General features: G+C 69.5%; 49 protein-coding genes and 1 pseudogene (1 of these 50 running past the window's edge). 18 read left to right on the plus strand and 32 right to left on the minus strand.

The window, feature by feature from the left end:
• A partial coding sequence (locus tag LX16_RS28350) for a hypothetical protein (protein WP_211354793.1) occupies window positions 1-95 on the plus strand: 95 nt, incomplete at its 5' end.
• Window positions 96-98: 3 nt separating this feature from the next.
• On the opposite strand, the pseudogene LX16_RS25925 reads toward LX16_RS28350, so the two are convergent.
• Window positions 99-218, minus strand: a pseudogene (locus LX16_RS25925) (GNAT family N-acetyltransferase); the annotation flags it as partial.
• A 100-nt stretch (window positions 219-318) separates the two neighbouring features.
• The gene (locus tag LX16_RS26820) at window positions 319-474 is read right to left on the minus strand and encodes a hypothetical protein (protein ID WP_158645748.1); all 156 of its coding nucleotides are present in this window, start codon (window positions 472-474) and stop codon (window positions 319-321) included.
• A 260-nt stretch (window positions 475-734) separates the two neighbouring features.
• Between LX16_RS26820 and LX16_RS25930 the strand changes: the two genes are divergently transcribed.
• Window positions 735-1,601 carry an alpha/beta fold hydrolase gene (locus LX16_RS25930; protein WP_158645749.1) on the plus strand — a complete coding sequence of 289 codons (867 nt, stop codon included), beginning with the start codon at window positions 735-737 and terminating at the stop codon, window positions 1,599-1,601.
• An 11-nt stretch (window positions 1,602-1,612) separates the two neighbouring features.
• Here LX16_RS25930 and LX16_RS25935 read toward each other — a convergent pair whose 3' ends face one another.
• From LX16_RS25935 to LX16_RS25950, 4 genes are all read right to left on the minus strand, one after another.
• Complete coding sequence (locus LX16_RS25935; RefSeq protein WP_158645750.1) at window positions 1,613-2,221, minus strand: hypothetical protein; 609 nt, start codon at window positions 2,219-2,221, stop codon at window positions 1,613-1,615.
• Between the two features lie 88 nt (window positions 2,222-2,309).
• Window positions 2,310-2,879, minus strand: coding sequence for a DUF7144 family membrane protein (locus tag LX16_RS27330; RefSeq protein ID WP_211354785.1), 570 nt, complete (start codon window positions 2,877-2,879; stop codon window positions 2,310-2,312).
• 95 nt (window positions 2,880-2,974) lie between these two features.
• Window positions 2,975-3,814, minus strand: coding sequence for an aldo/keto reductase (locus tag LX16_RS25945; protein ID WP_147144614.1), 840 nt, complete (start codon window positions 3,812-3,814; stop codon window positions 2,975-2,977).
• A gap of 58 nt (window positions 3,815-3,872) precedes the next feature.
• Window positions 3,873-4,100 (minus strand): hypothetical protein, encoded by a 228-nt coding sequence (locus LX16_RS25950; RefSeq protein WP_147144615.1) that lies wholly within the window; start codon window positions 4,098-4,100, stop codon window positions 3,873-3,875.
• A gap of 366 nt (window positions 4,101-4,466) precedes the next feature.
• On the opposite strand from LX16_RS25950, the gene hrpA reads away from it, so the two are divergent.
• Complete coding sequence (hrpA, locus tag LX16_RS25955) at window positions 4,467-8,354, plus strand: ATP-dependent RNA helicase HrpA (protein WP_147144616.1); 3,888 nt, start codon at window positions 4,467-4,469, stop codon at window positions 8,352-8,354.
• A 40-nt stretch (window positions 8,355-8,394) separates the two neighbouring features.
• Here hrpA and LX16_RS25960 read toward each other — a convergent pair whose 3' ends face one another.
• A complete protein-coding gene (locus LX16_RS25960) occupies window positions 8,395-9,897 on the minus strand; it encodes a serine/threonine-protein kinase (protein WP_147144617.1) in 1,503 nt (500 codons plus the stop codon).
• A 195-nt stretch (window positions 9,898-10,092) separates the two neighbouring features.
• On the opposite strand from LX16_RS25960, the gene LX16_RS25965 reads away from it, so the two are divergent.
• The gene (locus LX16_RS25965) at window positions 10,093-10,803 is read left to right on the plus strand and encodes a hypothetical protein (RefSeq protein WP_147144618.1); all 711 of its coding nucleotides are present in this window, start codon (window positions 10,093-10,095) and stop codon (window positions 10,801-10,803) included.
• Window positions 10,804-10,858: 55 nt separating this feature from the next.
• Here the strand turns inward: LX16_RS25965 and LX16_RS25970 are convergent, their stop codons facing one another.
• The 4 genes from LX16_RS25970 to LX16_RS25985 form a co-directional block, all read right to left on the minus strand.
• On the minus strand, window positions 10,859-12,598 hold the full coding sequence (locus tag LX16_RS25970) for an ABC transporter ATP-binding protein (protein ID WP_147144619.1): 1,740 nt from the start codon (window positions 12,596-12,598) through the stop codon (window positions 10,859-10,861).
• Window positions 12,595-14,316, minus strand: a complete 1,722-nt coding sequence (locus tag LX16_RS25975) for an ABC transporter ATP-binding protein (protein WP_147144620.1) — start codon at window positions 14,314-14,316, stop codon at window positions 12,595-12,597. Before LX16_RS25975 ends, LX16_RS25970 begins: the two co-directional genes overlap by 4 nt.
• A gap of 206 nt (window positions 14,317-14,522) precedes the next feature.
• On the minus strand, window positions 14,523-15,386 hold the full coding sequence (locus LX16_RS25980; protein WP_147144621.1) for an SGNH/GDSL hydrolase family protein: 864 nt from the start codon (window positions 15,384-15,386) through the stop codon (window positions 14,523-14,525).
• A 163-nt stretch (window positions 15,387-15,549) separates the two neighbouring features.
• On the minus strand, window positions 15,550-16,524 hold the full coding sequence (locus LX16_RS25985) for an aldo/keto reductase (protein WP_147144622.1): 975 nt from the start codon (window positions 16,522-16,524) through the stop codon (window positions 15,550-15,552).
• Between the two features lie 204 nt (window positions 16,525-16,728).
• On the opposite strand from LX16_RS25985, the gene LX16_RS25990 reads away from it, so the two are divergent.
• From LX16_RS25990 to LX16_RS26005, 4 genes are all read left to right on the plus strand, one after another.
• Window positions 16,729-17,784, plus strand: coding sequence for an LLM class F420-dependent oxidoreductase (locus LX16_RS25990; RefSeq protein WP_147144623.1), 1,056 nt, complete (start codon window positions 16,729-16,731; stop codon window positions 17,782-17,784).
• Window positions 17,784-18,608, plus strand: coding sequence for an undecaprenyl-diphosphate phosphatase (locus LX16_RS25995; protein ID WP_147144624.1), 825 nt, complete (start codon window positions 17,784-17,786; stop codon window positions 18,606-18,608). The genes LX16_RS25990 and LX16_RS25995 overlap by 1 nt, the downstream gene beginning before the upstream one ends.
• Window positions 18,609-18,707: 99 nt before the next feature.
• Window positions 18,708-19,946, plus strand: coding sequence for a cysteine--1-D-myo-inosityl 2-amino-2-deoxy-alpha-D-glucopyranoside ligase (mshC, locus tag LX16_RS26000; protein ID WP_147144625.1), 1,239 nt, complete (start codon window positions 18,708-18,710; stop codon window positions 19,944-19,946).
• A 134-nt stretch (window positions 19,947-20,080) separates the two neighbouring features.
• Complete coding sequence (locus LX16_RS26005; RefSeq protein ID WP_147144626.1) at window positions 20,081-21,778, plus strand: hydrogenase maturation protein; 1,698 nt, start codon at window positions 20,081-20,083, stop codon at window positions 21,776-21,778.
• A gap of 4 nt (window positions 21,779-21,782) precedes the next feature.
• Here LX16_RS26005 and LX16_RS26010 read toward each other — a convergent pair whose 3' ends face one another.
• Complete coding sequence (locus LX16_RS26010; RefSeq protein WP_147144627.1) at window positions 21,783-22,646, minus strand: PAC2 family protein; 864 nt, start codon at window positions 22,644-22,646, stop codon at window positions 21,783-21,785.
• Window positions 22,647-22,836: 190 nt separating this feature from the next.
• Here LX16_RS26010 and metH point away from each other — a divergent pair, with 190 nt between their 5' ends.
• A complete protein-coding gene (gene metH, locus LX16_RS26015; protein WP_147144628.1) occupies window positions 22,837-26,373 on the plus strand; it encodes a methionine synthase in 3,537 nt (1,178 codons plus the stop codon).
• Between the two features lie 388 nt (window positions 26,374-26,761).
• Window positions 26,762-27,451, plus strand: a complete 690-nt coding sequence (locus LX16_RS26020) for an HAD family hydrolase (protein WP_147144629.1) — start codon at window positions 26,762-26,764, stop codon at window positions 27,449-27,451.
• A 48-nt stretch (window positions 27,452-27,499) separates the two neighbouring features.
• Here the strand turns inward: LX16_RS26020 and LX16_RS26025 are convergent, their stop codons facing one another.
• The 7 genes from LX16_RS26025 to LX16_RS26055 form a co-directional block, all read right to left on the minus strand.
• Window positions 27,500-28,792, minus strand: a complete 1,293-nt coding sequence (locus LX16_RS26025; protein WP_147144630.1) for a KamA family radical SAM protein — start codon at window positions 28,790-28,792, stop codon at window positions 27,500-27,502.
• 334 nt (window positions 28,793-29,126) lie between these two features.
• Window positions 29,127-30,068: a DUF6528 family protein gene (locus LX16_RS26030; RefSeq protein WP_147144631.1), complete on the minus strand. Its 942-nt coding sequence runs from the start codon at window positions 30,066-30,068 to the stop codon at window positions 29,127-29,129.
• Window positions 30,069-30,188: 120 nt separating this feature from the next.
• Window positions 30,189-30,617: an OsmC family protein gene (locus LX16_RS26035; RefSeq protein ID WP_147144632.1), complete on the minus strand. Its 429-nt coding sequence runs from the start codon at window positions 30,615-30,617 to the stop codon at window positions 30,189-30,191.
• Window positions 30,618-30,733: 116 nt separating this feature from the next.
• A complete protein-coding gene (locus tag LX16_RS26040) occupies window positions 30,734-31,255 on the minus strand; it encodes an isochorismatase family protein (protein WP_147144633.1) in 522 nt (173 codons plus the stop codon).
• A 57-nt stretch (window positions 31,256-31,312) separates the two neighbouring features.
• The gene (locus tag LX16_RS26045) at window positions 31,313-32,932 is read right to left on the minus strand and encodes a TROVE domain-containing protein (protein ID WP_147144634.1); all 1,620 of its coding nucleotides are present in this window, start codon (window positions 32,930-32,932) and stop codon (window positions 31,313-31,315) included.
• 792 nt (window positions 32,933-33,724) lie between these two features.
• Window positions 33,725-35,008, minus strand: a complete 1,284-nt coding sequence (locus tag LX16_RS26050) for an ATP-binding protein (RefSeq protein ID WP_211354787.1) — start codon at window positions 35,006-35,008, stop codon at window positions 33,725-33,727.
• 560 nt (window positions 35,009-35,568) lie between these two features.
• Complete coding sequence (locus tag LX16_RS26055; RefSeq protein ID WP_147144635.1) at window positions 35,569-35,775, minus strand: hypothetical protein; 207 nt, start codon at window positions 35,773-35,775, stop codon at window positions 35,569-35,571.
• Between the two features lie 286 nt (window positions 35,776-36,061).
• Between LX16_RS26055 and LX16_RS26060 the strand changes: the two genes are divergently transcribed.
• Together LX16_RS26060 and LX16_RS26065 are read left to right on the plus strand one after the other, a co-directional pair.
• The gene (locus tag LX16_RS26060; protein ID WP_147144636.1) at window positions 36,062-37,156 is read left to right on the plus strand and encodes a family 43 glycosylhydrolase; all 1,095 of its coding nucleotides are present in this window, start codon (window positions 36,062-36,064) and stop codon (window positions 37,154-37,156) included.
• A 233-nt stretch (window positions 37,157-37,389) separates the two neighbouring features.
• Window positions 37,390-38,205, plus strand: a complete 816-nt coding sequence (locus tag LX16_RS26065; RefSeq protein ID WP_147144637.1) for a hypothetical protein — start codon at window positions 37,390-37,392, stop codon at window positions 38,203-38,205.
• 142 nt (window positions 38,206-38,347) lie between these two features.
• Here the strand turns inward: LX16_RS26065 and LX16_RS26070 are convergent, their stop codons facing one another.
• From LX16_RS26070 to LX16_RS26085, 4 genes are all read right to left on the minus strand, one after another.
• The gene (locus tag LX16_RS26070) at window positions 38,348-38,632 is read right to left on the minus strand and encodes a Smr/MutS family protein (RefSeq protein ID WP_147144638.1); all 285 of its coding nucleotides are present in this window, start codon (window positions 38,630-38,632) and stop codon (window positions 38,348-38,350) included.
• 93 nt (window positions 38,633-38,725) lie between these two features.
• Window positions 38,726-40,225, minus strand: a complete 1,500-nt coding sequence (locus LX16_RS26075) for a hypothetical protein (RefSeq protein WP_147144639.1) — start codon at window positions 40,223-40,225, stop codon at window positions 38,726-38,728.
• The gene (locus LX16_RS26080; RefSeq protein ID WP_147144640.1) at window positions 40,222-40,830 is read right to left on the minus strand and encodes a YbaB/EbfC family nucleoid-associated protein; all 609 of its coding nucleotides are present in this window, start codon (window positions 40,828-40,830) and stop codon (window positions 40,222-40,224) included. The genes LX16_RS26075 and LX16_RS26080 overlap by 4 nt, the downstream gene beginning before the upstream one ends.
• A gap of 151 nt (window positions 40,831-40,981) precedes the next feature.
• Window positions 40,982-41,545: a GlcG/HbpS family heme-binding protein gene (locus LX16_RS26085; RefSeq protein WP_147144641.1), complete on the minus strand. Its 564-nt coding sequence runs from the start codon at window positions 41,543-41,545 to the stop codon at window positions 40,982-40,984.
• A gap of 197 nt (window positions 41,546-41,742) precedes the next feature.
• Here LX16_RS26085 and LX16_RS26090 point away from each other — a divergent pair, with 197 nt between their 5' ends.
• Together LX16_RS26090 and LX16_RS26095 are read left to right on the plus strand one after the other, a co-directional pair.
• Window positions 41,743-42,888, plus strand: coding sequence for a sensor histidine kinase (locus LX16_RS26090; RefSeq protein ID WP_147144642.1), 1,146 nt, complete (start codon window positions 41,743-41,745; stop codon window positions 42,886-42,888).
• Window positions 42,885-43,505 (plus strand): response regulator, encoded by a 621-nt coding sequence (locus LX16_RS26095; protein WP_147144643.1) that lies wholly within the window; start codon window positions 42,885-42,887, stop codon window positions 43,503-43,505. The genes LX16_RS26090 and LX16_RS26095 overlap by 4 nt, the downstream gene beginning before the upstream one ends.
• Before the next feature lie 78 nt (window positions 43,506-43,583).
• Here the strand turns inward: LX16_RS26095 and LX16_RS26100 are convergent, their stop codons facing one another.
• Entirely contained in the window at window positions 43,584-44,444 is an 861-nt protein-coding gene (locus LX16_RS26100) for an Fpg/Nei family DNA glycosylase (protein ID WP_147144644.1), read from the minus strand.
• Between the two features lie 55 nt (window positions 44,445-44,499).
• Window positions 44,500-44,760, minus strand: coding sequence for a helix-turn-helix domain-containing protein (locus LX16_RS26105; protein WP_147144645.1), 261 nt, complete (start codon window positions 44,758-44,760; stop codon window positions 44,500-44,502).
• A gap of 58 nt (window positions 44,761-44,818) precedes the next feature.
• Between LX16_RS26105 and map the strand changes: the two genes are divergently transcribed.
• From map to LX16_RS26120, 3 genes are all read left to right on the plus strand, one after another.
• Window positions 44,819-45,610 (plus strand): type I methionyl aminopeptidase, encoded by a 792-nt coding sequence (map, locus tag LX16_RS26110; RefSeq protein ID WP_147144646.1) that lies wholly within the window; start codon window positions 44,819-44,821, stop codon window positions 45,608-45,610.
• Window positions 45,607-46,437 carry an alpha/beta fold hydrolase gene (locus tag LX16_RS26115; RefSeq protein WP_147144647.1) on the plus strand — a complete coding sequence of 277 codons (831 nt, stop codon included), beginning with the start codon at window positions 45,607-45,609 and terminating at the stop codon, window positions 46,435-46,437. The genes map and LX16_RS26115 overlap by 4 nt, the downstream gene beginning before the upstream one ends.
• An 82-nt stretch (window positions 46,438-46,519) precedes the next feature.
• Entirely contained in the window at window positions 46,520-47,956 is a 1,437-nt protein-coding gene (locus LX16_RS26120) for a sugar porter family MFS transporter (RefSeq protein ID WP_147144648.1), read from the plus strand.
• Between the two features lie 59 nt (window positions 47,957-48,015).
• Here LX16_RS26120 and LX16_RS26125 read toward each other — a convergent pair whose 3' ends face one another.
• From LX16_RS26125 to LX16_RS26145, 5 genes are all read right to left on the minus strand, one after another.
• Window positions 48,016-50,577: an ABC transporter permease gene (locus LX16_RS26125; protein ID WP_147144649.1), complete on the minus strand. Its 2,562-nt coding sequence runs from the start codon at window positions 50,575-50,577 to the stop codon at window positions 48,016-48,018.
• A gap of 2 nt (window positions 50,578-50,579) precedes the next feature.
• On the minus strand, window positions 50,580-51,365 hold the full coding sequence (locus LX16_RS26130) for an ABC transporter ATP-binding protein (RefSeq protein ID WP_147144650.1): 786 nt from the start codon (window positions 51,363-51,365) through the stop codon (window positions 50,580-50,582).
• A 204-nt stretch (window positions 51,366-51,569) separates the two neighbouring features.
• Window positions 51,570-52,253: a response regulator gene (locus LX16_RS26135; RefSeq protein WP_147144651.1), complete on the minus strand. Its 684-nt coding sequence runs from the start codon at window positions 52,251-52,253 to the stop codon at window positions 51,570-51,572.
• On the minus strand, window positions 52,250-53,512 hold the full coding sequence (locus tag LX16_RS26140) for a sensor histidine kinase (protein ID WP_211354788.1): 1,263 nt from the start codon (window positions 53,510-53,512) through the stop codon (window positions 52,250-52,252). Before LX16_RS26140 ends, LX16_RS26135 begins: the two co-directional genes overlap by 4 nt.
• A 106-nt stretch (window positions 53,513-53,618) precedes the next feature.
• Window positions 53,619-54,833, minus strand: coding sequence for a GTPase family protein (locus LX16_RS26145; RefSeq protein WP_147144652.1), 1,215 nt, complete (start codon window positions 54,831-54,833; stop codon window positions 53,619-53,621).
• 73 nt (window positions 54,834-54,906) lie between these two features.
• Here LX16_RS26145 and LX16_RS26150 point away from each other — a divergent pair, with 73 nt between their 5' ends.
• Window positions 54,907-55,599, plus strand: a complete 693-nt coding sequence (locus LX16_RS26150; protein WP_147144653.1) for a hypothetical protein — start codon at window positions 54,907-54,909, stop codon at window positions 55,597-55,599.
• A 9-nt stretch (window positions 55,600-55,608) separates the two neighbouring features.
• Here LX16_RS26150 and LX16_RS26155 read toward each other — a convergent pair whose 3' ends face one another.
• Complete coding sequence (locus LX16_RS26155) at window positions 55,609-56,814, minus strand: cation:proton antiporter (RefSeq protein ID WP_147144654.1); 1,206 nt, start codon at window positions 56,812-56,814, stop codon at window positions 55,609-55,611.
• Window positions 56,815-56,944: 130 nt separating this feature from the next.
• Window positions 56,945-57,671 carry the 3' portion of a RecB family exonuclease gene (locus LX16_RS26160; protein WP_147144655.1) on the minus strand. The gene runs 134 nt beyond the window's last position, so 727 of the gene's 861 nt are visible here — the last part of the coding sequence; the start codon falls outside the window, past its right edge — the gene reads right to left on this strand; it ends in the stop codon at window positions 56,945-56,947.

Below are 57,671 nucleotides of genomic sequence, written 5' to 3' on the forward strand. Positions count from 1 at the left end.
ACCGCACCACCAACGGCACCCTCGCCCACCACTGGATCGACGACGGCCACCACACCCCACACCACGACAACTGGGGCGGAAACATCACACCCTGACCGTCAAACGAGACGGACCGTCATCCGGGGAAGGACCCGTCCGGGAACGGAACCGCTCGGCGCCTCACCGATGCGGACCGCGCCCATGCGCCGGTAGAACGGTTCCGCGCCCGGGTCGGCGTCCCAGTTCTCGGCGTTCACGGTTCCGCCACGTCGGCGGGGCGGCATCGAGTCCCGCACCGTGGGCCGCTCCGGCCGAGCCGGTGGCGGGGTTCGCCGGGAGTCAGCGGCAGTCTCGCCGCGCCTGTTCCCGGGCGGTGAACAGCCCGAGCCTGCGCAGCAGTTCTCGGCTCTCACGGTCCGCCGACACGTCACGCCGCGGCCGGATGATCTGTGGCGTTCCCTCACCGTTGACCGTCGTCAGGCACCTGTAGCACATGCGGTCAGGCTACCGCCCTGAATCGACCCTCATGCCGCCGACCTCGGGAACCCAAGGCCGGCAACCGGATCGGGCGACGCCGCGTCGCCGTCGCGGCCCGGGCGGGTAACGGCATGGCGGTCCCGGCGCGGTCCCGGGTATGCTCACCGTCGGTGTGCCGGGAAGCCTGGTCGGCGTCGTCATAGTCGCCGTACCAGTGAGGTCGTACCCGTGTCACCGACATCCCCTTCACGTGCCCGCGTCCGTTCCGGGGCGCTCCGGTGAACCCGACCGACCGGCGCTCCGTCTATCGAGGCGGCGACGCCGGAGACACCATTCGCCGTTGGTGCGACACCCGGCTGCGTGAGTGGCGTACCGACCACGGCACGCGCAGGGTGAGCTGCGAGGACGCGACGGTCCACCTCACCTGCGTCGGCAGCGGTCCCACGAGGGTGGTCCTGGTGCCGGGCACCAACTTCAACGCCGCCACCAGCCGCACGATCGCCGCCGCGCTGGGCGCCCACTGGAGGACCGTGGTCGTCGACCTGCCGGGCCAACCGGGCTTGTCGGACCCGCATCGCCCCCGGACGCCGCACGACGGCTGGTACGGCCGGATCCTTACCGCCGCGCTGGAGGCGATCGACGCCCGTGACGTCGTCGTGGTCGGCCACTCCCTCGGAGCGGCGGTGGCGGCGTCCGCCCGGTCCGACCGCATCGCCGCCCGACTGCTGTGCTCACCCGCCGGGATCACGCGACTGCGCATGGACCCGGTGATGCTGCGCCGTTCCACGGCCTGGCTGCTCGCGCCCACGTGGGAGCGCAGTCGCCGCCTGCTCGAACTGTTCACGGCACCGGGCACGGCACCGGAGACCGACACCGTCGAATGGCTCGGCCTGGTGGCGAAACTGTGCCGGTCGAGCCTGGCTCCGCCACCACAACCGGCCGCCGTCCTACGGGCCTGCGGTGCGGCCCCGTTGATCGTGGCGACCGGTGAACACGACCGGTTCCTGCCGCCCCGGGTCCTGGAGCCGGCGGTGCGGCGGCGCCTGGACACGTCGCTGCGGGTGATACCGGAGGCCGGTCACCTGCTGGTGGAGGAACGTCCCGAGGAGGTCGTCGCGATGGTGGCCGAACTCGCCGAGCGCTGAGGTACCGGGGTTCAGCGGGGCGGCTGCTGCCACGGCGGATGGGCCGGAGCCGACGGAACGGAACGGCGCCGCATGCCGCGTCCGGTGGCGGGGAGGAACGCCATGACGGCGGCGACCAGCCAGAGCAGGAACGCGACACCACTCATCAGGACAGGGCCCGCGAAGAACCCGAACGACATGATGTACACCAGCGCGTAGCCGTAGTAGAGCGCGACGAGCAGGCCGACGACGCCCAGCACGAAACGGGCGAAGTTCAGCCTGAACAGCATGACGAAGGCGAAGGCGAGCACGGTGGTGGCGACCGTCAGGGTCGCGCTGATCGCGAAGTCGATGTTTCCGGTGAACTGGAACGTGAACACCATCCCGATGACGGCGGCCAGTGACAACGGGTCACCGCCGGTGCCGTCCCAGTTGGCGAAGGCCACCACGTACGACAGGACCGCCGCGACGATGAACAGACCGGCCGACAGGTACACCGGTACGGGACTGTGCGAGACGGGGGACGGTGCGACGCCCGGCGGGGGCGGGTACACGGGAGCGGGAACGCCCGACAGGAAACCCTCGGCCTGCGGCGGAGGGAACCCGCCGGGCGGCGGCGTCCCGTAGTGCTGCGGTGGCACCGGTGGCGGTCCGTGGTGGCGCGATGGTGGATGACCGCCCGTCGGTGGTGGATATGCCATGGGTGACAACATAGCGTCACCCGGTGGGTCAGCGTTCGGTGCGGCCGCGGACCTCGGAACGCGTGTCCGAGACCGTGTCCTCGCGGACATCCGACGCCCGGCCGCGCCCGGTCGGGTTCACCTGTGGGAACTCTCCCGCCGAACGGTCGCCCGGTTCGGAACCCTCGGTGCGCGCCTCGCCGTACCGTACCGCCGGACCCGGGTCGTCACTCGGAGACGGGACGTTGACGAGTGCCCAGATCACGAACACGTCCAGCGCGACGATCACTATCGACCAGAGTGGATAGTACGGGATGAACAGGAAGTTCCCCACCGCCGAGACCACGGCCAACGCGATACCGATGGCCCTCGCGACCATGGAACGGCTGTACAGGTAGAGGCCGGTCAACAGGATCAGCACGCCGAGCACCGTGTGGATCCAGCCCCACCAGGTGGTGTCGAGCCCGAAGGTGTACTCCGGCGTGGTGACGAACACCGTGTCCTCCGCGATCGCCGCGATGCCCATGGTGATCTGGAACAGTCCGATCACCAGCAGCGCGGTGGCGGCGAACATGGTGCCGCCGATCGCCCAGGCGTCCCGGGCGGCGTTTCGAGCCATGATGCTCTCCCCTCGTGGCCGACCAGGGGGGTAACGCCAGGATAGTGGGCTCGGCGGTGGGCGGGAGCCGATTCGGGCAGCCGCCCATCGGACGGTCAGACCGTGGGACGGCCGAGCCGGTCGAGCCGATCGAACTGCGCGGTGGTGAGACCGAACCGTGCCGCGGCCACGTTCTCCTCCAGATGCGCACGGCGCGCGGTTCCCGGGATCGGCAGGACCACCGGTGACCTCGCCAGGAGCCACGCCAGGCACACCTGTGTCGGGGTGGCACCGAGCTCGGCGGCGACGGCGGTCACGTCGGGATCGGCACCGGCCTTGCCGTGGGCTATCGGCCGCCACGGCAGGAAGGCGATGTCCGCGGCCTCGCACGCCGCCAGCACCGGTTCGTGCTCGCGGTCGAAGAGGTGGTACCGGTTCTGCACGGACGCTATCGGGGTGATCGCCCGTGCCCGCGAGAGCTCCGACACGCTCACCTCGGACAACCCGATGTGGCCGATCTTGCCGTCCTCGCGCAGCAGTGCCAGCGCGCCGACCTGGTCGTCGAGCGGCACCTCGGGGTCGACCCGGTGCAACTGCAGCAGCTCCAGCCGCTCGACCCGCAGCCGCCGCAACGCGTTGTCGACCTGGGCGCGGAGGACGTGCGGTCGGCCGTCGAGGCGCCAGTCCGCCGGTGGTCCGGAGCCCTCCACGCCGACCTTCGTCGTGACGAGCAGGTTCGCGGGGTAGGGGTGAAGCGCCTCGGCGAGCAGTTCCTCGTTCGCGCCGCCGCCGTACATGTACGCGGTGTCGATCAGTTCGACGCCGAGTTCCACGGCACGTCGGGCCACCGCCCTGGACTCGTCGCGGTCGGCGGGACCCGTGGGGAGGTGCATCGCTCCGAAGCCCAGTCGGCGGACCTCGTGTTCTCCGCCGACGCGGAACGTGGGTGTGGGCATGCGTATCGGACTCCTCGGGCAGGGGAGCGACACGTCACCAACGGGACGGGAGTGACGTTCACCGCACCGAGGTGACGACCCCGGGCAGCTCGACCGGCTCGGGCATACCGGCGGTCGCGCGCCACAGGCCGAACACCGCGGCGGCCGCCACGGCCGCCAGCGCGCCGACGGCCGCGGCCCGTTTGAGCCACCGGAACCGCGCACCGGTGGACGGTGTGACGCCTCGCGTCGCGAACCTGCTCTGATACACCGCCATGTCCCACGCCCCCTCTGCTCGGCTCGACATCCGTGACGACGTCACCGCCGGTCACGGTCCTGTATGAAAGACGTATGAACCAGCCTGCCGGTGTCGGCCGGAACGGACAAGTCGCAGTGACCTTTGCGACAGCGATATCCGTCGTTCGGCCGAGGCCGGTGGGTCGGTCGAGTGGCCGATGCGCCCGCAGTCAGACCTCCTGAAACATCGGCGTCTGATCGGGGAGGGACGCATCAGGTGGATGAATTGCGAGGTGGAGGGTCTTCCGCGTACCGGTGTCGTACGCGGGGGCCCGATGACGCCGCCCTTGCCGTTCCGAGCCGGACAGTTCGATGATTCAGGAGCCCTAAACGCGGATGCGAGGCTCGGCGGCGCTGCGTATCCTTCTCTGTTGGCATGAGCGCTGATCTGGTAACCCCGTCCCGCCTGCGCACCCGGGTGCGCGGGTTGCTGCTGCGTGAACAGGGCCGCCTGCTGCGGCGGATCGACCAGGCCCGCGGCGACGCCGGCCGGCTCGACAGGCTGGCGGAGGAGATCTCCGCCGCCGAGGAGCGGGTGGCCGCCAGGCGGGCCGCCGTTCCCGCGATCGACTACCCGGCGGACCTCCCGGTCAGCCGCCGCAAGGACGAGATAGCCGAGGCGATTCGAGACCACCAGGTGGTCATCGTCGCGGGGGAGACGGGATCGGGGAAGACCACCCAGCTTCCGAAGATCTGTCTCGAACTGGGCCGCGGCGTCCAGGGGATGATCGGGCACACCCAGCCCCGGCGGATCGCCGCGCGCACGGTGGCACAGCGCATCGCCGACGAGCTGCGGACCCCGCTGGGCGAGGCGGTCGGCTGGAAGGTCCGGTTCACCGATCACGTCGGAGAACGGACCTTCTGCAAGGTCATGACCGACGGCGTCCTGCTCGCCGAGATCCACCACGACCGGATGCTGCGCCGCTACGACACGATCATCATCGACGAGGCGCACGAGCGCAGCCTCAACATCGACTTCCTGCTCGGGTACCTGAAGCAGTTGCTGCCCCGGCGGCCGGACCTGAAGGTGGTCATCACCTCGGCCACCATCGACCCCGAGAGGTTCTCGCGGCACTTCGGTGACGCGCCGATCGTGGAGGTCAGTGGCCGGACCTATCCCGTCGAGGTGCGGTACCGGCCCCTGGTCGACGACTCCGACGACGAGACCGACGAGGTGCGTGACCAGATCACCGCCATCACCGAGGCCGCCAGGGAGTTGATGGCCGAGGGCCCGGGGGACATCCTGGTGTTCCTGTCCGGGGAGCGGGAGATCCGCGACACCGCCGAGGCGCTGCAGAAGGAACGGTTCCGGCACACCGAGGTGCTGCCGCTGTACGCCCGACTGTCCACCGCGGACCAACAGAGGGTGTTCGCGCCGCACACCGGCCGCCGGATCGTGTTGGCGACCAACGTCGCGGAGACCTCGCTGACGGTGCCCGGAATCAAGTACGTGATCGATCCCGGGACCGCCCGCATCTCCCGGTACAGCAACCGGACCAAGGTGCAACGTCTGCCGATCGAGCCGGTGTCCCAGGCGTCGGCCAACCAGCGCAAGGGTCGATGTGGACGGACCAGCGACGGGATCTGCATCCGGCTGTACTCCGAGGAGGACTTCGCCGCCCGGCCCGAGTTCACCGACGCGGAGATCCTCCGCACCAACCTGGCGTCCGTCATCCTGCAGATGGTCGCCGCCGGCCTCGGCCGTATCGAACAGTTCCCGTTCATCGATCCGCCGGACCGCCGCAACATCAAGGACGGCACCGCGCTGCTGACCGAGCTGGGCGCGATCGACGACCACGCCGACGGCGAACGCCGGCTCACACCCATCGGGCGCAAGCTCGCCCAGCTGCCCGTCGATCCGCGGCTCGGCCGCATGGTGCTGCAGGCCCACGAGGACGGCTGCCTCCACGAGGTGATGGTGATCGCCTCCGCACTGTCGATTCAGGACCCACGTGAGCGGCCCGTCGACAACCAGCAGGCCGCCGACGCCCGGCACGCCCGGTTCAACGACCCCGCGTCGGACTTCCTCGCCTACCTCAACCTGTGGAACCACCTCCGCGAGGAACAGGCGCAACGGTCCTCCAGCGCGTTCCGCCGCATGTGCAAGGCCGAGTTCCTGCACTTCATGCGGATCCGCGAGTGGCAGGACATCTACGGCCAACTCAAGAGTGTCCTCAAGGGTCTCGACATCGTGCCGCCGGCCGCCACCACCGGCGAACCCGACCTGCAACGGATCCACACCGCGCTGCTGGCGGGCCTGTTGTCACACATCGGCATGAAGGACCCCGAGGCCAACGAGTACCTGGGTGCCCGCAACGCCCGGTTCGCCATCTTCCCGGGCTCCAGCCTGCGTCGCAAGCAGCCCAGGTGGGTGATGTCCGCCGAGCTGGTCGAGACGTCCCGGCTGTGGGCGCGCGTGAACGGCAGGATCGAACCCGAATGGATCGAACCGTTGGCCGGGCACCTCGTCAAACGCAACTACTCCGAACCCCACTGGGAGAAGAAGCGCGCCGCGGTGATGGCCGTGGAGAAGGTCAGCCTCTACGGCCTGCCCATCGTGACCGCGCGGAAGGTCAACTTCGGCCGCATCGACCCGGCGACCAGCCGCGACCTCTTCATACGCAGCGCCCTCGTGGAAGGCGACTGGGACACCCACCACGACTTCTTCGCCCAGAACCGGCGGCTCCTCGAAGAGGTCGAGGACCTCGAGCACCGGGCACGCCGCCGCGACATCCTCGTGGACGAGCAGACCCTCTACGACTTCTACGACGAACGGCTCCCCGCCGACGTCGTCTCCGGCCGCCACTTCGACAGTTGGTGGAAGAAGGCCCGCAAGGCCGACCCGGAACTGTTGAACCTCGAGAAGTCCATGTTGATCAACGAGGCCGCCGACACCGTCGACGCGGCCGACTACCCGGACTTCTTCGAGGCGGGCGGCGTCCGGCTCCCACTGTCCTACCAGTTCGAACCGGGAACCGCCGCCGACGGCGTGACCGTGGACATCCCGCTTCCCGTCCTCGGGCGGCTCGACGCCGACGCCTTCGGCTGGCAGGTCCCCGGACTACGGGAGGAACTGGCGACCGCCTGGATCAAGTCGCTGCCCAAGGCGTTGCGGCGGCCGTTCGCCCCCGCTCCCGACCACGCCAAGGCGGCCCTGCACGGCGTGACACCCGGCGACGGCTCACTGCTGGACACCCTCTCGGTGCGGCTGCGTGACATGCGGGGCGTCACGATCCCCCGCGACGCGTGGGACGAGTCGAAGATCCCCGGCCATCTGCTCATGACGTTCCGCGTCCACGACACCGACGGTGCCGTCCTGGCCGAGGGCAAGGACCTGATCTCGCTGCAACGGCAGCTCAGGCCGCAGGCCCGGGAGGTGCTGGCCGAGACGGTGCCTGGCATCGAGCGGTCCGGGCTCACCGACTGGACCTTCGGCGACCTGCCCAGGTTGCAGGAGCAGCAACGCGCCGGATACAGCCTCAAGGCGTACCCGGCGCTGGTGGACGAGGGCGACAGTGTCGCGATCCGGCTGCACGACACCGAGACCTCCGCCCAGCTCGCCATGTGGCACGGCGTGCGCCGGCTGCTCCGGTTGACCCTGCCGTCACCGGTCAAGCCGATGCTCGCCGGACTGTCCAGCGCGACCAAACTCGCATTGGGCGCGAACCCGTACGACGGAGTCCCGGCCCTGCTCGACGACTGCGTGCGCACCGCGCTCGACAAGCTCATGATCGACCACGGGGGCGCGTCCTGGGAGGAGGCGGGATTCCAGCGGCTCCGCCAGGCGGTACGCCCCGAGTTGACTCCCACGACGATGGGCGTCGCCGAGAAGGTCGCCGAGATCCTCACCGCCGAGCGCAGGGTGTCCGGTGCCCTGTCCGGTCGTTTCGCCTTCGCGCACCTGGCCGCGTTGCAGGACATGAAGCGGCAGGCGGCGGCACTGGTGTTCAACGGTTTCGTGAGCGCGTCGGGATGGTGGCGGCTCCCGGACCTGGTCCGGTATCTGACCGCGATCGAGCGGCGCGCCGAGAAGCTGCCCAAGGCCGGCGACGCCGACGCGGTGCGGATGGCCAGGGTCCACGAGGTGGAGGCCGCCTACCACGAGTTCGCGCGGGCGATGCCCGCCGCGGCGGCCTCACCGCAGGGGCAGGAGGTGCGCTGGATGTGCGAGGAACTGCGCGTGAGCCTCTTCGCTCAGGAGTTGGGCACCCGTTATCCGGTGAGCGACAAGCGGATCCACGCGGCGATCAAGGCGCTGCGCTGACCGTTCCGTGCCGACCCGGTGGGTGCGGGGACCCGGAACGTCAGGGCACCTCGCTGCAGCTCTCCTCGTCGGCGGCCATCTCCACCACGATGACGATCTCGGAGTCGGCCGGCACCTCGGTGTCGGGCGCGGGCCGCTGTTCCACGACGCCGCACTCGAACTGGCCGGTTCCCCGCGGCTCCGGACGGATGTTGGTGAACCCCTCTTCCCGCAACTCGGCCTCGGCGTCGGCGGCGGACTCCTCCAGGACGTCCGGGACCCGGATCGGGGTCGGATCCGGTGACGGACTCGGGTCCTGATCGTTCCCGCTCTGGTCACCACCGGAACCGGAGTCCTGGGTGTCGTCCTCGGCCCCGTCCGGCGAGGACTCCGGGGACGACTCGGACGAGGACGTACTCGTCCCACTACCCGGGTCGGCGTCGGCCTCCTCCGGCGTGTCGGGGTTCCACGGCTGGAGGATCAGCAACGCCACCATGACCGCGACCACGCCGACCGCGACGGCGGCCACCGCACCCAGTTTCCCGCCCCGGCGGCCCTCCTCCGTGTCGGCCGGGCGGGCCGCGTGGACGCCGGTGTCGTGTCGGGGAGGCGGTGGTGGTGCCATCGGCCGCGCCACCCCACGCGGTGAGGTGTGCTGCGGCGGCGACTGCGGCATCATGCGCGTCGCGGACGCCGGTGCGATCGGTGCGACCATCGTCCGGGTGTGGGACGGGCCGCGGCCCTGCGCCGCGTCCCGGCACGCCTGGGCGAACGCCTCGGCGGACGGGAACCGGTCGGCGGGGTTCTTCGCCAGTGCCCGCATGACGAGATCGGCGACGGGTGGTGGGACGTCGTTCGGCAACGGCGGCGGCTGGTGGCCGATGTGACCGGCGATGATGGCGGCGGGCGTGTCACCGGTGAACGGTTTGCGGCCCGACAGGCATTCGTAGGCGACGATCCCCAGCGAGTACACGTCCGAGGCGCCGGTCAACGGCTGACCGTGCAGCTGCTCGGGTGACACGTAGGCGGTGGTGCCCATGATCATGCCGGTGCTGGTCAGTCCGGCCTCGCCGTTGGCGCGTGCGATCCCGAAGTCGACGATCTTGGGCTTGCCGCCCCGTCGTGTGATGAGGATGTTGGCGGGCTTGACGTCCCGGTGGATGATCCCGGCCTGGTGTGCCGAGTGCAGCGCCTCGGCGGCCTCGGCCAGGATGCGCAGCAGCTCGGTCTGGTCGATCCGGCCGAGCTCCGACAACAGCGACGACAGCGAGCGGCCCTCGACGAACTCCATGATCAGGTAACACAGCGAGCCCTCGGGCGTGGAGTCCTCGCCGTAGTCGTAGATGTTGACGATGCCCGGGGCGGCGAGCGCCGCCACCGCACGCGCCTCCACCTCGAAACGCCGCCGGAACATCTCGTCGTTCGACAGGCCGGCGTGGAGGACCTTGACGGCGACCGTCCGGTTGAGGCGCGTGTCGGTGCCCCGCCAGACGGTGCCCATGCCACCGGAGTCCACCCGGTCGTCCAGTCGGTAGCGACCGCCGAGCAGCTGTCCGACGCGCATCGTGCTCCTCCCCCGGAAGTAGATCGACGTCCGATTATGTCATGTCCGTCGAGGCCGACCCGCGTTCCGGTGCCCGCGTGGACGACGTCGGAGTCGGCGATGCGGTGGCGCACACGGGACCGGGACGTGTTCCCGCCGGTCGGGTGGGACACCGGGTGAGCGAGCTCTCGTTGCGCCCGCGACTATTGTTGCCGCGTGACAGAAGACGTCTACGACGTGCATGGGCCGGCGACGCATCGGGCGCTCCGAGACGCGTGGGAGATGTGGGGCGAGGTCGACGAGCACGTGATCGGGCACCTCGTCAACCCGTCGTTCATGGGTGGCCCCTCCTGGCCCGCCACCCGCCAGGCGCACGTCATCGTGCGCCGCGACGGAGGAGGCGGCCTGCTGCTGGCCAGCGACGGGCTCGCCGACCCCATCGAGTGGGACGACGCGCCGCCCTCCAACGGCTTCGGCGCCGAGGTCTACGCGATGACCGCCGACACCTTCGAGGACACCGGTACCACGGGACTCGCCGGTGAATGGCTGGGCAGGGTCGTGATGGCCACCTCCCAGATCGTGGCGGGCAACGGCCCCTCCTTCGCCAGGATGCTCGCGGAGAACGGCACACTGACGGTCGGGTTCCCCAACGCGCAACTACCCGGCGAGCACGGCGCGAAGTACATGGACGAGGCCGGGAGTCTCGTGGTGATGCTCGGCCTCACCGGGCCGGAGATCCCGGACTCCGTCGACGGCCCGCTGTCGTCGATCCGGCTCGTCAACATCAAACTGCTGACGGCGGCCGAGGCGGCGTTCTGCATCGAGGGCGGCCGTGGTGACGGCTCGGCCCGTACGGAACTCGTCACGCGGTTCGCCGCTCAGGGCCACGTCCTGTGGTCCAGCCTGTACCGGCCCTCGGTGGTCTGACCCGCCGTACCAGAGCCCGGAGGGTCGGCCGCCGGCGTGCGGCGGCCACCCCGTCTCAGCCCTGCCAGGAACGCCACAGGTGGGCGTAGTGCCCGTCCGCGGCGACCAGGTCGTCGTGCGGACCCAGTTCCGCGATGCGGCCGGCCTGCACGACCGCGATCCGGTCCGCGTCGTGCGCGGTGTGGAGCCGGTGGGCGATCGCGATGACGGTCCGCCCCGCCAGCACCGCCGCGAGGTGGCGCTCCAGGTGCCGGGCGGCACGCGGGTCCAGCAGCGAGGTCGCCTCGTCCAGCACCAACACCTTCGGGTCGGCCAGCACCAGGCGCGCCAGCGCGATCTGCTGGGCCTGCGACGGCTCCAGCGACCTCTCACCGGAACCCACCCTGGTGTCCAGTCCGTCGGGGAGTTCCGCGACCCAGTCGGCGGCGTCGACGGCGGCCAGCGCCGCGGTGATCCGCGCGTCGTCGGCGGACGGGTCCGCCAGCGCCAGGTTGTCGCGGACCGTGCCGATGAACACGTGATGCTCCTGGGTGACCAGCAGCACCTCGTCGCGCAGCTCGTCGAGCGTCAGGTCCGCCACGGCCCGTCCGTTGAGGGTGATGCTGCCGTGGCCGGGATTGTCGATCCCGGCGATGAGCCGTCCCAGCGTCGACTTCCCCGCCCCGGACGGGCCGACGATGGCGAGCCGTTCACCCCGGGTGACCGTCAGGTCCACGTCGTGCAGCACGTCGTGCCCGTCGGTGTAGGCGTACCGGACCCGTTCGGCGCGCACGGCCGGGCCGTGCCGGGGAGCGGTGGACCGACCGGCGGTCTCCTCGTCGCGCGTGGGACCGACCCCGATGATGCGGCCCATGGACGCCTCTCCGGTCTGGAGCTCGTCCAGGAGCGCCAGCAGCATGAACATCGGTTCGCCCGCCTGATTGGCGTACAGGACCGCCGCCGTCACCATGCCCAGCGAGATCATGTCGGCCCCGTACATCAGGCCACCCGTGAGCAGGACCGCCGCCACCGGAAGCGTCACGCCGAAGTCGAGGGACGGCATCAGCACGTTCCGCAGGAACAGGGTGCGCCGCTCCGCCCGGTAGGACGCGGCGATGCGCCGGTCGCCCCGGCTGATCCGGTCGTGCGCCAACCGCAGCGCCTCGATCGTGCGGGCGCCGTCCACCGTCGCGGCCAGTTCCTCGTTGATCTCGCTGTAGGTGGCGCTCTCGGCCAGGTACGCCGGGCGGGCGCGACGCAGGTACCACCGCACCGGCCCCCACAGCACCGGAACCGTCACGGCCAGCGCGACCACGGCCAGGATCGGGCTCACCAGTACCAGCGCGACCATGATGAACACCAGGCTCACCAGGTGGACGAGGCTCTCGGGCGCGGCATACCGCAGCACCCGGCCCAGTTGCGACACGTCGCGTGAACTGCGGGTCATCAGGTCGCCGGTACCCGCGCGTTCCACCGTCTTCAGCGGCAGTGCCAGCGCCCGTTTGACGAAGTCCTCGCGCATCCGCGCCATGATGGTCTCGCCGAACCGGCCCGACACGAAGTGGGACAGGCCCGCGAACACGGACTGCGCCACGACGAATCCGGCCACGGCGAAGGCGATGGAGTCGACCCCGCCGTCGCCCGCCGTGACCTTGTCGATGAGCATCCCCAGCAACCACGGCGCCCCGAGACCGGCCGCGGAGGCGCAGGCGTAGAGCACGACGGTCCACGTCAACTGGCCACGGTGTTCACGGGCCAGGCGCCCCACGTGCCGCAGTGTCTCGGCCGTCTCGGCCACCGGCAGTCCGGTCTTCACACCGACACCTCCGCTTCGCTGGTCTCGGTCTCACGGGCGACGACTGCGCGGTATCGCGGTTCGGTGCGGAGCAGGTCGCGGTGCGGACCGGTCGCGCACACCTCTCCGTCGGCCACGAAGCACACCTCGTCGGCCTGTTCCAGCATCAGCGGTGACGTGGTGGCCACCAGGGTGGTGCGGCCCGCCCGGTGGGCGCGCAGCCGGTGCGCGATCAACGCCTCGGTGTGGGCGTCCACGGCCGACGTCGGTTCCACGAGGATCAGGATCGGCGGGTCGACGAGCAGCGCGCGTGCCAGCCGGAGCCGCTGCCGTTGCCCGCCCGACACGTTGCGGCCGTCGGGTTCCAGCTCGCCGTCGAGACCCCCGAGACTGTCGACGGCGTCTCCCGCCACCGCCGTGTCGACGGCCGCCATGACGTGCGCCTCGTCGGCGCGACCGGACAGGTCGAGCTGTTCTCGCAACGGCCCCGAGAAGAAGTACGCCTCGTTGTCGGCCACCAGGACGTCACGCCGCACGTCGGCCAGTCGCAGTTCGGTCAACGGGATGCCGTCGGCGGTGGCCGCCGAGTCGACGTAACGGCCGAGCCGGTCGGCGATCGCGACGGCGTCGCCGGGGTCGGCGCACGCCAACGCGGTGAAGTGCCCCGGTCGCAGTACCAGCCCGGACTCCGGGTCGGCGAGTTCGGAGATCGGGTCGGGTGCGGCGGTGGTGCCGGTGTCGGCGACCGCGGGGGTCACCCGCAACAGGGCCACGATCCGGCGGGCGGAGGCGTGCGCGGAGGTGTACTTGCGTGCCGTCTCCAGGAAGGTGCTCATCGGCATGATGAGGAACGACGTGTACCCGAAGACGGCGACGAGTTCACCGGCCGTGATGTCGCCGGCGACGGTGAGCCGGGCCCCGATCCAGGTGACCGCCACCAGAAGCAGGCCCGGAAGCAACATCTGGAGACTCTTCATCACCGCGCTGGAGACGGCGACCCGGATGCCGGAGTCGCGGACCTCACCGGACTGCCTGGTGTACTGCTCGGCGAACAGCTGTTCACCGCCGATACCGCGCAGGACGCGCAGCCCGGCGACGATGTCGTTGGCGCGGGAGGTCAGGACGCCCTGTTCCTCCCGGTAGGTGTGCTCGCGGGTCTGCAGCGGTTTCAACAACGGCCCCACCACCAGCGCCTGGAGGGGCAGGCCGATGAGGATCACCGCTCCCAGCAGCGGCGAGATGTTCAGCAGCACCATCGCCACGGCCACGAAGGTCACGACCGCGCCGGTCGCCCGACCCAGCACGTCCAGGGCGGTGCCGATCGTCACCGGGTCGGCGCTTCCCACCGACACGACCTCGCCGGTGGAGATCCGGCGGGGCAGCACCCCGCCGACGCGGGTGGCGTGCCGCGTCGTCAACTGCACCGTGCGGTATGCGCCGACGAGGAAGTTGTAGACGGCCATCTGGTGCCGGATCATGCCGAGCAGCGCCATGGCGGCGGCGAGTACGAAGATGATCCCGGCCCACAACAGGAGGGCGTCGGTGTCACGGGCGGCGACGCCCGCGTCGATGCCCTGACCGATGGCGCCGGGAAGGGCGCCGATGCACGCCATCCACGCGGTGCCGAAGAAGCCGGCGACGACGAGGGTGCGCCACTGACGGCTCAGCAGCCACAGTAGGAACCGCACCGGTGACCGGGTGTCGGGTTCGCCCGGATCGGGCAGGGGGAGTGGTTTCATCAGGCGCATAGCGGTTTGACGCTACGGAGCCGCGAACCCCGGCGGCAAGCGATTTACGTATGGCCTTGCTCTCCCCGTGGCGCGTGCGCGCGCGACGGTCCGGAGTGTCCGCCGGATCACGTCCGACGTGGGGGAACACGGTGCCGGCGAGCCGTCGCGGCGCCGCCCGGAGGACGTGGGTGTTCCGGGCGGCGCCACGTCGGTGGTCAGCTGTCGAGGTGTGCCGAGACCATGCCCGCCACCGCGGCCATCCCCTTGGCGTTGGGGTGGATCGGCGCGGCGGGTTGGGTGGGTACGACGCCCTCGATCCAGCGGACGTCCTCGTCCTGGCACACGTCGTGCCCTCGGGTGAAGACGTCGACGTACTGGACGCCGTGGTCGGCCGCGAGGTCGGCGATCGTGGTGTTGAGCGCCTGTTCGACGCCGTCGAGGTAGGCGACGTCCCCGCGCGCGAGCGTCACCTTCGGCCAGCAGCCCCGGGACTCCGGAAGGATGGCCGGGTAACCGACCGCCAGCACCGTCGCGCCCGGGGCGCGTTCGCGTATCGCGGCGAAGACCGCGGCGATGTCGTCGGCGGTGTCGGCGATGCGCTGCCGCAGCTCGTCCACTCCGGTGCCGGTGTACTGCCGCTCGCAGGGGTTGCCGAGCGGATTGAGGGCGCCCTTCTTGATGCAGTTGATCATGATGTCCGCGAAGCCGACGTCGTTGCCGCCGATCCCGACCGTCACCAGGGTGGTGTCGGCGGTGACCGCGTCGAGCTGGGCGGGGTTGGTGCCGAGCGTGGTGGTCTGCGGCGCGAACATGTCCTCGGTCTGGGCGCCGGTGCAGGAGACGTCGACGAACTCGCCGGCGCCGACCCGTTCCGCCAGCAGCGACGGGTAGTTGCGGTCCGACCGTAGGCATCCCAGCGGTGAACCGCCCTGGTCGGGGATGACCGGTCCGGCCACGAAGGAGTCTCCGAGCGCGACGTAACGGGACGGATCGGCGGCGTGGGCCGTGCCGGCGGACACCGGCAGTGACATGGCGGCGACTGTGAGTGCGGCGACGAGGCCGCGAAGACGTGGGGACATCGGGGAGCACACTCCTTGGCTCACGGGAAGGGCGACCGAGGTCAAAGTCATGGGGACATCGAGACATGTCGTCTATGACGTCGGTGCGCGGACCATCGGATTGTCCCGTGACCGGCGCGCTCTACGGTGGAGCCACGCCGTGGCGCGCGGTTGTCCCGGCGTGTCAGTGGTTCTCGGGGTAACCCAGTTCCGGCGCCGACACGTCGGCCAGTGCCAGCCGGATCTCCGGCGGCAGGAACACCGCCTCGGCGGCCAGCGCGCCGCGCAACTGGGCGGCGTTGCGGGCGCCCACGACGGCCGAGGTCACCCCCGGCTGGTCGCGCACCCACGACAGCGCCACCTCCAGGGGGGTCACCCCCAGGCCGTCCGCGGCGGTGGCGACCGCCTCGACGATCCCGGCACAGCGGTCATCCAGATAGGACGATACGAAGCGCCCCCACTGCGGCGACGACGCGCGCGAGTCGGAGGGTCGTCCGTAGCGGTACTTCCCGGTCAGGACCCCACGACCCAGCGGCGACCAGGCCAGGACGCCCACGTCCATCGCGAGGCAGGCCGGCAACACCTCGCGTTCGATCCCCCGCTGCACCAGCGAATACTCCACCTGGTTGGCGGTGATGGGCACCCGGCCCGGCCACGCCCGCTGCCAGGCGACGGCCCGGCCGGTCTGCCAACCGGTGTGATTGGACAGACCCACGTACCGCGCCCGGCCGGACGCCACCGCGTGGTCCAGGGTGGCCAGTGTCTCCTCCATCGGGGTGTCCGGGTCGTGGACGTGCAGTTGCCACAGGTCGACGTGATCGGTGCCCAGACGTTGCAGCGACGCGTCCAGCGCCCGCAGCAGATGTCCCCTGGAGGTGTTGCGGTGCCGGGGTTCCCGGGCCACCACACCGGACTTGGTGGAGAGGTGGACCTCGCTTCGCGGCACCACCTTGTCCAGCAGTTCCCCCAGTACCGTCTCCGCGGCCCCCTGCCCGTAGATGTCGGCGGTGTCGACGAGGGTGCCGCCGGCCTCGGTGAACGTGGTGAGCTGCGCCGCCGCGTCGTCGACGTCGAAGTCGCTGCCGACTCCCCACGTCATCGTCCCCAGCCCCAACCGGGACACTTCAAAGCCGCTCAGGCCCAACGGTCGCTGCTCCACAAGCACTGAACCTACCGGGCGGCGGCGGTCGGTGGCCAGCGCACACCGTCGTCACTCCGGGTCAGTCGGCGACTCCCCGCGCCCGCGCGGAGGGCCGCGTCTGCTGTGGTGGCGCGGAGGTGGGCCGCTAGGCTGGTTCGGCCCGCCCCGCCGCCGGGCGCGGCGATCTGACAGGCGGAACACGGCGACCGATCGGAGACCACAATGCGCTTGGGACTGAGCCTCGGATACTGGGGGAGCGGAGCCGATCCGCAATCCCACCTGGCCGCCGCCCGGGAGGCCGAGCGGCTCGGTTACTCGGTGGTGTGGGCCGCCGAGGCTTACGGTTCCGACTCGGTCACCATGCTCACCTGGCTGGCCGCTCACACCGAGCGCATCGACGTGGGTGCGGCGGTCATGCAGATCCCCGCGCGTGCCGCGACCATGACCGCGATGACCGCGGCGAGCCTGGACACCCTGTCGGGCGGCCGGTTCCGTCTCGGCCTGGGCGTCTCCGGGCCGCAGGTGTCGGAGGGCTGGTACGGCGTGCCGTTCGCCAAGCCGCTGGGCCGGACCCGGGAGTACGTCGACGTGGTCCGTCAGGTCCTCGGCGGCGGACCGGTGAGCCTGTCCGGTGAGCACATCACGCTGCCGCTGCCCGACGGCCCCGGAAAGCCGCTTCGGTTGGCGATGCGCCCGTCGCGGTCCGACATCCCGCTGTACCTCGCGGTGATCGGCCCCAAGAACCTGGAGCTCGCCGGAGAGATCGCCGACGGCTGGCTGGGCGTGTTCTTCGCGCCCGAGTACGCGGCCGACCAGCTCGCCTGCGTCGCCCGGGGAGCGGAGAAGGCGGGCAAGCCCGGACTGGCCGGTTTCGACGTGGTGCCCACCGTGCCGGTCGTCGTGGGCGCCGACCTGGAGGCGTGCGCCGACGCGGTCCGCGCCTACTGCGCGCTCTACATCGGAGGAATGGGCAGCCGCAAGCAGAACTTCTACAACCAGTTGGCGACCCGGATGGGCTTCGGTGACGCCGCCGCGCAGGTGCAGGAGCTGTACCTGGCCAAGAAGCACCGGGAGGCCGCGGCGGCCGTCCCGTTCGAGTTCATCGACCGGACGTCGTTGCTGGGTCCCCCCGACCGGATCGCCGACCGGTTGACCGCGTTCGCCGAGGCGGGGGTGACGACCCTGTCGGTGACCACGTTCGCACCCGACGTCGAGTCGCGCCTGGCGACGCTGCGCGCGGTGGCCGAGGCGGCCGAGTCGTCCGGGGCGGCGGAGTAGTGGAGATCTGGCAAGCCGTCGTCCTCGGGATCGTGGAGGGCCTCACGGAGTTCCTTCCGGTCTCCTCGACCGGGCACCTCACGGTGGTCAGCCAGTGGATCGGTCTGGACGCCGACTCCTCCGCCGTCATCGGGTTCAACGCGATCATCCAGACCGCCGCCGTCGTGGCCCTGCTGATCTACTTCGCCAAGGACATCTGGCGCATCACCGCCGGGTTCTTCCGGGGACTGTTCTCGGCGCGTCACCGGTCGGCCTTCGAGTACCGGTTCGGTTGGTACGTCATCATCGGCTCGGTGCCGATCGTGTTGGCGGGCCTGTTCCTTGAGGACTCGATCGACTCGCTGTTCAACCTCTGGTTCGTGGCGTTCGGCATGATCGGTTGGAGCTTCGTGCTGTGGTTCGCCGAGTACGCGGCGACCAACCAGCGCGGCGAGGCGCAGATCAACCTGAAGGACGCGTTGTTCGTCGGCATCCTGCAGTGCGTGGCCCTGTTCCCGGGCGTCTCGCGCTCGGGTGCCTCGATGTCGGCGGGCATGCTGCGCGACCTGGACAGGGTCTCGGCGACCCGCCTGGCGTTCTTCCTGGGCATCCCGGCGCTGACCGGTGCGGGTGTCCTGGAGGGCGCGGAGGCGTTCAACCAGGACGTCGGCGCGGTACCGGTGATCGTCGGCATGGTGGTCAGCGCCGGTGTCGCCTACGCGGCGGTGGCGTGGCTGCTGAAGTTCGTCTCGCGAAGCAGCCTCATGCCGTTCGTGTGGTACCGCATCGGGTTCGGTGTCGTCCTGATGATCCTGCTCGGAACCGGTCTGGTGCAGGCGACCTGACCCGCGGCGGCCTCCCGCTCGCGACCGCCGGAGCGGGTGAGATCCAGGGCACGTGGTGATCCGATCGTCGCCGTCGGGGCCGGCGTCTAGGCTCGGATCATGGAATCTTGGCAGGCACCCCGACTTCCACAGCCCCCCGGTGGGGGCGAGCCGTTGCGGTTGTACGACACCGCCCGTCAGGCCGTCGCCCCGGCCGTGCCGGTACACGACGCGGCGCGCATGTACGTCTGCGGGATCACCCCGTACGACGCCACGCACCTGGGACACGCCGCGACCATGATCACCTTCGACGTGATCAACCGGGTGTGGCGGGACAACGGCCACGACGTGAACTACGTCCAGAACGTCACCGACGTCGACGACCCGCTGTTCGAGCGGGCCGAACGCGACGGCGAGGACTGGATAGTGCTAGGCCTGCGGGAGACCGCCCTGTTCCGGGAGGACATGGAGGCGCTGTCCATCCTGCCGCCGCGCGCGTACGTCGGCGCGGTGGAGTCGATGGACCTGGTCGCCGCGATGGTCGAGCGGCTTCGGGAGGCCGGTGCCGCCTATCCGCTCGACGACGGCACGGGTGACTACTACTTCCCGGTGTCGGCGGCCCCCGGTTTCGGCGGCGAGTCGCACTATGACCGGGACACCATGCTGCGCTACTTCGGGGAACGGGGCGGGGACCCCGACCGGGCCGGCAAACGCGACAGCCTGGACCCGTTGCTGTGGCGTGGCGGCCGCGCCGGTGAACCCAGTTGGCCGTCCCCGATGGGACCGGGCCGTCCCGGCTGGCACATCGAGTGCGCGGCCATCGCGTTGCGGCACCTCGGCGACCGGATCGACGTGCAGGGTGGCGGCAACGACCTGATCTTCCCGCATCACGAGATGTCGGCGGCGCACGCCGAGGTCGCGACCGGCGTCACGCCTTTCGCGGGGCACTACGTCCATGCCGGGATGATCGGTCTCGACGGCGAGAAGATGTCCAAGAGCCGGGGCAACCTGGTATTCGTGTCGCGGTTGCGCGCCGACGGCGTCGATCCGGGCGCGATACGGCTCGGGCTGCTGGCCGACCACTACCGTTCCGACCGGGAGTGGAACGACGCGGTGCTCAAGACCGCACTCGACCGGCTCTCGCGGTGGCGGCTGGCGGCGACGACCGAGGGGCAGGCGGATCCGCGGCCGATGCTGGCGTCGGTGCGTGACCGGTTGTCCGACGACCTCGACACGGCGGGGGCGCTGGCGGCGGTGGACGCGTGGGCGGACGCCACACTGGCGCAGTCGGCGCCCGGATCCGGTGAACCGTCCGTCGCGAAGGACACTGTGGAGGGATTGCTCGGCGTCGCACTCTGAGTGCGGCCGGTGAGGTGCCGGGACCGGCGAGAGTCCGGGGCGCGACCCCCATCACATATCGGACATAACCACGGTAGGGTGGCTGGCTGTCGTCACCCTCGCCGACCCCTGTCCGACGCGAAGGAGCCCCCCGAGTGAAGATCCTGCTGCTGGTCTCGGCCTTCAACGGCCTGACCCAGCGCGCCTGGTGCGCCCTGCGTGCCGCCGGGCACGACGTGACCGTGGAACTGGCCCCCGTGCACTCCACACCGGACTCCCTGGTCGCGGTCGTGCACGCCGTCTCGCCGGAACTGATCCTGTGTCCGTTCCTCAAACACCGTGTGCCCGCCGAGATATGGCGCAAATGGCCCACCGTCATCGTCCATCCCGGTCCCGTCGGCGACCGCGGTCCCTCGTCGCTCGACTACGCGATCCAGGAGCAGGAGGGACTGTGGGGCGTCACCGCCCTGTCGGCCGTGGAGGAGATGGACGCCGGCCCCGTATGGGCGTCACGGACGTTCCCCATGCCGGAACCGCCGACCTCCAAGGCGGCCCTCTACAACGGACCGGTGGCCGACGCCGCCATGTCCTGTATGGAGGAGGTCGTCGCCAAGGCCGCCGATCCCGGCTTCCAGCCCGTGTCCCAAGAGGACATGCCGCGCCCGGTGACCCACGCGCGCACCCGGCCCTCGATGCGCCGGGCGGACCGGGAGTTCGACTGGAGCCAACCCGCCGAGCAGATAGTCCGGCGGATCCACGCGGCCGACTCCGCACCCGGTGTGCGTACCGAGATCGAGGGCCGGACGGTGTACGTCTACGACGCCGCCGTGGCCGAGGGCAGGCCCCGACGCTTCTACCCCGGCACCGTCATCGGTAGAGGACAGGACGCCATCGCCGTCGCCACCGGCGACAAGACCGTGTGGATCGGCCACGTCAAGGAACCCCGCGACGCCGGCGGCGCCGGCGTCAAACTGCCCGCCACCACGGTGTTCGACGAACCCGTCCCCGACATGCCGGTGCCCGCCCCGCTCCAGGAGACCACGTACCGCCGCGTCGGTGACGTCGGCCACCTCGACTTCCGGGTCTACAACGGCGCCATGTCCACCGCGCAGTGCGAGCGCATCGCCGCCGCCCTGGAGACCGCGCTGGCGCAGGACACCCGTGTGCTCGTCCTCAGCGGGTCACCACAGAACTTCTCCAACGGCATCCACCTCAACGTCATCGAAGCGGCACCCGACCCTGCCATGGAGGCGTGGCGCAACATCAACGCCATCAACCGGCTGTGCACCGCACTGGTGTCGTGTACCGGCCAGCTCACCATCGCCGCGTTCACCGGCGGCGCCGGGGCGGGCGGCGTCATGCTCGGCCTCGCCGCCGACATCGTCGTCGCCCGGCGGGGCGTCGTGCTCAATCCGTACTACGACATGGGCCTGTACGGCTCCGAACTCCACACGTACACCCTTCCCCGCCGGGTCGGGCACGCCACCGCGACCCGGCTGTTGACCGAGAAGCTGCCGGTGGACGCGGAGGCCGCCGCCGGCATCGGCCTCGTGGACGCGGTCGGGCCACGCGACTGGGACCGGTTCCGGGACTGGCTCGCCGACCTGGCGGCCTCCTACGCCGAGCCGGAATGGCACGCCGAGGCGCTGGCGGCCAAGTCGAGGGTGCTGCAGGGGACCCGGCCGCCCGCGTACTACGCGGCGGCCGAACTCGCCGAGATGGCCAAGGATTTCTTCGACGACCGAAGCGGATTCGCCGCGGCGCGGCGCGCGTTCGTGGGCAAGACGGCGCCCACCGAGACGCCGACCCGGTTGGCGCGACACCGCTGGAGCCTGGTCGGCGACTCGGCCTGAGGCGTCAGTCGCGGCCCGTGTCGCCGTCTCCCTGTGGGCCGCGCCGCCGCAGGTAGCGTTCGAAGTCGCGGGCGATGTCGTCGCCGGAGGGCTCGGCATCGCCCTCACCGGCGTCGTCGAGTGAGTTGATGTACTCGGCGATGTCGGTGTCGGACTCCACCAACTGGGTTACCTCGTTCTCCCACTGCGCCGTCTTCTCCACCAGCGCGCCCGCCGGTACGGGCAGGTCCAGCAGCTCCTCCAGGCGATGCAGCAGGCCCAGCGTCGCCTTGGGGCAGGGAGCGGTCGCCGCGTAGTGCGGCACGTGGACCCAGCAGGATGTGACCGGAATCTCGATGTGCTGGAACGTCGCGTGCAGCAGGGCGATGATGCCGCCCGGCCCCTCGTAGTCGACCGGGTCCATCTTCAGCCGCCGGGCCAGCGCGGGGTCGTTCGAGGTCCCCGACACCGGCAGCGGCTTCGCGTAGCCGACGTCGGCCATCAGGGCGCCCAGCAGGATCACCTGTTCTATCTCCAGGCTGTGGCAGATCTCGGCGATCTCCTCGCAGAACCCGCGCCAGTGCATGCTCGGTTCGGAGCCCGTCAACAGCACCACGTCGCGATCGGCGTCGGCGGGTGAGGCCACCGAGAAACCGCTGAACGGCCAGTCCACCCGCTGTACACCTTCCGCGGTGACCTTCACGGTCGGTCTCGCCATCTGGAAGTCGTAGTAGGGATCCGGATCGATGGTGGCCACGTGCGTCGCCTGCCACTGCTCGCTCAAGTGGGCGATGACATGGCTGGCCGAATCCGCGGCGTCGTTCCAGCCGGTGAAGGCCGCCACCAGAACCGGCGACCGCAGTACCGGAAGTCCGTCGAACACTGTCACCTCGTCAGGGTACGTCCCGGTTCGCGAAGTGCGACAGGACGCCTGAATCCCGCGTTCCGGCCTCCGTCCCGGCATCCGGGAATTCACCGAACCCGCGCGCGGCCCCGGTCGCGGCGCTGACCTGCCCGGCGGCCCGTCGGCGTCGGGTATGCCGGGGCGGTGTCGTCCGGTTCGCCGTTAGTCTTGTCGCATGCAGCCGAACTCATTTCTCAGCACCCTGCGTCACCGGATCCTGGTCGCGGACGGGGCCATGGGCACGATGCTGCAGGACGCCGATCCCGACATGGACGACTTCCAGGGGATGGAAGGCTGCAACGAGATCCTGAACGTGACCCGCCCCGACATCGTCCGGGACATCCACGACGCCTACTTCCGGGCGGGTGCCGACTGCGTCGAGACCAACAGCTTCGGTGCGAACCTGGGCAACCTCGGCGAGTACGACATCGCCCACCGCACCCACGAACTCGCGTTCGCCTCGGCGAGACTGGCCAGGGAGGTCGCCGACGGCCACGCCACCGCCGACCGGCCCCGTTTCGTCCTCGGCTCCATGGGGCCGGGCACCAAGCTGCCGACGCTGGGACACGCGCCCTACGCGCGCCTGCGCGACGCCTACACCGAATGCGCGGCCGGTCTCATCGAGGGAGGCGCGGACGCCCTCATCGTCGAGACCTCCCAGGACCTCCTACAGACCAAGTCGGGCATCGTGGGCGCGCAGCGCGCCGCCCGCCGGCTCGGCGTCGAGATCCCGATCATCGCCTCGGTCACGGTGGAGACCACCGGCACCATGCTCGTCGGCAGTGAGATCGCCGCCGCCCTGACCGCCCTGACCGCGCTCAAGGTCGACCTGATCGGGCTCAACTGCGCGACCGGCCCCGCCGAGATGACCGAGCACCTGCGCTACCTGTCGCGGTACTCCCCGATCCCGTTGTCGGTGATGCCCAACGCCGGGCTGCCCGAGCTGGGACCCGACGGCGCGGTGTTCCCGTTGACCCCGCCGGAACTGGCCGACGCCCTCGACCGTTTCGTCGACGAATACGGCGTCGGGCTGGTCGGCGGTTGTTGCGGCACCACCCCGGAACACATCCGGCAACTGTCCGAGCGCATGGCCGGGCGGTCGCCCGTCGAACGGCACCCCACCATCGAACCGGGCGTGGCGTCCTCCTACCACCACGTGCCGTTCGCCCAGGACGCGAGCATCCTCATGGTGGGGGAGCGGACCAACGCCAACGGATCCAAGGCGTTCCGGGAGGCCATGCTCGCCGGCGACTGGGACCACTGCGTCGAGGTGGCCAGGGACCAGGCCCGCGACGGCTCACACGTCCTCGACCTCTGCGTCGACTACGTCGGCCGGGACGGCAGCCGCGACATGCACGAACTCGCCTCCCGGTTCGCGACCGCCTCCACGCTGCCGGTCATGCTCGACTCCACCGAGCCCGACGTCATCAGGGCCGGGCTGGAGGCGTTGGGCGGCCGGTGCATCGTCAACTCCGTCAACTTCGAGGACGGCGACGGACCGGAGTCCCGGTACGCCCGGGCGATGCCCGCCATCGTCGAGCACGGCGCGTCCGTCGTGGTGATGTGCATCGACGAGGAGGGACAGGCCCGCACCGCCGAACGGAAGGTCGAGATCGCGGCCCGCACCATCGACGACCTCGTCGAGAACTGGGGCATGGCACTGCCCGACATCTTCGTGGACACCCTCACGTTCCCGATATCGACCGGGCAGGAGGAGACCCGCCGCGACGCCCTGGAGTCGATCGAGGCCATCAGGGAGATCACGCGGCGCTATCCCGGAGTCAACTCCACACTGGGCATCTCCAACGTCTCCTTCGGACTGAACGCCGCGTCCCGTCAGGTTCTGAACTCGGTGTTCCTCCACGAGTGCGTGGAGGCCGGCCTGACCAGCGCCATCGTCCACGCCTCCAAGATCCTGCCCATGAACCGGATCCCCGAGGAGCAGCGCCAGGTGGCGCTCGACATGGTGTACGACCGTCGACGCGAGGGCTACGACCCGCTCCAGCGGTTCATCGAGCTGTTCGCGGGCGTGGACATGGCCGCCGCCCGCGCGACACGCGCACAGGAGCTCGCCGCACTGCCACTGGAGCAGCGGCTCGCCCGCAGGATCGTCGAAGGCGAACGCAAGGGCCTGGAGGCCGACCTCGACGCCGCCCTGGCCGACATGTCCGCATTGGACATCGTGAACGACGTACTCCTCGACGGCATGAAGACCGTCGGAGAACTCTTCGGTTCCGGACAGATGCAGTTGCCCTTCGTACTCCAGTCGGCGGAGGTCATGAAGACCGCGGTGGCCCACCTGGAGCCGCACATGGAGAAGTCCGACGCCGAGGGCAAGGGCACCATCGTGCTCGCCACCGTCAAGGGCGACGTCCACGACATCGGCAAGAACCTCGTCGACATCATCCTGTCCAACAACGGGTACAGCGTCGTCAACATCGGCATCAAGCAGCCCATCAACGCCATAGTGGAGGCCGCCGAACGCCACAACGCCGACGCCATCGGCATGTCGGGGCTGCTCGTCAAGAGCACCGTCATCATGAAGGAGAACCTGGCCGAGATGATGGCGCGCGGCCTGGCGTCGCGGTGGCCGGTCATGCTCGGCGGTGCGGCCCTCACCCGCGCCTACGTCGAGGACGACCTCCGTGAGATGTTCGTCGACGGCGAGGTCCACTACGCCAAGGACGCCTTCGAGGGACTGGACCTCATGCAGCGGGTCATGACGGCACGCCGGGGTGGCGCCCCCGTGATCGACGCCGAACGGCAGGCCAAGATCGCGCTACGGCGGGAACGGCGGGCACGTCACGCCTCAGTGGTCGCCGACACCGCCCCCGCGCTGGACGACGACAGCGTCCGCTCCGACGTCGCCAGGGACGTCGAGGTCCCCACGCCGCCGTTCTACGGCACCCGGGTGGTCAAGGGCCTGCACACCGCCGACTACGCGGGCATGCTCGACGAACGGGCGACCTTCCTCGGTCAGTGGGGCCTCAAACCCTCCCGGGGGAACGACGGCCCGAGTTACGAGGAGTTGGTGGAGACCGAGGGCCGTCCCCGGCTCCGGTACTGGCTGGATCGGCTGGCGACCGACAAGGTGCTGGAGGCGGCCGTGGTGTACGGCTACTTCCCCTGCTATTCGGAGGGGAACACCGTCGTCGTCCTGGACGAGAACGGCAACTCCGAGCGGGCGCGGTTCGACTTCCCGCGCCAGCGTCACGAACGCCGGCTGTGCATCGCGGACTTCTTCCGCAGCCGTGAGGAGGTGGAGGCGCGCGGCGGTGAGCTCGACGTCATCGGCCTGCAGTTGGTGACCATCGGCCGGGCCGCCAGCGAGTACACCGCGAAACTCTTCGCGCAACACGCCTACCGCGACTACCTCGAGGTCCACGGGCTGAGCGTGCAGCTCACCGAGGCGTTGGCGGAGTACTGGCACCAACGGATGCGCCGGGAGCTGGTGCTGCCCGGAGGCGGCACCGTCGGTGACTCCGATCCGGCCGACCTCCCGGGGATCCTCAAGGTCGACTACCGGGGCTGCCGTTACTCGTTCGGCTACGCCGCCTGCCCGGAGCTGGAGGACCGCGCCAAGACCGTCGCCATCCTCGAACCGGAACGCATCGGTGTGGAACTGACCGAGGAACTCCAGCTCACGCCGGAACAGTCGACCGACGCCCTGGTCATCCACCACCCGGATGCGTCGTACTTCAACGCGAAATGACGAAGTCATTTCGCGTTGAAGCAGAAACACAGAAATGCCAAGTGACGCGCGGAACCGGGCGTCGGCGCGGCCGGCCATCCGGGCCTTCGACACCTCGATGAGCGCGATGTCCGGTTTCGCGCCGTCACGAGCCGTGTCGGTCGTGACGTGTTCGCCCGGCGTACCGGTGGGTGTCGCCTGCGGTACGTGTGAGGCGGGCACTGTCGGAAGGTGTGGCGACGGGACCCCGAGCGGCAACCGCTATCTTTGACGGCCCGGCCCCGGAACCGGCCCGGCGTCGCCGTGGAACGTGTTGAGGCGCGCGGCACACCGACGTGTCTCCGCCGACACCCGCCGGCCCTCACCGGGGAACATGACGGCGTGGCCGTGCCGACAGATAGAGAGACCGATGCCCGAACCTGAACTGCGCGCCGTGCTGTTCGACATGGACGGCACCCTTCTGGACAGTGAACGGTTGTGGGAGGTGGGGTTGCGGGACCTGGCGGGCGAACTCGGCCGCACCCTCGACCCGGCGACCCGGGCCCGGTTGGTCGGCATGGACCAGACCGAGTCCGTCGAGGTGCTGCACTCCGAATGGGGGCTGCCGCACGACACCGTGCCCGCCAACACCCGGTGGCTGATCGAGCGGATGAAGGTCCTGTTCGCGGCGGGCATGACATGGCGGCCGGGTGCCGCCGACCTGTTGGCCGACGTCCGCCGGTCCGGCATTCCCGCCGCCCTGGTCACCGCGACCGGTAGGGAACTCGTCGACATCATCATCGGCACGATCGGGGCCTCGAACTTCACCGTGACGGTGTGCGGCGACGAGGTCGCCAGGAACAAGCCCGACCCGGAGCCGTATGCCACCGCCTACCGCGCACTGGGCCTGGATCCCGGCGACTGCCTCGCGATCGAGGACTCCGTCACCGGGGTCGCCAGCGCGAGCGCGGCGGGCGTTCCGGTGCTGGCGGTGCCGAGTGAGGTCTCGATTCCGGCCCGTCCGGGCGTGGCGGTGAGCGAGTCGCTGCGAGGCGTCGACGTGGCGGCGTTGCGGCGCGCCCACGCCGGACTCATGACCAGGGAGTCACCGATCGGGTGAGTCCCTGACACGGGGCCGCCCGGTGACGGCCGGCCCCGGTGGGCTTCGTTACTGGAACGGGAAGCGGTCCGCGAAGGCGGGCTTGAGGTCGTGCAGCCAGACCGCGTGCGGATCGTATTCGGCGAAGAACGGCGTCCCGACCAGCTCGGGATCCCGGGCCTGGATCATGTGGAGCACGAAGACCCGCTCGCCACCGATCTCGGCCACGCCGTCGACGCACACCTTCCCGGGGTCGGCCGACATCGACGGGCCGCGAACCGTCCGGCACAGGCCGGACACCTGCGAGTACGCCTCACGGAAGATGTCGAACGCCCTGGCCAGCGGTACGGCGAAGTAGTCCTGCGGGCCGGTGTCGCGTTCCACGAACATGTAGTACGGGACCATGCCCATCCGGTGCTGGGTCCGCCACATGCCCGACCACAGTTCGGGACGGTCGTTGATCGAACGGATCAGTGGTGCCTGGGTACGGATGATCGCACCCGTGTCACGGATCCGCCGGACGGCGTCGGCGACCAGTTCGGACTCCAGTTCGCGCGGATGCGTGAAGTGGGCCATGACGGCCAGGTTCTTCCCCGCGGCCACCACCTCCTCGAACAGCCGCAGGGTGGCGTCGGCGTCGGGGTCGGTGACGAACCGCTGCGGCCAGTATCCGAGTGCCTTGGTGCCCAAGCGGATCGACTCGATCTGCTCCAGCTCCAGCAGCGGTGTGAGGTAACGCCGCAGTACCGGTTCTCCCATGATCATCGGATCGCCTCCGGTGATCAGGACACTGGTGACCTCGGGGTGTTCGCCGAGATACCGGACCAGTTCGTCTATGTCGTTGCTGGCCATCTTCAGGTCCGCGTCGCCGACGAACTGCGCCCACCTGAAGCAGTAGGTGCAGTACGCGTGGCAGGTCTGGCCCTGTTGCGGGAAGAACAGCACCGTCTCGCGATACTTGTGCTGGATGCCCTGCAGCCGGCTGTCGCCGACGGTGGGGCGGTTGAGTTCCAGTTGGCCGGCCGGGTGCGGGTTGAGCCGGCGGCGGACCGCCGCCGCGGCGGCCTTGAGCCGTGGCCCGCGGGGATCGGTGTCGAGCAGGGCGGCCAGCGCGGTGACGTCCTCGGCGGGGAGCATGTCCTCCTGCGGGAACACCAGCCGGTACATGGGGTCGTCGGGGGCGGCGGACCAGTCGATCAGCTCGTCGACCACGTATGCGTTGGTACGGAAGGGCAGCACTGTCGCGACGGCGCGGGCACGCAGTCGCTGTTCGCCGGAGAGGCCCGCACGTTCGAGAAGTTCGTCGAGGTGCCTGGTGGTGTAGGCGCGGAACCTGCGTCCCTCGGTAATAGGCGACGACACGTGATCAGCCTCCTTTGTGGGGATATGTCGGCGGGCCGACCCGTTCCCGGTGTCAGCCCGCCGAGGTGTACGACGTTCGGCCGCGTGACCTCGCGGCGAGGGGGGGAAATGTCCGGTGTCTAATCCTTCTTCATTTCCACTGTCATTCCAGCAAACCGTACGATCATCGGATTGTCAACAGAGGAAGGCGACGGAACGTGGGCGTAACAGCAGGTAGCGCCACGGCCCGTCCTCACGGCGAGGGGTGACGCGATCGATTCGGTGGCGTCACGTGGATGGAAACGGCGAACCGGCCCGCGAGCATACGGGCCGGTTCGCCGTGGTGTGCGCGGTGTCAGTGGAAGGACGTGGCGTACCAGCGCGCCTTGTAGAACTCGGCGCCGGAGCGGGTGCGGTCGTCCGACTGGGAGAAGACGACGGTCGGGCTTCCCCAGGTCCGGGAACCGGTGTCGTCGGCCTGCACCCAGAAGTCCTCGCCACTCGAATGCCGTACGAAGGACTTGACCCGGCGGCTGCTCGAATACTTCGGCGCCTGCATCGTGCTCTTGACGACCCGGTAGATGCCGTAGGTGTCGGTGATCCACAGTCGACCCGGGTCCGAGTAGTCCGGTTGCAGATCGTGCCCCAGGCCGGGCAGCGTGATGGACTGCCCGGTGTAGCGCAGCCGGGTGTTCCGGTAGGTTCCGGTCACCTCGTACGTGCGCAGTGTCTTGTCGCCGATTGCCCACAACCGGTTGATCGTGGGATCCCACAGCACCCCGTGGGCGCCGGGGAGGCTGACCGTCTGCACCTTCGCGAGGGTTTCGGGGCGGCTGACGGCCGTAGGGCCGTACACCGTCAGGTAGCCGTGCGAGGAGGCTGTGACGATCGCGCCGATGTCGGGGATGCGTTCGGCGGCGTGCGGATTGCCGCCCGGAGCCGCACTCCACAACAGATCGTTCGACTCCTGGTGCTTCTCGTCGGTGACGTTCCAGATGCCGACGTTGCCGCCCGACGCCGCCGCCAGGCCGACGACGCCGAACGACGCCGTGTCACGGATCCGCACATCGGACAGGTTCGACCAGCCGCCGCCTCCGGGGCTGAACGTCTTGTAGACGTTGGCGTCGGTGAACGCCGAGTCCTTGTCGAACACCATGATCCGGTTGGAGACCTGTTCGGTCACGACCACCCGGAAGTTCGCGGTGGTGGAGACGTCGGCGGCGGCGGTACCGGCGCCCGCCAGCACGGTGGCCGGCACGGCCAGGGCCGCTCCTCGCAACAGCGTGCGTCTTCTCATCGGCTACTCCTCATCACACTGGACGTCCGTGCCTGCCCGTCAGTGTGCGTGGCGAGTGCCACAAAACGGCCACAGCGCGGGACGGACGTTCCCCGCGCCGTGGCCGTCGGTCGCCGCCCGTCAGTCGAGTACGGCCTGCAGCGTGATGGTGGTCGCCGCGAGCGCCTTGCTCACCGGGCAGTTGGCCTTGGCGTTCTCGGTCGCGTCGAGGAACTCGGACGCGGTGATGCCCGGCACCTTGCCGTGCACCGTCAGGTGGATCCCGGTGATCCCGCCCGCGGCCGGGTCGAAGGTGACCTCCGCCTTGGTGTCGAGGCTCTCCGGGGGTGTCCCCGCCTTCGCCAGGCCCGCCGACAGCGCCATGGAGAAGCACGCGGAATGGGCGGCGGCGATCAGCTCCTCGGGACTGGTCTTCCCGTTGGCGTCCTGCGAACGCGCCGCCCACGTCACGTCGGTCTCCGGCAACCCGGAGGACTCGAAGTGGACGGTGCCCTTACCGGACTGGAGGTCGCCGTCCCAGTTGGTGCGTGCGGTGCGAACCGTTGCCATGATGGTGTCTCCTCGATCGCGGTGACTGCGGCGCCGGCCGCAGCGTACAACCGCAGGCTAACACCGGTCGCGGCCCGATCCGGCCATCACACGAGGCTCCGGCTTTGGCGGGTTGCTCAGCCGGTCAAGGCCTCGGCGGACGGGACGACGGTCACGCCGGACCTCGACAACTCCTCGTTGGTCTCGGCGGCGACCTCCTCGGCGGGTCGTCCGTCCGGATAGGTGCCGTGGCCGTCGCCCACCAGCCGGACGTCGAAACCCGCCGCCAGCGCCGACAGCGTCGTCGCCTTCACGCAGTACTCGCTCTGCAGGCCGGCGATCACGACGGTCTCGACCCCGTCGGCGCGCAACCGCTCGGCGAGTTCCGGATTGGAGGCGAACGTGTCGTTCTCGGTCTTCCGCACCACCGTCTCGCCCGGCTCGGCCTCGAACACCGGTTGCCAGCCGTCGGTACCGGGCCGGTCGGGGTCACCCGGGCCACCGTCGTTCAGGACGTGGACCACGGCGGCACCCGACGCGCGCGCCCGGTCGAGCAGGGACCTCAGCACCGGTGTGAGTGTCCCCGCGACCGGGGAGGCGGTGTCGCCGACCAACATGTTCCGTTGGACGTCGATGAACAGGAGTGCGGTATCCGTCATTGCGGCACCCTCTCACACGGCTGTGACAGTACGGCGGGACGGACACCGGACGCCGATTCACCCGGGACGGTCGGAGCCCTCCCACGGCCAGGTGCCGTCACGACCCGCCTCCAGCAACGGGATCATCCGGAACCCCGCGTCGGTGAGACCGCCGAAGGTGTGCCGGGTGCCGTGGCCCGAAGGCGCGTGACCGTACCGGTATCCGGCCAGGTTCCAGGTGTAGACCGGCACGTGCGCGGGCACCGCGCGGGTCACGTCCGGACCGTTGCCGTGCGCCTGCTCGTCGGTCAGGATGATCACCCGGTCGTGGTCCCGGTAGTGGCGGGTGACGGCGACCTCGGTCTCCGTGCCGCCTCCGATGAAGTACCCGTCGTTGCGCCAGCGGGACAACGCGCGCAGCACCGACTCCCGCTTCCGGAGCTTGAACACCTTCGTGCCCTCGTGCTGCTCGTGCCCGTACCAGGATCCCGAGAACGACACGATGGTGGCGCGCTCACTGCGATCGGCGATGGCCAGGCCGAACAGGGTCGCCGCGTCCCAGCGCATGAGTGTGCCGTCGCGTGAGAAGCGGGCGTTCATCGACCCCGACGTGTCGACCAGGATCAGCGTCCGGCCCGGCAGCGGCGCGATGTTGGCGAGCGAGTGCTGCAGCGCGGTCTCCAACGGGTACGACCACCGCAGCGACGGTGCCGCGCGGTACGCCGACAGGAACCGCATCGGCAGCTGCCGTGACCGAGCGACCTCACCCGGGGCGGAGAGCCGTGCCGCCACGGTCGCGGCGACCTCGTCGGAGACCCCCGCCTCGTCGAAGTTGCGCAGATTCCGCAGGCAGGCCATGTATCCCATGGACGGGATCATCGCCTCCCACAGGCGTGCCTTGTCGGCCTTGGGGCCGGCGAGGGACAGGGCGTCCTCCCAGGCCATTCCGGCCGCCCGCAGTGCGTCGGGATCGGTCAGGACCGTGGGGTCGTCGGCGACGCGCGCCCGCAGCGCCGCGTTGCGGGCCACGACCGGCAGGACGTCCGCGTCCACCGGGTTGCCGCGGTCGCGGCGACGACCGAGCGCGTGGTCGAACAGGGCACCCTGCCAGGGCTTGTCGGCGGCCGGGGCGGGGTGGGTCAGTTCCAGGACGTCACCGAACCGGACCGCGTGCGACGACGTGTCGTACTTCAACAGTGACCGTTCACTGTAGAGTCGGCGTGCCGCGTCGGCGATGCCCCGCTTGACGGGCTTGGGAATCCGGCGGCCGTACCGCCCGAACCAGTAGGCGATCGCCTCACCCGGCTCGTCGGCGCGCTGCAGCACCGAGGCGGTGATCTGCCGTCCACCCGGCAGGCCCGCGTCGCGCAGTGCCTTCGCGGCCTCCAGGCCGCCCACCAGGGCCGCCGAACGCATGTGCGCGCCGGTGCGCAGCCACGCCAGGAACGCACGCGTCCATGCGGGGTCCTCGACCGCCACGGTGTGGACGAGGGTCCGGAAGCGGTCGTCCCGGCCGTCGGCCGACTCGTAGAACGTGGGTTCGCCGACCATGTTGGCGACCGCGAGCAGGAACAGTTCGCTCTTCGGGTCCCTCGCGAAACCGGGGGCGCCCTCCGCCGTGCGGGCGGCGGGTTCGGCGGTGGCGGTGATGACGGAACCGACCGCCGCGCGGACCTTCGACGTGTTGAACTTGCTCATGGTGGCCTCGGAGTCTCGGTCGCCGGTGGAGCGTCGAAGCCCTCCGGCGAGACCGTGCCCGAGTTCGAGGCGGAGCGGGAACATGCCGACGGATCGGTGACGGACCCGAGGGTCCGGGTACGATCCGCACGGCATCCGTTGAAAGAGGAAGTAGCCCACCCCTTCGCACCGGGCACGGTCGTCGTCGTGTCCACGCCCGAGATCGAGTCGACGCCGGTACGTGCCGCTCTACCGATTGAGCTACCACCACGGGGGTGGGCGGGACTCGAACCCGCAACCTGCCGATTAACAGTCGAAGTAACCGTCGTCTGCGCACCGGGCGTGGAAGTCTTCAGTTGTACCGTCTCGGACGTATCCGGTACTCGGGATGTGAGCACCGGTGCGTTCCCAACGGCCACACCAGGATGCGCGAGGCGGCGGTGTGGGCGCCAGCGAATATACGCACCGCCCGCAACCCGCCGCCGAGGACGTGAATATGCCTGATTGCGGCGTCTGGGAGCGTGGGTCGCCCTGGGGAACCCGGGAGCTGCTGGCCCAGGCATACCAGCAGCCGGAGCACGGCCGTACCTCTCCGGGCTGCCGCGGTTACCAGCATGCAGGTACTGACACCATTTTGGCGGGGCGCAAGGAGGACCGTAGCCACGGATTGTCGTCTCGAGACCGGCTGAACCGCCCCGGCTGTCACAGCACGCCGCACCATGATGCCGAGTGGTGGGTACGGTCGGCCGCTACGGGGACGAAACCCTGGAAACCGGCTCTCCACCATTGTGCCCTCCCCCGAGCGCAATGGCGTCACGACTGACCGGATTCCTCCGATCGGTGGGTAGCACCATCGGAATCCGTGGTCCATAGCGAACTGATCGGAATGCAACGGATGCCTGGGCCTAGTGAGTACTGTTCGGATCCGGTGTACAGCACGACACCCGCATGGAACCGGTCGCCGAGCCGGTCGCGTAGGTGGTTCAAGGATCGAAGGTCTTCGGCGCGAACCATTCCCGACGACTTGACTTCGATGGCGACGACTCGGCCGCTGCTGTCCTCCAAGATCGCGTCGATCTCGTGGCCGTCCCGGTCTCGGTAGTGGTAGAGCCGCGCATCGGTGTCACACCAGGAGAGCTGCCGAGTGAGTTCGCCGAGGACGAAGGTCTCGATCAGACCACCGGTCGTCCTGTCGTCGAACGCGCCTGCCACCAGATGCGCGGCGAGCCCGGGGTCGGTGAAGACGAGCTTCGGGCGTTTGACCGCGCGACCGGTGGCTCCGCTGCTCCACGCCGGGATCTGCTGTATGAGATAGATCGTCTCCAGGATTGCGAGGTACCTGCCGATGGTGCTGGCCGGGCTCGCCAAATCATTCGAGAGCCGTTGTTGGTTGAGCAGACCCGCCGATTGAGCGGCGAGGAGTTCGACGAGGCGTCGCATGTCCGCGGGGCGTTCGATGTCGGCAACCTGATGGACGTCTCTCACCATGAGATCGTTGAGGTAACCGGAGAAAAACCTACTTCGCCGACGAGGTGTTTCACGTCGAACCGCTTCGGGAAAGCCGCCCCGCTTGGCTAGTTGGACGTAGTCACTGCGTCGTACGTCCGATGGCCCGACCCGGAGTTCGCTACCGAGGTTGAACACCGCATCGACGAATCGATCGGGCATGCCCAAGATCTCTCCCTGCGACAGCGGCCATAGTTCGATCGTTTCGGCCCTTCCGGGCATCGCGGCCGGGATCTGCTTCAGTGCCAGAAGCCTGGCTGATCCGGTGAGGAGGAATCGACCCGGTCGTGGGTCTCGATCGACGAGATACTTTATGGCGAGCCAGAGATCGGGAACCAGTTGAACCTCGTCCACCAACACCGTGCCGTCGGCGGTGAGGAACTCCACGGGATCGGCCTGTGCGGCATGGCGGGTTTGGGGGTCGTCGAGGTACTTGACGTGACTATTGTGCTGTCGGCTGACGCAGAGTTCGGCGAGCGTGCTTTTGCCGGTTTGCCGGGCACCCTCGATAACGACGACTCGCGTGTCGTCGAGTGCCTCTGCGACCAGCGTAGTCGCATGGCGGTGGAAGTGGTGACGTGTGTTGGACACGGTGTAATCATATCGGACGTGGTGATTCTGCGGGCTCTGAGTGGTGATTCTGCCGGGGGTCGCGTGGTGGATCTGCGGGGCCTGAGTGGTGGATCTGCCGGGGGTCGCGTGGTGATTCTGCGGGGCCTGAGTGGTGGATCTGCCGGGGGCCGGGCGGCATGTCGGCGGCCGGCGCACCGGTCCCGGTCGTGAAGCGGCGTACCGGTTCGGGAATCGGTGAGGCGCCACACCACCGGGGCCTCGCCGTCAGCGGTGCCGGTGTCCCTGCGACCGGCGCCGAGAACGGTGACCGGTATCCGAGGGACCGGGTATGTGATCCGGGCGCGTAGGCGTCCGAGGAGGTCCGACTCCGCGGAGGTCTCCCGCCCACCGTGGTGATTCCACCCGTGCGTTCCGTCGGGTGACTGCGGCTGTGTTCTCCGTGTCGGGGACATGGCCGAAGAAGCCGAGTGGCGCTTGACGATCCACTGAGATCGTCAAGCGCCACGACGTGGGTCTCATGCAGGCCGGTGCCCACGGTCGGTTCACCCCGCCGTCGACTTCCCGGCCCGAGTGAGGTGCTAGCAGCAGGCGTACTGGTAGTAGCTGTTGCACGCGGAGTTGACGCAGGACCGCCGCTTGGTGTGGAGGCCGCTGCACACTCCGCTGATGTAGCAGGAGCTCCAACTGCCGCATTCGTTGGGGCAGCCCGCCTTCGCCCCGGATTCCTTGAGCAGCTTCGAGAGCATCCGGTCGGCGGCGTTGTTGGCCTTGGTGAGAAGACGCATGGTGGTCCTTTCGATTGAGGGCTTTGTCGCGATGTCCACTATTGGGCAATCGTTTTCCGGAGCGCAATAGTCAAGTGGCCGACGAGTTCGATCCGTTAGGCCATTGACTTATGAGCATGTCTGCGTCTAAGCCGGCTCGGCGTGTCCATGCCGACGGACCCTCCCGTCGGCCCAGGTCCACAGTGGTTCCGCGGCGCCGATGATGTGGTCGGTTTATGGCGGCGCCATAGATGCGTGATGGACCCGCTGGCCACGATGGTGGCCCGCGTTGGACCAAGGAGGACTGATGACCAGACCGAGACGAAAGCTACTGAGGACGCTGACGTTGGCGCTGATACTGACGGTGACGGCGGTGGTGGCGCCCGACGCACTCGTGGGGCCGACCGAGGCCCAGGCCTCCACGGGATCGTCGTCGTTCGCGCTCGCCGATCCGAGCACGGTGCAGGCCAAGGACCGCACCTACGTCACCTACGGCACGACCGTCGGCGCCGGTGCCGGCCCCCGCTGTGGCGCCCGGGCGGGGGTGACGTTGTACGTGCCCTTCCTCAACCACGGATCGGGTGACACGGTCGGGATGTCCCACTGTGCGGCGGGTGACGCGCTACCTTCCGGGCCCGGCTCCTGGGCGGTGGACAACGGTGCCATCTGGGCACCCGGTGTGGCGTCGTTCAACGGCACGTACTACATGTACTACACGGCGACGAAGGCCGGAACCGGCCAGAAGTGCATCGGGCTGGCCACCTCCGGTGGAGCGAAGTCGCCGTTCGTCAACAGGGGCGAGTGGGCCTGCCCCGGCGGCGGGCGATGGGCCATCGACGCCAATCCCTTCGTCGCCAACGGCAAACTCTACGTCGCCTACCGTGATGACGCGATCACCTCGTATCCGGAGACCGGCATCTCCATCGTGCAGGTCCGTTCGGACGGGTCCGCCATCTGGAGCACCCGCCGTGACGCGCTGAAGAGCACAGACCTCAAATGGGACACCGAGAACGCGTCCGGCGGAACCCACGTCATCGAGAACCCGTCCATCTTCGTCGGCGGCGAGGGACGCTACTACCTGCTGTTCTCCGGCAACAACTGGAGAAGCGCCCGGTACTCGACCGGCATCGCCGACTGCGGCACGAATCCCCTTCCTGCGACCCGGTGCAAACTCATAAAGGACGGCGCGAACCGGCCGTACTTCGGTTACACCGGATCCGGCGGGCTCGGGCCGTACCGCGGCCTACCCGGCAACCACCCCGGCCCCGGAGCCATGGCGGTCATCTACACCGAGGACAACCGCCGGTGCGTCGTCTGGGCCTGGTACAACCCCGCCACGGGCAAGCGCCACCCGATCATCGGCGAACTCAAGCGCGACTCCAACGGCTTCTACGTCGCGTGACCGATCCGGCGATCGTGCGCGAGGCTTCCGAGTCGCCGCGTGAGCGAGAGGTTTCGCGCAGGATCGCCGGCCACGTATCGCGAGGTCGGTCACCGCTGCGGTAGCCGGGCCGGGTGCGATTCTCCATCGCCCGGCTACGGCGCGGGGACCGCCTCACCCGTTCGATCCGTTCTCTACCTCAAGAAGTCCATCTTCACACTTCATGTCCGATCACGTGTTCCGAGGAGTCCGAAATGACCGGAAAGATCAGTAGACGTAAGGCGATCGCGCTCGGAGGAGGCGTAGTCGCCGGCGCCCTCACCGGCGCCCTCACCGGCACAGGCACCGCATCGGCGGCGACCCCCTGGTTCCGGCTGCCGGTGATCACGGCGAACATCGGGAGGAACAACCTCGGTGCCCGCGACGCGGCTTTCGACGCCGTGCGCAACGCCGACGACAGGGCGAGGCCGCTGGTCTGCTTCCAGGAGATCAGCGAGGGCGACTCCGGCGAAGAGAGGATGATCGACCACTACTTCGGCCCGCTCTACACCAAGGCCTTCCTGCGTCACCAGACCTCGTTCCGGATTCCGATCTGTGTCGGTAGACCGTGGATCGTCGTGTCCAGCCGGACACAGCGGGCACACGGCGGCATCCCGCATGTCACCCCGCCGCGTTGGTTCAACGAGGTCGTCGTCCGGCACCAGGACTATCCGGCCGTCGAGTTCGCGGTGCTCAACACCCACTACATCGCGAACGCGTACAACGGCGACCGGCGCACGGACCTGCGCGACGAATGGTGGGCGATGCGTGACATCCACCGGGCCAGAGCACGTGCGCACCACGCCGCGGGCAGGCTGGTGATCTGGGGGGCGGACACCAACCGTCCCGACTTCGGCACCGCGTCGGACCTGTCCGCAGAGCGGAAGGCGTTCGGTACCGGCATCGATCGCCTGCACTGGCTGCCCGGCAACGGTTCCGTACAGATCACCCTCAACGACACCAAGACCATCAACATGAACGTCGACGGTCATGACGCCCGCATGGCCGTGTTCCACGTCCGCGCCGTCTGACACGGCCCGACCCGGTGCCTCCCCCTCGGGTGTCCCACCCGAGGGGGAGGCCCCACACGAATTCGTACGGAGATCGGAAGAGACCGTCCTCAAGCGACGACGAGGCCGTCGTTGTGGCCAGGACGGGCTTCGAAGGGCGCGATCACGCCCGCTTCCGCTTACCCTTGGCGTCCTTGTGCTGGAAGTAGACGAAGAGGCGGCCGAAGTTCTTGGAGTCCTTGTCGATCCGGTGGTACAGCGCCTTGATCTCCTTCTGCTCCAGGAACCGGATGACCTTCTTCTTCAGTTGGCCGGATCCCTTGCCGGGAATGATCTCGACGGTGGTGATCTTCTTGTCCACGGCCTGTTGGATGACGTCGCGCAGCGCCTTGTCGATCTGGTCGCCCTTGTTGTAGATGTCGTGGAGGTCCAGTACGAGTTTGGCCATGTCCCGATCATCCCACGCGTGGCACCGTTACGCCGGGGTGCAGGGCGGCGTACACCGTCCCCCGGCGGAGTCGGTCGGGTCCGGTCCGGGGGGTCACGGTTGCGGCTGCCGGTTGCCGCCGTGCGGCCCGTTCGGGTCGTACTCCTCCTCGCTCGTGTACCACGGGTCGTCGGCAGGCGGCATCTCCGGAGTGAAGTAAGGACCACCGGGCGACATCGGAGACAGGTCGACCGGCATCGACGGCATCACCGGGTTGTACGAACCGGGAGCCTCGGCGGACCCCGGCTCCTCCGCCGGCGCCTCGTCCACGTCCGGCGCGTACACCTCGGGCAGCCCGGCCGGGACGTCGTCGAGGTTCCCGTACTCCCGTTCCCGCGCGATGAGGGCGTCCAGTGCCTGCGCGCCGCCCTCGTCGGTCACCGAGTACGCCTCGGCTATGGCCTTGAACGCCCCACCGACCTGTACCAGGTCGTCGCTCATCTGGCCCAGCCGGGAATGGACCACGTCCACCAGGTAGTGCAGGTTCTCCGCGACGCCGGCACCGACGAACTCGGCGTCACCCAGCCCGACCGACATCCGCCAGTCACATCGGCCGACCTCGATGGCGGCGTTGGCGTACGAGACGGCGACCAGCGGCAACCGGCGTTCACCGGCCATCCACAGTGCCAGGAGGTCCACCGTCATGTCGTTGCTGGCGCCGACGTAGGGGAAGTCGTCCAGGTAGCGGTCGGCGGGCAGGTCACCGACGTCGGGTCGCGGTATCACCAGCGCCTCACCGGCACCGATCTCCGCCAGGTCCTCGTTGAGGACACCCAGCAACCGGTCCGCCTGGGCGACCATCTGTTCGCACAGGGCGTCGCTGACGTGGTTGAGCTGGGACAGTATCTCGGAGGGGTGGGCGAACGCCCGTGACTGCTCCCCACCGGACGACTCGGTCGCCATGCCGCCGAATCCGGCGAAGCCGCCGACGATGGTGGCGCCGACCCCCAGGCTCGTCCCGGCGGTGCCCATCGCTGCGGCCACCATTCCCGCCACCGTCGCCCCGATCCCCGCGACCTTGAAGACGGTGCTCCACACGCTGGAGCCGCCGCCGGCCTTCTCGTAGCTGCGGCACGCGGCGATCGCGCTGTCCAGTACGGCGTCGAAGTCGTGGAGTGCGGTCGCCATCAGCTGCCGGTAGCCGGCGGCGAAGCCGGTGAGTTCGGCGAGTGCGACGAACTGGTTGGCGTTGGTGGGGGAGAACCGGTCCTGGTACCGGGTCTTGAACTGCGTGGCCGCCTCGCCCGACCACGCCACCAGGTCCCCGCCGAGGCCGCCGAAGTCGCCCTCGGCGGTCTGCAGGTGACGGCGGGCGGCGTCGAGGTGCGTCAGGACCGGGTCCAGATAAGTGGGGCGCCCGGACAGGATGAACTGCGCGTTCATGTGCACCTGATGCCAGATGTTGCTGTAGAAGCCGTCGTAGAACTCGTCGGCGTCCTCGACCTCCTCGGCTTCGATGAGCGCGTCCACGTAGGCGATCTTGAATTCGTCGAACTTGGCCCACAGGTCCGTGTCCGGGATGACGGTGTCCAGGCCGGTGTCGGTGTCGTTCATTTCCTCTGCCTTCCGTTCGCCGGCTCATCGCCGGCGGTGACGTCTGTGGTGCGGGCGCGCGTCCGCGCCTGATCGGCGGCCCGTATCGCCGCCGTCAGCTCGTCCTGCAGCGTGTCGTCGTCGTAGTGGTCGAGCGTCCCCGGCCGGATCCGGACCGCCACCTCGATCGAACCGCGTCGCCTGACGCGCACGAGTTCCCGCGGCGACCGTGCTGTGACCTCGATGGCCTCCACCTCCATGCGCCGCCGTCGTAGCCGGGCGACGATCTCCCGGTCGGCGGGCCGCACGGCGGCTCCACGTATCGACGTCCGCAGCTCTTCGCGGGCACGATGCCGTTTCGCCAGCGCGGTGCGCCAGGCAGACGCCGCCTCCTCCGCCAGCAGTCGTTCGGCCGCCGCGCCGGCGCCACGACCGTGGAGGGTGACGTGGGTGCGGGAGCCGGTGATGGTGACCTTGACCCAACCGCGCGGTGACGTGGCGGACACGGTCAGGCCGCGGAACGCCTCGGCCAACGAGTCGCCGGGCGAAGCGGTGGGCGCCGTCGCCGTCTGCGGGGAGCCCGTCGGCCGGGTCCACGGGCGGGGACCCTGGGGGTGCGTGGGCATGGGGGCCTCTGCGGGGTCGACACGTCGATGTGTCTGGGATCACATCTTCGTCGTGCAGCCTACGAGACGCCGTCAAGCGGGCGGCCTCGGCGGGACTCGCGTACGCCGACGGGGCGGTGGACGTGCATCCACCGCCCCATCCGCGCGGCGGTCACCCCAGGGCGGCGATGGCCGCCGAGGCGATCTCCTCGTCGATCGCGCCGTCCGGCGCGCCACCGACGCCGACGCCCGCGATCGGTGCGTCCTCGAACGTGACCGGAACGCCGCCCGGCAGGAACAGTGTTCCCGGGATGTCCCCGATGTTCGGCTTGTTCCCGCTCGCGGCCTTGCCGAGGTCGCCGGTGGCCTGCCCGAAGGACACGGCCGTGAACGCCTTGTCGATGGCCGACTGCGCGGTCTGCGGCCCGGCGCCCTCGTCCTTGAGCAGTCCGATCGTGTTGCCGGCCCGGTCGACGACCGCGACGGTGACACGGACGCCCCGCTCGTCCGCGGCGTCCTGCGCGGCGGCCAGGACGGCCGAGACGGCGTCCGACGGCAGGGTCCGTCCGGTGGCGACGTCGTCGTCCTCCACCGCCGTGACGGTCGTGACCCGGGGGGAGGAGGTCTCCGGGGAGGACGGCTCGGCGTAGGTGGCGGTGGCCAGCACACCGCCGACGATGGCCAGCCCGGCGATCGCGCCGGTCGTGATGCGGACCGTGTTGCGGTGAAGGTTCATGGTGCTCCTCGTGTCGAGTGGTCGATGAATGACCTCTCCAGGTTTCCGCCGTTGTCAGTCCCGGGCATCGCGAGCTTGATTGACTTGCCGACGCCGGGTGGGTGAGGCCGGATGTCAACCGTTCGATCGATGCGGTGCGGCGCCTCCGGCGGGACGCTTGGTGACCGTCCCGGGACGACGGTGGGAGGTGAGGGGCGATGACCGAACGGGTCTGGCTGGACCGCGCCATGCACGCGGGCTTCCTGCTGCTGGTCGTGGCGTCGGCCGCCCGCCTGGTCACACGTCACGGCTGGGCGACCGAGACCGTGCCGTTGGTGATCTGCGGTGTGATGACGGTGGCCTATCTCGTGGGGATCGTGGCCGGGACCGACTCGCGTGCGGTGGTCGGATGGCTGGCCGCGATCCTGGTCCTGTGGCTGGTACTGGTACTCGTCGCGCCCTCGTTCGCGTGGTGCGCGGTACCGCTGTACTTCCTGTGCCTGCGCCACCTTCCGCCGCCGGTCACGGTCGCGGTGACCGTCGTCCTGACCGGTGCGGTCGTCGTCGGCCAGGTGAGGATCGCGGACGTGGTCGATCCGAGCCTGATCCTGGCGCCGATCGGGATCGCCGCCATGGTGACCGTGGTGTTCTGGACGTTGGAGCACGAACTGACCGCCCGCCGCCGCCTCATCGGGGACCTCGTGGCGACCCGCGACTCGCTCGCGGAGTCGCAGCGCAGGGCGGGGACCCTCGCCGAACGCGAGAGGTTGGCGGGGGAGATCCACGACACCCTGGCGCAGGGCCTCGCCAGTATCGGGATGTTGCTGCAGGCGGCCGAACGCTCCTGGGAGGCCGAACCCGTCAAGGCGCGGTCCCACGTCACCAGGGCGGCGGCGGTCGCCGCGCACGACCTCGCCGAGGCCCGCCGGTTCCTCGACGACCTGACGCCGGAACCGGACGGCACCGTCGCGGGTGACCTGCGGCGGCTGGTCGACGGCTTCCGGAGTGACGACGGGGCGGACGTGCGGTTCCACTGTGCGGGCGACCCGCGGCCGGTTCCGGCCGAGGCCCGCGGCGCGTTGTCACGGGTGGCCCGGCAGGCGGTGGCGAACGCCCTGGAGCACTCCGGCGGGGGCACGGTCGTGGTGACGTTGTCCTTCCTGGAGGAGGAGATCCGGTTGGACGTGGTGGACGACGGCGCGGGAATGCGCGCGCCCGGCGTGATCGCCCCGGGAAGGGGTTTCGGGATGCGTTCGATGCGCGACCGCCTCGCGCGGCTCGGCGGCAGTCTGGAGGTCGAGTCCCGACCCGGTGAGGGGACCGCGATCGCGGCGCGGATCCCGTTCGCGGGGAGTGGCGGATGAGACTGTTCCTGGTGGACGACCACCCGGTGGTCAGGGCGGGGCTGGTGGCGCTGCTCGCCGGTGAACCCGACCTGACGGTCGTCGGTGAGGCCGCTGACGTGGCCGGTGCGGTCGGCGGGATCCACCGTGAGCGGCCCGACCTCGTACTGGTGGACCTGCGGTTGGAGGGTGACGGCGACGGCGTCGACGTGATCCGCGCGGTGAGGGCCTTCGACGATCCACCGCAGGTGCTCGTGCTCACGACCTATGAGACCGAGTCGGACATCGTGCGGGCGCTGGAGGCCGGGGCGACCGGTTACGTCCTCAAGGCGGGCCCGCCGGAGGAACTGTTCACCGCCGTGCGCCTGGCGGCGGTGGGTGAGACGGCGCTGTCGCCGCGGGTCGCGGGCGCGGTGATGCGCCGTATGCGGGCACCCGCCTCGGCGCTGACGGCTCGTGAGATCGAGATCCTGACGTTGGTGTCACGTGGCATGGGCAATCGCAGGATCGCGCGGGAGCTGTTCGTCTCGGAGGCGACCGTCAAGACCCACCTGGTCCACGTCTATCGCAAGCTGGGGGTCGATTCACGGACTGCGGCGGTCACCGTCGCGGTGGAGCGGGGTCTCATCCGGAGGTGACCCGGCGTTCCCGCCAGGCCGCCCGCGCGCTCGCGATTCACGCCATGTGCCGTGTCCCTCCCGACGGCGCCGGTGCGGTCACTTCAGTAGGCGGGACATGCGCCGGTCGGCGAGCGGTTTCCCGCCGGTCTGGCAGGTGGGGCAGTACTGCAGCGACGAGTCGGCGAAGGACACCTCGCGGATGGTGTCACCGCAGACCGGACACGGCCGCCCGGCCTTGCCGTGGACCCGCAGCAACTCCTTCTTGTGTGCCTTCACCTGGCCGGCGGCCAGGTCGGCGGATTCGGCGACCGCCTCGGCGAGCGTGTCGCGGATCGCCCGGTGGAGTCGTTCGACCTCCTCCGGAGTGAGGGCGTCGGCCAGCTTGTACGGCGACAGTCTCGCCGCGTGCAACACCTCGTCGGAGTAGGCGTTGCCGATGCCCGCCACGAGTCGCTGGTCCCGCAGCACCCCCTTGATCTGCTGACGGCGGCCCGCCAGGAGCGCGGTGAACGCCTCCAGTGTGAAGTCCGGTGACAGCGGTTCGACCCCCAGCGCCGCCACTCCCGGCACCGTGGCGGGGTCGGCGACGACGTACGCGGCCAGTCGCTTCCTGGTCCCGGCCTCCGTCAGGTCGAATCCGGATCCGTCGTCCAAGACCAGCCGGAGGGCCGTGAGGCCCTTGCCGGGGCGCAACGGGGCCGCGGGCAGTTCCTCACGCCAGCGCAGCCAACCCGCCCGCGCCATGTGGACGACCAGGTGGAGGCCGTCGAAGTCGAGGTCGAGGAACTTCCCGTGCCGGTCGACGGCGGTGAGCGCCCGCCCGGTCAGCGCGGTCGGCGGGGGATCGAAGGTCTTGAGTACCTGTATCGATGCGACGTCAACGCGGGTGACGCGGTGGCCTGTCGCGCGGCGGCTCAGGAAGCCGGCCAGCGCCGCCACCTCGGGCAGTTCCGGCATCCTTCCAGTCTCGCACCGGCGAGGTGCCCGGGCGGCGGATTCGGCCGGGCGGCCGTCAGGCCACGGAGCCGTGATCGGGTTCGCAGTCGTCGGCGAGCCGGTCCATCGACAACCCGTACAGGCGACACAGGGCCGCTACGGTGAAGTACGAGGGGCTGGGCAGCCGCCCGGTCTCGATCTTGCGAAGGGTCTCCGGTGACATGCCGGAGGCGGTGGCCGCGTCGACGATGCTGCGGTCGCCACGGGCCTTCCTGAGCCGGTCGCCCAATGCGCGGCCCCGGGCCAGTTGTTCGGCGTTGAGCGGTGGCCGGATCATACCGGTATTTTAATCCTGGTATTTTAATACCGTCAATCACGCACACAGGAGTCAGAGCATGATCGAACTGAAGTCCCCCGCCGAGATCGAGAAGATGCGACCGGCCGGGCGATTCGTCGGCCAGATCCTCACCGACCTCCAGGCGATCGTCGACGTCGGAGTGAACCTACTGGACATCGAACGGCACGCCAGGAAGATGATCGCCGACCGGGGAGCCACCTCCTGTTACTGGGACTACGCGCCCTCCTTCGGCGAGGGACCGTTCCGCAACGTCATCTGCCTGTCGGTCAACGACGCCGTACTCCACGGCCTGCCCCACGACTACACACTGCGCGACGGCGACCTGCTCAGCATGGACCTCGCCGTCGAGGTCGAGGGCTGGGTCGCCGACTCCGCCGTGAGCGTCAACGTCGGCGAGGCCCCCGAATCCGACACCCGACTCATCCGTGCGACCCGGGAGGCGCTGGACGCCGGCATCGCCGCCGCCGTGCCCGGAGGCCGCATCGGCGACGTCTCCGCCGCGATCGGCGCGGTCGCCGCCGACCACGGCTACCTCGTCAACACCGAGTTCGGCGGCCACGGGATCGGCCGGACCATGCACGAGGACCCCAGCGTCCCCAACGCCGGGCGCGCCGGACGCGGCCTGCCGCTCCGGCCCGGCCTGGTCATCGCCATCGAACCGTGGTTCCTCGCCGGGACCGACCGGATCCGCCACGACGCCGACGGCTGGACGATCCGCTCCGCCGACGGCTCCCGGGGCGCCCACTCCGAACACACCGTCGCCGTCACCGAGGACGGGCCACTCGTCCTGACCGACCGCACCGGACTCACCGCTACGGTGGGGGCATGACGGACGTCCGGCCACTCGCCCACACCTTCGACTCCGAATCCGGCACGGTCCGCTGGGACGCCCACGGGGACGCCGACGCGCCGCCGGTCGTCCTGCTGCACGGCACGCCGTTCTCCTCATACGTGTGGCGTGACGTCGCCGCGGCCCTGGCGTCGAGGTTCCGCGTGTACGTGTGGGACATGCCCGGCTATGGACAGTCCGCGATGTTCGACGGACAGGACGTGTCGCTCGCCGCGCAGGGACGGGTGTTCACCGCGCTGCTGCGGCACTGGGGACTGACGTCGCCGGCCGTGGTCGCCCACGACTTCGGAGGCGCCGTCGCGTTGCGCGCCCACCTCCTCCACGGCGCCCGCTACGACCGGCTGGCCCTCGTCGACCCCGTCGCGCTCGCCCCCTGGGGCTCCGAGTTCTTCCGGCTGGTCACCGACCACGCCGACGTGTTCGCCCGACTGCCCGACAACCTGCACGCCGCACTCGTACGGGAGTACATCGGCACCACCGGGCCGCGACAGCCGCATCCCGAGACGCTCCACCGGCTCACCGAGGCATGGCGGGGAACCGACCGGCAGCCCGCCTTCTACCGGCAGATCGCGCAGGCGTCGCAGCGGTACACCGACGAGATCCAACCCCGATACGGTGAGATCGACATCCCGGTCCTGGTGTGCTGGGGTGAGGAGGACCGGTGGATCCCCGTGGAGAAGGCCACCGAACTCCACCGGCTGATACCCGGCGCACGGCTGAGGACGATTCCGGGCGCCGGCCACCTCGTGCAGGAGGACGCGCCCGCCGCGCTGACCGCGGCACTGTGGGGGTTCCTCACGGAGTGAGCCCGGCAATCCGATGAATCACCACCTACAATGGCCACCCCTGCGGTTACCGTGAACCCACACGACGTTGATCGGGGGAACGATGGCCGCAGCAGAGGGCACGGACGACAAGCACTCCCACACCACGGCGATCCTGGTGGCCTCCGCCGCCGCCATCGGCGGATTCCTCTTCGGATACGACACCTCCGTCATCAACGGTGCCGTCGCCGCGATCCAGCGGGAGTTCGAGATCAGTTCGGTGACGCTGGGCTTCGTCGTCTCCTCGGCGCTGCTCGGCGCCATGGTGGGGGCCTGGTTCGCCGGACCGCTCGCCAACCGGCTCGGGCGCGTCCGCGTCATGGTCATCGCGGCGATCATCTTCCTGATCTCCGCGATCGGTTCGGCCCTGGCGGTGCACCCGGTAGACCTGACGATCTGGCGTGTCCTGGGCGGCCTCGGCGTCGGCGCGGCCTCGGTCATCGCGCCCGCCTACATCGCCGAGATCGCCCCCGCGAAGCTACGTGGCCGACTCGGGTCCCTGCAACAGCTCGCCATCGTCGCGGGCATCTTCGTGGCGCTGCTCGTCGACTACATCATCGCCGACGTGTCCGGCGGCGCCAGTGAGGAGACGCCGTGGGGTGGTACCGCCTGGCGGTGGATGTTCGCCTCGGGTGCCGTCCCCGCCGTCATCTACGGCATCATGGCGCTCCAGATCCCGGAGTCGCCGCGCTACCTGGTGTCCAAGAACGAACTGACCAAGGCCAAGGACGTCCTGAAACGGCTCATCGGCGGCAACGTCGACGGCCGCATCCGTGAGATCCAACGCTCGCTGCGCAGCGACAAGCCGGTACGCCTGAGCGACCTTCGCGGACCCGTGTTGGGGCTGTTGGGCATCGTCTGGGTCGGCATCCTGCTGTCGGTCTTCCAGCAGTTCGTCGGCATCAACGTGATCTTCTACTACTCGTCGGTGCTGTGGGAGGCCGTCGGCTTCGACTCCAACAACTCGATGCTGATCAGCGTGATCACCTCGGTCACCAACATCGTCACCACGGTCATCGCCATCATGCTCGTCGACCGGATCGGCCGTAAACCGCTGCTCATGGCCGGTGCCGCCATCATGACGGTCAGCCTCGGCACCATGGCCGTCGTCTTCGCCTCGGCACCGCTGGTGGAGAACGCCCAGGGGGAGATGCAACCCGAGCTGCAGGGTGTGGCCGGTCCCATCGCCCTCGTGGCGGCCAACCTGTTCGTGTTCGGGTTCGGGTGCTCGTGGGGACCCGTCGTGTGGGTCCTGCTCGGTGAGATGTTCGGCAACCGCATCCGCGCGTCCGCGCTGGCGCTGGCCGCCGGGGCGCAGTGGCTCGCCAACTGGGCGGTGTCGACGACGTTCCCGTGGCTGTCCGAGAAGGGTCTCGGCCTCGCATACGGCCTGTACGCGGGCTTCGCGTTCCTGGCCTTCTTCTTCGTGTGGCGGGCCGTCCGCGAGACCAAGGGCCGGGAACTGGAGGACATGGACAACCCGGCGGCCGCCCGGGCCTGACCCCGGACACGAGAACGGGGTGTGACCGCCACGGCGGCCACACCCCGTCGTCATTCCGGTCAGTCGTGGGAGATCGCGCTCAACACGTTCAACCGGTTGGCGCGGAACGCCGGGATCAGCGACGCCAGCACACCGATCACCACGGCCGCGACCAGGTAGAACACCATCGTGCCCCACGGCATCACCAAGACCTCCAGGAAGTCGTCGGAGAGCGCCTGCTGCACCACGATGCCCAGGCCGGCCCCGGCGGCCAGGCCCAGTACCGCGCCGAACACCGAGATCACCACGGACTCGACCATCACCATCGCGGTCACCTGGCCGCGGGTCATGCCCACCGCCCGCAGCAGGCCCAGCTCCCGGGTCCGCTCCAGCACCGACAGCGTCAGGGTGTTGACCACGCCGATCACGGCGATGAAGATCGCCAGGCTGAGCAACACCTGCACCACCAGCAGGACGGCGTCGAAGGTGACGGTCAACTGGTCGTTGAGGACACCGATGTCGGCGGCGGTCACCGCCGGATTTTCCGCGAGCAGTTGGTTGATCCGCTCGATCACCTGCGGCTTGTCCGCACCGTCCTCCAAGGTGATGTAGGCCTGCATCGGATCCGGCTGCCCGAACCGGTCGACGTGGTCGTCGCTGACCATGACCTCACCGCCGATGCTCGACTCCACCACGGCCACCACGGTCAGCGGTGCGGCGGACTCGGCGGCGCTGAAGCGGAGGTCGACGGTGTCGCCGACGGTCACCCGGTGCTGCTCCGCCCAGCCCTTGTAGACGACCAGGCCGTTCCGGTCCAGGTCGGACAGGTCGCCTTCGGAGACGGTGATGCCGAGCAGTTCCGTGTACGCGGTGACGTCGTCGGTCGCCTCCACGAGGACGGCGGCCTCGTCGTTCGTGCCCGGTTCCACGAACTCCGCCTGGTCTATGTACGCGGCCGCCGCCTGCGACACCTCCGGCATTTCCCGGACCTCGTCGAGGATCTCGACGTTGTAGGAGTCGTTCAACGTGCCGACCCCGGCGATCATCACGTCGGCGGAGACCGACTCGGCGAAGAACTTCTGGATGCTGGCGTTCGCCGAGGAGAGTACGACACCTACCGCGGTCACCAGGGTGATGCCGATCATGAGGGCCGAAGCGGTGATCGCCGTACGACGCGGGTTGCGTGAGGAGTTACGCCGCCCCAACTTGCCCGGCATGGACCAGGACAGCACGGCGCCGATCAGCGACACGAGCGGTTTCGCGATGGCGGGGATGACGACGGCCAATCCGATGAACAACAGACCGACACCGGCCAGCACCAGCAGCAGACTGTCGTCGCCGTCGCCGACACGTTCCGTCAGCCCGAGGAACAGTGCCACCGCCCCAAGGGCGAGCAGAATGCCGCCGATGATCGCGAACCAGCGCACCGGTTTGATGGTGTTGGCCGCCTCCCGGAGCGCCGCCATGGGCGGGATGCGGGACGCGCCGACCGCGGGGATCAGCGCCGCCAGCATCGTCACCCCGACCCCGATCAGCAACGCCGCCAGGATCGTCTGCCACGGGACGACCAGGGTCGCCTCCATGTCGGTTCCCATGCTGGAGCCCAAGGCCACGGTTCCCAGATATCCGACACCGATGCCCAACAGCAGACCGACGACCGCCGAGAGCAACCCCACGATCAGGGCCTCCAGAAGCACCGCACCGGTCACCTGACCACGCCCGGCGCCCAACGCTCGGAACAACGCCAGTTCCCGGGTGCGCTGCGCAACGATGATGGAGAAGGTGTTGACGATGAGGAAGACACTCACGATCAACGCCACCGCGCCGAAACCCAGTAGCAGGTAGTTGAACACGTCGAGGAACGGCTGAAACGCCTCGGTCTGTTCTGCGGCCAGGTCCTCACCGGTCTGGACGACGTAACCGGAGCCCAGCAGATCCGCGATGTCGTCGCGCAGTTGCGAGTCGTCGGTGCCGGACTCCGCCGTCACGTCGATCAACGTGTAGGCGTCGGGCACGGTCATCAGGTTGGCGCGGGCCGCTTCGAGGGTGAACAGGATCGTCTGTTCACCGGCGACCGAGTCGCGGCCGCCGCTGTACCCGAAGACGCCGACGATCTCGAACTCCCGGGCCTCGGGGCCGTCCGTCAGCAACGGCAGCGTGTCACCCAGCTCGTATCCGGTGGTGGCGACCAGGCTCGCGCTGACCGCGACCTCGTCGTCGGCCTGCGGCTCGGTGCCCTCCTTCAGCTCCATCGGGTCCTCGAACCCGGTGAAGTTCTGGCCGATGACCGGGGCGCCGAAGTTGGGGATCGCCTTGCCGTTCTTGCCGACGACCCGCAGTTTCCCGGTGCCCTCCGACACCAGCCCGGTCGCCTCCGACACCCCGTCGACCCCGGCGACCCGTTCCACGACGTCGGCGGGGATCGGTGTGGCGGACGCGAACAACGAATCGTCCCGTTCGGCGGTCACCTGGACGTCCACGTCGTCGAAGACGGTCGTGAACATCGACTCGATGCTCTTGCCCAGCGACGAGTTCAACACCAGCGAACCCGTCACGAAGGCCACGCCCAGCACCACCGCGATCGTGGACAACAACAGCCGCGCCTTGCGCGACAGCAGGCTCTTGAAAGTGGCGCGCAACATGACTACCGGCGCTCCTCGCCCTGCGCGGAACCGACGATCTCGTCGAACCGCTTCAGCTCGTCCAGGACCCGGTCGGCGGTGGGATCGAACATCTCGTCCACCACCTGGCCGTCCGCGAGGAACAGCACCCGGTCGGCGTACGAGGCGGCCACCGGGTCGTGGGTGACCATGACGATGGTCTGGCCGAAATCGTCCACCGAGCGCCGCAGGAACTTCAGCACCTCGGTGCCCGACTTCGAGTCGAGGTTGCCGGTGGGTTCGTCGGCGAAGATGACGTCGGGCCGTTGCACCAGCGCCCGCGCGCACGCCACCCGCTGCTGCTGCCCGCCCGACAGCTCGGTCGGCTTGTGGCTCAGCCGGTCACGGAGCCCCACCGTGTCCACCACCTGGTCGAACCAGGCGCGGTCGGGTTTGCGTTTGCCGATCGACAGCGGCAGCAGGATGTTCTCCTCGGCCGTCAAGGTCGGCATCAGGTTGAACTGCTGGAAGATGAACCCGACCTTCTCCCTCCGCAGCAGGGTGAGGCCCTTGTCCGAAAGGCCCGTGACCAGGTTGTCGCCGATGTGGATCTCGCCCCGGTCCGTGTAGTCCAGGCCGGCCAGGCAGTGCATCAGTGTGGACTTACCGGAACCCGACGGACCCATGATCGCGGTGAACCGGCCTTTGGTGAACTCCGCCGTCACACCCCGAAGGGCGATGACCTGAGCCTCACCGGAGCCGTACACCTTCCACACATCGGTCGCCCTGGCGGCGGCCTCGCCTCGGTCGGTGGAAACAGCTGTCGTCACGGTGGCTTCCCTCCCATGAGATGAACCGGCACGTTGCTGCGCCGGCCCTTTCACGGTATGGCCGCAGACGCGCCCCGCCGTCGTGCGCGGGCACGATATCGACGTCCACCTGAGGCCACCGGAGGGAGCGATCGCCAGTCCTTCGGCGGAGCCGGAGTCACCACCGGGTAGGAGCCGTCCTAGTCCTCAGGGCGGAGGCCGCGGTCACCGACTCGGCTTGACCAGCCCGGTCTCGTAGGCGAGCACCACCGCCTGTACCCGGTCCCGCAGCCCCAGTTTCGTCAAGACGTGCCCGACATGAGTCTTCACGGTCGTCTCACTGACCGTCAGCTCTTTCGCTATTTCGGCGTTCGACATGCCCTTCGCGACCAGTCCGAGCACCTGCCGTTCCCGGTCGGTGAGGACGTCGAGACTGGTCGGGGTGGCTCCCGCCGGGTCGGGGAGCCGGTCGACGAACTTCTCCAGGAGGCGCCGAAGGATGCGGGGCGCCACCACGGCCTCACCGGCGGCGACGGAGCGGATCGCCGTGACCAGGTCGTCGGCGGGCACGTCCTTGGCGAGGAAGCCGCTGGCCCCGGCGCGCAACGCGCCGACCACGTACTCGTCGAGGTCGAAGGTGGTGAGGATCAGCACCCTCACCGGCAGCTTGGCCTCCACGATCGCCTTGGTGGCGGCCACCCCGTCCATCTTCGGCATGCGGATGTCCATCAGGACCACGTCCGGCAGCAGGCGCCGCGCCAACTCCACGGCCTCGGTGCCGTCACCGGCCTCGGCGACGATGTCGATGTCGGGCTCCGATCCCAGGACCATGCGGAACCCGGTGCGCAGCAACGGCTGGTCGTCCACGAGTAGGACCTTGATCGGCCGGTGGTCGGATTCGGCGCTCAACGGTTGCCTCCGGTGTCGGTGCCCAGCGGGGCGGTGGTGGTGTCGATGGGGATGATCGCGTGGACCCGGAAACCGCCGCCCGGCCGTGGCCCGGTCCGCAGGGTGCCACCGTACAGCGCGACACGCTCACGCATGCCGACCAGTCCGTGGCCGACCCGGCCGCTCTCGGTGGCGGGGGACCGGGGCCCCAGACCGGTGTCGGCGACCTCGAGGTCCAGCCCCCGCTCGCTGTACTGGATGCGCACACCGGCGCGGGCCGGGCCGCCGTGCTTGAGCGTGTTGGTGAGGCCCTCCTGCACGATCCGGTACACCGTCAGGGCGATCCCCGGGTCCAGCGGATACGGTTCGCCCTCCACGATCAGGTTGACCGGCAGACCCGCCTCCCGGATCTGGGCGACCAGCGCGTTCACGGCCTCCAGGCTCGGTTGCGGCGTAAGTTCCTCGTCGTCGGCCTCGTCGGTGGAACGCAGCACGTCCAACAGGCGGCGCATCTCCCGCAGGGTCGCCCTTCCGGTGGTCTCGATGGTGGCCAGCGCCTCGTCGGCCTTCTCCGGCTGCCTCGCCAACACCCGGCGCGCACCCGTGGCGAGCACGCCCATCACCGCGATGTGGTGCGCGACGACGTCGTGGAGTTCGCGGGCGATGCGGCGGCGTTCGTCGTTGATCGCCTGCGTCACCAGGGCCTGCTGGTTCTCCTCGGCGATTCGGGCACGTTCCCGCAACTCCACCAGTTTGTGCCGGCGGCCGTGTATCGCGCGGCCCAGCATGAACAGCAGGATCGCCGAGACGTAGTTGATGACCAACGCGGCCTCGGCCGACATCCCCAACTGCGCCGGCGGGATGACGGCGACGACCATCATCGTCAACGTCCCCCACAGCAGCACCGTCGCCCCCACGGCGGCACGGAACGACAGATAGGCCGCGACCGTGTAGGCCAGGATCAGGATCGTGTAGTTGAGGCTCTGCCACACCCGGTAGTCCAGGACGGACGCGACCATGAGCAGGACGGTCAGCCCCACCGACCACCACAGCAGCACCCGCCGCAACGCGATCGGGACGACACCCAGGACGATCCAGCCGAGATACGGCAGGTTCAGGTCGGGGGCCTCGGGAACGATGTCCTGCACCGCGATCACCGAAGCCAGCACCATCACCATGATGAGCACGGCGAACAGCACGTCACCGACCACCGGGTGACGCTGGAACCAGCCATGGACCGGCCCGCCCCGGCTCCACAGGGCGGCCTCTACACGGATCACCTACGAACCGTAACGTCGCCCACGGGGTGTCGGCTCCACGCGGTGGTGGATTCCGGAGTCCTCCTTGAGGTGGACGCGGTGACCGTTTCGGTCACGAGGGGCCGGGTCAGGAGTCGGTGAGTTCCCCCACCGGTGGGCCGCCGCGGTCCCGGAAGTGCCGGTGGAACAGGCTCAGCACCTCGTCGTTGACGAGCGCCTCGGTGTCGGGGTGGGCGAGCATGTACTCGCACACCCGGCACCAGGCGTGACCGGCCGCCTTGGCGACCAGCGCCGCGCTCGCCCCCGCCGCGGCCGCGATGACCACGTTGGCCACCGGCACGAACCGGCCACCCAGCTTCGCGGTCTGGCCGCCCACCAGCTTCGCCAACTGGGCGCCCGACGCCTTCAACACCAGGCGGCTGGTGGCGGTACTGGCGCCACCGGTCAACAGGACCGCCGCGGCGAGCCTGGCCAGTTGCTTCTTGCGGAACGGGATGCCGTAGGCGGCGCTGATCCGGGCGAACATCCGGGTGAGGCTGCCGGTCACCAGCACCAGGTCGGCCACCGGTACCGGTGTCGCCCCGGCCGCGCCCGACGTCAACGAGAACCGGTTCACGATCTTGGCCGCCGCGCGTCTTTTACGCACCAGGTCGAGCCGTTGCGCCGCCACCAGTGCCTCGTGCAGGCTGTCGGGGATCGCGGCGAAGGTGGCGTCGAGCAGTTCGGCGAGGCCGTGGCTGGGATCGCCCATCTCGGGGTCGGCGAGCGCGTTGACGAGGAACACCTTCCCGCGCGGGGTGACCGGCAGGTTCCGTGCGGTGATGGCCGCCGCCAGTTCACGGGTCGCCTTCGGCGTGTCGCCGGAGGGGGTCCGCCGGACCCGGGTGAGGATCATCATCACCGGGACCCCGAAACCGGCGAGGTGCGTCACGATGTTCGCCTGGCTGTCGACGAACCGGTGGGTCTGGGAGTTCTCCACGAACCACACCACGTGGATCTGCTCCGACAACGGTTTGCGGTGATTGTCGGCGAACACGTGGGAGATCTCGTCCAGGAGCTGCCGTTCGGCGCCGCCGGTCTCGAAACCGGGCGTGTCGTAGATGCCCAGCGGCTCGGGCGCGCCGCCGTGGTACTGGATGTGGGCGGTGACGGAGTCGCCGGTGCCGGTCGCCGCCAGATCCCTGCCGAACACCGCGTTGAGCAGCGTGCTCTTGCCCACCCCGGTGTTGCCGAACACCGCGATGTTGACGGTGCCCAGTTCGCGCCGGGCCTGGCTGATCTCCTCGGCGAACCGCTTCGTGATGCCGTCGAAGTCGGTGATCCGGTCGCCTGCCTCGCTCATCGGTGGCCCTCCTGCCGGTTGCCGTGACAAGAAGTGTATTGCGAAGCGGCGACACCCCTGTCAGGATCGGTCGGTGCTTCCCGACGTCGCCGCCGCCGCGGCCAACAACGCCCGCTGGTGTGACGCCGCGATCCGTTCCTACGGCATCCCGACCCGGTGGGGGCCGGGCTGGTGGGCGGCCCGGGACCGGACGCCCTTCATCTTTCCCGCCGCGGTGACGATCCGCCCGGGTGTGCCGGCCGACGAGCTGCTGTCGGCGATGCCGCGCCGCCGCGCCGCCGCCGTGAAGGACTCCTTCTCAGACCTCGACCTCGAACCCGAGGGCTTCCGTCCACTGTTCACATCCCAGTGGATCGCCGCGCCGCCCGCCGACGCCGCCGCGTCCCCCGTCGAGGCCGCCGCCTGGCGACGGGTACCAGACCCCGAAGACCTGGCCGACTGGCAACAGACCTGGGGACCCGACACACCCGAACTGTTCCGGCCGGAACTGCTGACCGACCCGACCGTGACGATCGTGGCCGAACCCGACGGCGCCTGGATCCGCCGAGGCGCGATCCTCAACCGCAGCGGCCGCGTCGTCGGAGTGTCCAACGTCTTCGACACCGCCGGTGTCACCGAGGAGACGTGGCGGGCGGTACTGGCCGCGGCGGCCCGCTTCGCTCCCGGGAGGCCCGTCGTCGGCTACGAATCGGGTGACGACCTGACCGCCGCGCTGGCCGCGGGATGTCGCCGGATCGGGGAACTGCGGGTGTGGGTGGCGCGTTGACCGTGCTGGTCACGTCGATGAACTCCCCGCACGTCGGCGTCGCATCCGGCTCGCCAACGGGGACAGCCCCGCCGCCAACAGTCCGCTGTTACCGGCCGCGAACGGACCGAAGATCGCGAGGACCAGTACGTAACCCGCGATGAACGGCAGCAGCCGCGGATCGAGACCCGCGGCGGCGGCCATCGTGGCCAGGATCAGCGCGAACTCGCCGCGCGCCACCAGGGTCGTGGCGATGTTGGCGGCCGGGGTCAGGCCGAAACCGTTCATCCGGGCGGTCACCAGGCCGGCGGCGAGGTTCATCAGCATCGTGACGACCGCCGCGATCAGCACCGGCAGCCACACCGCGCCGAAGTCGCCGGGATCGATCGACAGGCCGAAGACGAAGAAGAAGATCGCGCCGAAGGCGTCCCGGAGCGGATGGACCAGCTCCCGGATCCGGTCGCCCGCCGAGGTGTTGCCGAGGATCAGGCCCGCCATGAAGGCCCCGATCGCGTCGACCACCCCCAGTTCCTCCGACAGTCCCGCGATCAACACCGCGAAACCGAGGAAGCTGATGACGAGCAGTTCGTCGTCCTCGACCGCGACGAGCCTTCCGATCCAGCGGGTGCCGAACCGCGCCGCCAGCGCCAGCAGCAGCAGGAACCCGAACGCCTTCCCCGCCTGCGCCGCCGCCTCGCCGAGGTTCTCGGCCCCGCCGATGACCGGCTGCAGCACCGCCAGGTACAGCGCCAGGAAGATGTCCTCCACGACCGTGATCCCGAGGATGAGTTTCGTCTCGGGACGCCCCAGCCTGCGGTTCTCGACCAAGACCTTCGTGACTATCGCCGACGAGGAGATGCCGATGACCCCGGCCAGCACCAGCGCCTCCGCCAGGCCCCACCCCAGCAGCCAACCGAACGTGAAGCCCGCCCCGACGTTCAACAGGAGATACAGCCCGCCCGCCACGACCAGGCTGCGGCCGCCACGCTGCAGGTCCTCCACGTGGAATTCGAGCCCCAGGTAGAACAGCAACAGGACCAGGCCCAGCGCCGACAGCATCTCGAAGTCGTGCGGGTCCTCCACCAGGACGAACCCCGGGGTGTGCGGTCCCACCAGGATCCCCGCCACCATGAACAACGGGATCGTGGGGAGACCGATCCGGCGGCCGAGCCGGGCGAGGACGGCGGCGGCGACGAACGCCCCGCCCATCGCCAGCAACGTATCGGCGTGCCCCACGACGTGTCACCTCTCGACGTGAACGCGCGGCGGGACCGCGTCGTTCCGGCTCACTGTGGTAGCACGATAGCCGCATACCGCCGCGAATCAGGCGTATGGGGCATGTCGGGACGTGTCGCCGCCGGGCGTCTCAGCCGGCCGGGGTGGGATCGGCCTCGGGGATCAGTCCCGGGAGCTGCAGCGGTAGTGGATACGGCGGCGGCGTCCCACCGAACTCCGGGCACCTGTCCTTATAGGCGCACCAACCGCAAAGCGGTCCCTTCTTCGACGGGAACTCGCCGGTGGCCACGGCGCGGCTGATCGCCTGCCACAGCGCCGACACCGTCCTCTCCACACCGAGCAGTTCGGACTCCGTGGGCGCGTAGTCGACGACCTGACCGTCCTTGAGGTACAGCAGCCGCAGGATCCGCGGCACGACACCCCGGGTACGCCACAGCGCCAGCGCGTAGAACTTCAACTGGAACAGCGCCTGCCCCTGGAACGCCACCGCCGGCGTCTTCCCCGTCTTGTAGTCGACGACCCGGACCTCCCCGGTGGGTGCGACGTCGAGCCGGTCGATGAAGCCCCGCATCCGCACGCCGTCGGCGAGCGTCGCCTCGACCAGGCACTCCCGTTCGGACGGGGCGAGACGGGTCGGGTCCTCCACCGTGAAATACGACTCGACCAGCGCCCGGGCGTCCGCCAGCCACTCCCGCTGCGTGTCCCCGCCGTCCTCACCGAACAGCTCCGCGGCCTCCGGCCGCTGCCGCCGCAGCCGTTCCCACTCCGGCGCCAGCAACGACACGGCCCGGCCGGGGGTGCGTTCGGCGGCCGCCAGGTCGTACAACCGCTCCAGCACCGCGTGTACGAGGGTGCCC

Source organism: Stackebrandtia albiflava (assembly GCF_007994225.1).
GTDB lineage: Bacteria > Actinomycetota > Actinomycetes > Mycobacteriales > Micromonosporaceae > Stackebrandtia > Stackebrandtia albiflava.

Coding starts and splice junctions, on each gene's coding strand:
- LX16_RS25945 (WP_147144614.1), bottom strand. CDS start 3,814: ATGCCCACACCCACGTTCCGCGTCGGCGGAGAACACGAGGTCCGCCGA.
- LX16_RS26065 (WP_147144637.1), top strand. CDS start 37,390: ATGACCGGAAAGATCAGTAGACGTAAGGCGATCGCGCTCGGAGGAGGC.
- LX16_RS26060 (WP_147144636.1), top strand. CDS start 36,062: ATGACCAGACCGAGACGAAAGCTACTGAGGACGCTGACGTTGGCGCTG.
- LX16_RS26145 (WP_147144652.1), bottom strand. CDS start 54,833: ATGAGCGAGGCAGGCGACCGGATCACCGACTTCGACGGCATCACGAAG.
- LX16_RS26080 (WP_147144640.1), bottom strand. CDS start 40,830: ATGCCCACGCACCCCCAGGGTCCCCGCCCGTGGACCCGGCCGACGGGC.
- LX16_RS26070 (WP_147144638.1), bottom strand. CDS start 38,632: ATGGCCAAACTCGTACTGGACCTCCACGACATCTACAACAAGGGCGAC.
- LX16_RS26040 (WP_147144633.1), bottom strand. CDS start 31,255: ATGACGGATACCGCACTCCTGTTCATCGACGTCCAACGGAACATGTTG.
- LX16_RS26055 (WP_147144635.1), bottom strand. CDS start 35,775: ATGCGTCTTCTCACCAAGGCCAACAACGCCGCCGACCGGATGCTCTCG.
- LX16_RS26125 (WP_147144649.1), bottom strand. CDS start 50,577: ATGTTGCGCGCCACTTTCAAGAGCCTGCTGTCGCGCAAGGCGCGGCTG.
- LX16_RS26020 (WP_147144629.1), top strand. CDS start 26,762: ATGCCCGAACCTGAACTGCGCGCCGTGCTGTTCGACATGGACGGCACC.
- metH (WP_147144628.1), top strand. CDS start 22,837: ATGCAGCCGAACTCATTTCTCAGCACCCTGCGTCACCGGATCCTGGTC.
- mshC (WP_147144625.1), top strand. CDS start 18,708: ATGGAATCTTGGCAGGCACCCCGACTTCCACAGCCCCCCGGTGGGGGC.
- LX16_RS27330 (WP_211354785.1), bottom strand. CDS start 2,879: ATGGCTCGAAACGCCGCCCGGGACGCCTGGGCGATCGGCGGCACCATG.
- LX16_RS26075 (WP_147144639.1), bottom strand. CDS start 40,225: ATGAACGACACCGACACCGGCCTGGACACCGTCATCCCGGACACGGAC.
- LX16_RS26120 (WP_147144648.1), top strand. CDS start 46,520: ATGGCCGCAGCAGAGGGCACGGACGACAAGCACTCCCACACCACGGCG.
- LX16_RS26095 (WP_147144643.1), top strand. CDS start 42,885: ATGAGACTGTTCCTGGTGGACGACCACCCGGTGGTCAGGGCGGGGCTG.
- LX16_RS26100 (WP_147144644.1), bottom strand. CDS start 44,444: ATGCCGGAACTGCCCGAGGTGGCGGCGCTGGCCGGCTTCCTGAGCCGC.
- LX16_RS25990 (WP_147144623.1), top strand. CDS start 16,729: ATGCGCTTGGGACTGAGCCTCGGATACTGGGGGAGCGGAGCCGATCCG.
- map (WP_147144646.1), top strand. CDS start 44,819: ATGATCGAACTGAAGTCCCCCGCCGAGATCGAGAAGATGCGACCGGCC.
- LX16_RS25975 (WP_147144620.1), bottom strand. CDS start 14,316: ATGAAACCACTCCCCCTGCCCGATCCGGGCGAACCCGACACCCGGTCA.
- LX16_RS26045 (WP_147144634.1), bottom strand. CDS start 32,932: ATGAGCAAGTTCAACACGTCGAAGGTCCGCGCGGCGGTCGGTTCCGTC.
- LX16_RS25980 (WP_147144621.1), bottom strand. CDS start 15,386: ATGTCCCCACGTCTTCGCGGCCTCGTCGCCGCACTCACAGTCGCCGCC.
- LX16_RS26085 (WP_147144641.1), bottom strand. CDS start 41,545: ATGAACCTTCACCGCAACACGGTCCGCATCACGACCGGCGCGATCGCC.
- LX16_RS25950 (WP_147144615.1), bottom strand. CDS start 4,100: ATGTCGAGCCGAGCAGAGGGGGCGTGGGACATGGCGGTGTATCAGAGC.
- LX16_RS26820 (WP_158645748.1), bottom strand. CDS start 474: ATGTGCTACAGGTGCCTGACGACGGTCAACGGTGAGGGAACGCCACAG.
- LX16_RS26030 (WP_147144631.1), bottom strand. CDS start 30,068: ATGAGAAGACGCACGCTGTTGCGAGGAGCGGCCCTGGCCGTGCCGGCC.
- LX16_RS25960 (WP_147144617.1), bottom strand. CDS start 9,897: ATGCGCGTCGGACAGCTGCTCGGCGGTCGCTACCGACTGGACGACCGG.
- LX16_RS26035 (WP_147144632.1), bottom strand. CDS start 30,617: ATGGCAACGGTTCGCACCGCACGCACCAACTGGGACGGCGACCTCCAG.
- LX16_RS26115 (WP_147144647.1), top strand. CDS start 45,607: ATGACGGACGTCCGGCCACTCGCCCACACCTTCGACTCCGAATCCGGC.
- LX16_RS26090 (WP_147144642.1), top strand. CDS start 41,743: ATGACCGAACGGGTCTGGCTGGACCGCGCCATGCACGCGGGCTTCCTG.
- LX16_RS26105 (WP_147144645.1), bottom strand. CDS start 44,760: ATGATCCGGCCACCGCTCAACGCCGAACAACTGGCCCGGGGCCGCGCA.
- hrpA (WP_147144616.1), top strand. CDS start 4,467: ATGAGCGCTGATCTGGTAACCCCGTCCCGCCTGCGCACCCGGGTGCGC.